Raw genomic sequence first — 57,671 nt, forward strand, 5'->3', positions numbered from 1 at the left:
AGAATACGGTAGATAACCTGGTTAGTGGCTTTGGGAATGCTCTGTTCCGGGTTATCGGCTTCAGCTGCGGTGATACCGACCAGCTCAAGCCCGCCGAATGAGAACATGATAATCGCCATCATCATCACCAGCCCGGTCATGCCGTGAGGCAGGAAACCGCCCTGTTCCCACAGGTTACGTACGGTCGCCTGCGGGCCGCCGTTGCCGCTGAACAGCAGCCAGCCGCCGAAGATGATCATCGCCACCACGGCGATGACTTTAATAATGGCAAACCAGAACTCCATCTCACCAAACACTTTTACGTTGGTCAGGTTGATGGCGTTGATAGCGATAAAGAAGACGGCTGCCGAAACCCAGGTGGGGATTTCCGGCCACCAGAACTGAATGTACTTACCGACGGCGGTCAGTTCCGCCATCGCGACCAGCACGTACAGCACCCAATAGTTCCAGCCCGACGCAAAGCCTGCAAAACTCCCCCAGTACTTGTAGGCAAAGTGACTGAACGAACCGGCAACTGGCTCCTCAACCACCATCTCACCCAACTGACGCATAATAAGGAAGGCAATAAAACCCGCTATCGCATAACCCAGAATAATACCGGGGCCTGCGGACTGGATAACGGAGGCGCTTCCCAGGAACAAACCTGTTCCTATCGCGCCGCCCAGCGCGATAAGCTGGATATGGCGGTTCTTAAGGCCGCGCTTTAGCTGCTCGCCGTGCTGCTGACTGTCCATCATGAAACCTCGTGTGTGGTTTACTCTTCAGATTTCAGGCTGCCGCCGAAGACGACCCGAACTATTTGAGTAATTATTATTTGTACTACGCAGTGATGCGTGTGTAAGTTTGCAATTCCGTCTGTTGTATTATTATGTTTACAGTAATGATTTTTAAAATGTCGCCGAAACTCTTTTGTCCGGAACAGAATAATGGTATGCGGCAGGGAATGCACCTGCTTTGTGAATGGATGATGACGAGTTGAATAAAAAGAGAGCAGTTGTGTGTCCCTCCGCTTACCTCCTGATAACACTTCCGTTAGCTGCAAAATGACTATTTATGATTAATTTGTGCATAAAAATACATCTGAATCGGTTCAACCAGGATTTTTCTTCGTTTCAATAAGGTTAAAACTACCTCGAGGGTGGTAAATTTAACATTTGTGCATAGTTACATGTTTGAAACGTTATTTCTGTGATGTTGTTAAAATGTGCCTGGTTTACTGATTTCAATCAAAACCTGTATGGACATAAGGTGAATACTTTGTTACTTTAGCGTCACAGATATGAAATTGGTAAGACCAATTGACTTCGGGCAAATGGCTTAAGACAGGACATCATGGCCTACAGCAAAATCCGCCAACCAAAATTATCCGATGTGATTGAGCAACAGCTGGAGTTTTTGATCCTTGAGGGTACACTGCGCCCAGGCGAAAAACTCCCACCGGAACGCGAACTGGCGAAACAGTTCGACGTCTCCCGTCCCTCCTTGCGTGAGGCGATTCAACGTCTCGAAGCGAAGGGATTGCTGCTTCGTCGCCAGGGCGGCGGCACTTTTGTTCAGAGTAGCCTGTGGCAGAGCTTTAGCGATCCACTGGTAGAACTGCTCTCCGACCATCCTGAATCCCAGTTTGACCTGCTTGAGACGCGCCATGCGCTGGAAGGCATTGCTGCATACTACGCAGCGCTGCGCAGTACCGATGAAGACAAAACACGCATTCGTGAACTGCACCATGCCATTGAACTGGCGCAAGAGTCAGGTGACCGCGATGCGGAGTCCGATGCGGTCCTCCAGTATCAAATTGCTGTCACCGAAGCGGCACACAATGTGGTTTTACTCCATCTGCTAAGGTGTATGGAACCCATGCTGGCCCAGAACGTTCGTCAGAACTTCGAGTTGCTCTATTCGCGTCGTGAGATGCTTCCGCTGGTGAGTGGTCACCGCACCCGTATTTTCGAAGCGATTATTGCCGGTAAGCCAGAAGAGGCGCGTGAAGCATCACATCGCCACCTGGCGTTTATCGAAGAAATTCTGCTCGACCGAAGTCGTGAGGAGAGCCGTCGTGAACGCGCCTTACGTCGTCTGGAGCAGCGAAAGAATTAGTGATTTTTCTGGTGGCTCGTTAGCCAGAAGATGTTGTAAATCAAGCGCTATTCTAAAGCGCGGCAACTAAACGCAGAACCTGTCTTATTGAGTTCTCTGGCGAGAGTTCAATGGGACAGGTTCCAGATAACTCAACGTATTAGATAGATAAGGAATACCCCCATGTCAGAACGTTTCCCAAATGACGTGGATCCGATCGAAACTCGCGACTGGCTACAGGCGATCGAATCGGTCATCCGTGAAGAAGGTGTTGAGCGCGCTCAGTATCTGATTGACCAGCTTCTTTCTGAAGCCCGCAAAGGCGGCGTGAAAGTAGCGGCAGGTACTGGGGCAAGCAATTACATCAACACTATTGCCGTTGAAGATGAGCCGGAATACCCGGGCAATCTGGAGCTGGAGCGTCGAATTCGTTCTGCTATCCGTTGGAACGCCATCATGACCGTGCTGCGTGCGTCTAAAAAAGACCTCGAGCTGGGCGGCCACATGGCATCCTTCCAGTCTTCTGCGACGGTGTACGATGTTTGCTTCAACCATTTCTTCCGCGCCCGCAATGAGCAGGATGGCGGCGACCTGGTTTACTTCCAGGGTCATATCTCCCCGGGCATTTACGCCCGTGCGTTCCTGGAAGGCCGTCTGACTGAAGAGCAGATGGACAACTTCCGTCAGGAAGTTCATGGCAATGGCCTGTCTTCCTACCCGCACCCGAAACTGATGCCGGAATTCTGGCAGTTCCCGACCGTTTCTATGGGGCTGGGCCCAATCGGTGCTATCTATCAGGCTAAATTCCTGAAATATCTGGAACACCGTGGCCTGAAAGACACCTCCAAACAGACCGTTTACGCTTTCCTGGGCGACGGTGAAATGGACGAACCGGAATCCAAAGGGGCGATCACCATCGCAACCCGTGAAAAACTGGACAACCTGGTCTTCGTCATCAACTGTAACCTGCAGCGTCTGGATGGCCCGGTCACCGGTAACGGCAAAATCGTTAACGAACTGGAAGGCATCTTCGAGGGCGCTGGCTGGAACGTAATTAAAGTGATGTGGGGCGGTCGTTGGGATGAGCTGCTGCGTAAAGATACCAGCGGTAAACTGATCCAACTGATGAACGAAACCGTTGACGGCGACTACCAGACCTTCAAATCCAAAGATGGCGCGTACGTTCGTGAGCACTTCTTCGGTAAATACCCGGAAACCGCAGCACTGGTTGCAGACTGGACTGATGAGCAGATCTGGGCGCTGAATCGTGGTGGTCACGATCCGAAGAAAGTTTACGCGGCACTGAAAAAAGCGCAAGAAACCAAAGGCAAAGCAACAGTAATCCTGGCTCATACCATCAAAGGTTATGGCATGGGTGACACTGCCGAAGGTAAAAACATCGCGCACCAGGTGAAGAAAATGAACATGGACGGCGTGCGTCATATCCGCGACCGTTTCAATGTTCCTGTCACTGACGAGCAGGTTGAAAAACTGTCCTACATTACCTTCCCGGAAGGTTCTGAAGAACACAAGTATCTGCACGAACGTCGCCAGGCGCTGCACGGCTACCTGCCGAGCCGCCAGCCGAACTTCACTGAGAAGCTGGAACTGCCGACCCTGGAAGACTTCGGCGCGCTGCTGGAAGAGCAGAACAAAGAAATCTCCACCACTATCGCTTTCGTTCGTGCCCTGAACGTGATGCTGAAGAACAAATCGATCAAAGACAGACTGGTTCCGATCATCGCCGACGAAGCGCGTACTTTCGGTATGGAAGGTCTGTTCCGTCAGATCGGTATTTACAGCCCGAACGGTCAGCAGTACACCCCGCAGGACCGTGAGCAGGTTGCATACTACAAAGAAGACGAGAAAGGTCAGATTCTGCAGGAAGGGATCAACGAGCTGGGTGCAGGGTCTTCCTGGCTGGCGGCGGCGACCTCTTACAGCACCAACAACCTGCCGATGATTCCGTTCTACATCTACTACTCCATGTTCGGGTTCCAGCGTATTGGCGACCTGTGCTGGGCAGCAGGTGACCAGCAGGCGCGTGGCTTCCTGATTGGCGGGACGTCTGGTCGTACAACGCTGAACGGCGAAGGTCTGCAGCACGAAGATGGTCACAGCCATATTCAGTCTCTGACTATCCCGAACTGTATCTCTTACGATCCGTCTTACGCGTACGAAGTTGCGGTCATCATGCACGATGGTCTGGAGCGTATGTACGGTGAGAAACAAGAGAACGTTTACTACTACATCACCACGCTGAACGAAAACTACCACATGCCAGCCATGCCGGAAGGTGCTGAGGAAGGTATCCGTAAAGGTATCTACAAACTCGAAACCCTGGAAGGTAGCAAAGGTAAAGTTCAGCTGCTGGGCTCCGGTTCTATCCTGCGTCACGTTCGTGAAGCGGCACAGATCCTGGCGAAAGACTACGGCGTGGGCTCTGACGTGTACAGCGTCACCTCCTTCACTGAACTGGCGCGTGATGGTCAGGACTGTGAACGCTGGAACATGCTGCACCCGCTGGAAACGCCGCGCGTTCCGTACATCGCTCAGGTGATGAACGACGCGCCGGCTGTAGCCTCAACTGACTATATGAAACTGTTTGCCGAACAGGTTCGTACTTATGTACCGGCTGATGATTATCGCGTACTGGGTACCGACGGTTTCGGTCGCTCTGACAGCCGTGAAAACCTGCGTCACCACTTCGAAGTGGATGCTTCCTACGTGGTTGTAGCGGCACTGGGCGAACTGGCTAAACGTGGCGAAATCGATAAGAAAGTGGTTGCGGATGCAATTACCAAATTCAACATCGATGCAGAAAAAGTTAACCCGCGTCTGGCGTAAGAGGTAAAAGAATAATGGCTATCGAAATCAAAGTACCGGACATCGGGGCAGATGAAGTTGAAATCACCGAGATCCTGGTCAAAGTGGGCGACAAGGTTGAAGCAGAACAGTCGCTGATCACCGTAGAAGGTGATAAAGCCTCTATGGAAGTCCCGTCTCCGCAGGCTGGCGTTGTTAAAGAGATCAAAGTCTCTGTTGGCGACAAAACCGAGACCGGCGCACTTATCATGATATTCGATTCCGCTGACGGTGCAGCAGCTGCTGCACCTGTTCCGGCAGAAGAGAAGAAAGAAGCGGCTCCCGCAGCGGCGCCGGCTGCTGCGGCAGCGAAAGAAGTACACGTACCGGATATCGGCGGCGACGAAGTTGAAGTCACTGAAATCATGGTTAAAGTGGGCGACACCGTTGCGGCTGAACAGTCCCTGATCACCGTTGAAGGCGACAAGGCTTCGATGGAAGTCCCGGCTCCGTTCGCAGGCGTCGTTAAAGAGATCAAAATCAATACCGGCGACAAAGTGTCTACTGGTTCCCTGATTATGGTCTTCGAAGTGGCGGGTGCTGCACCTGCTGCGGCTCCAGCACAGGCGGCTGCTCCGGCAGCGGCGGCGGCACCTGCCGCTTCTGGCGCGAAAGACGTTAACGTACCGGATATCGGCGGTGACGAAGTTGAAGTAACCGAGGTGATGGTGAAAGTGGGCGACGAAGTGGCCGCTGAGCAGTCACTGATCACCGTTGAAGGCGACAAAGCGTCAATGGAAGTCCCGGCGCCGTTCGCGGGTACCGTTAAAGAAATCAAAATCAGCACCGGCGATAAAGTTAAAACCGGCTCTCTGATTATGGTCTTCGAAGTGGAAGGCGCAGCGCCTGCTGCTGCCGCGCCACAGCAGGCTCCAGCACCGGCGGCCTCTGCACCTGCGCCAGCTGCCGCTGCTCCAGCAGCGAAAGCCGAAGGCAAATCTGAGTTTGCTGAGAACGACGCTTACGTTCATGCGACCCCGCTGATTCGCCGTCTGGCGCGCGAGTTCGGTGTGAACCTGGCGAAAGTGAAGGGTACAGGCCGTAAAGGTCGCATCCTGCGCGAAGACGTGCAGACTTACGTGAAAGACGCTATTAAGCGTGCGGAAGCCGCTCCGGCAGCCGCAGCAGGTGGCGGTATTCCAGGCATGCTGCCGTGGCCGAAGGTCGACTTCAGCAAGTTTGGTGAAATCGAAGAAGTGGAACTGGGCCGCATCCAGAAAATCTCTGGTGCTAACCTGAGCCGTAACTGGGTGATGATCCCGCACGTTACGCACTTCGACAAAACCGATATCACCGATCTGGAAGCGTTCCGTAAACAGCAGAACGCTGAAGCTGAGAAGCGCAAACTGGATGTGAAATTCACCCCGGTGGTCTTCATCATGAAAGCGGTTGCTGCGGCGCTTGAGCAGATGCCACGCTTTAACAGTTCGCTGTCGGAAGACGGTCAGCGTCTGACGCTGAAGAAATACATCAATATCGGTGTGGCGGTTGATACGCCAAACGGTCTGGTTGTTCCGGTCTTTAAAGACGTGAACAAGAAGAGCGTTACCGAGCTGTCTCGCGAACTGACGGTTATCTCTAAAAAAGCGCGTGACGGTAAGCTGACCGCGGGCGAAATGCAGGGCGGTTGCTTCACCATCTCCAGCATCGGCGGCCTGGGTACCACCCACTTCGCACCGATTGTGAACGCGCCGGAAGTGGCTATCCTCGGTGTGTCCAAGTCAGCGATGGAGCCGGTGTGGAACGGTAAAGAGTTTGTACCGCGTCTGATGATGCCTATCTCTCTGTCCTTCGACCACCGTGTGATTGACGGTGCTGATGGTGCGCGTTTCATTACCATCATCAACAATATGCTGTCTGACATTCGCCGCCTGGTGATGTAAGCAAAAAAGCCGGCCCGACGGCCGGCTTTTTTCTGGTAATCTCATGATGGTTTTGGGGTTATTGGTGCTAAAGATAAATCGTTGCCGTTTTGTTGTTTCAAAATTGTTAACAATTTTGTAAAATACGGACGGATAGAACGACCCGGTGGACGATGGGCGACAAGACCAGGGATCGCCGGAAATAAATTAAGAGGTCATGATGAGTACTGAAATCAAAACTCAGGTCGTGGTACTTGGGGCAGGCCCCGCAGGTTACTCTGCAGCCTTCCGTTGCGCTGATTTAGGTCTGGAAACCGTAATCGTAGAACGTTACAGCACCCTCGGTGGTGTTTGTCTGAACGTCGGCTGTATCCCTTCTAAAGCACTGCTGCACGTTGCGAAAGTTATCGAAGAAGCCAAAGCGCTGGCTGAACACGGTATTGTCTTCGGCGAGCCGAAAACCGATATCGACAAAATTCGTACCTGGAAAGAAAAAGTAATCACTCAGCTGACCGGTGGTCTGGCGGGTATGGCGAAAGGCCGTAAAGTGAAAGTGGTTACCGGTCTGGGTAAATTCACCGGGGCGAACACCCTGGAAGTTGAAGGTGACAACGGCAAAACCGTGATCAACTTCGACAACGCGATCATCGCGGCGGGTTCCCGTCCGATCCAGTTGCCGTTCATTCCGCATGAAGATCCGCGCGTATGGGACTCCACCGACGCCCTGGAACTGAAATCCGTACCGAAGCGTCTGCTGGTCATGGGTGGCGGTATCATCGGTCTGGAAATGGGGACCGTGTACCATGCGCTGGGTTCAGAGATTGACGTGGTTGAAATGTTCGACCAGGTTATCCCGGCGGCTGACAAAGACATCGTTAAAGTCTTCACCAAACGCATCGGTAAGAAATTCAACCTGATGCTGGAAACCAAAGTGACTGCCGTTGAAGCGAAAAAAGACGGTATTTACGTTTCCATGGAAGGCAAAAAAGCCCCGGCTGAAGCACAGCGTTATGACGCGGTGCTGGTCGCCATCGGTCGTGTACCGAACGGTAAAAACCTCGACGCGGGCAAAGCTGGCGTGGAAGTGGACGACCGTGGCTTCATCCGCGTTGACAAACAGCTGCGCACCAACGTGCCGCACATCTTTGCTATCGGCGATATCGTCGGTCAGCCAATGCTGGCGCACAAAGGTGTTCACGAAGGTCACGTTGCCGCTGAAGTTATCGCCGGCATGAAACACTACTTCGATCCGAAAGTGATCCCATCCATTGCTTACACTGAACCAGAAGTGGCGTGGGTAGGTCTGACGGAGAAAGAAGCGAAAGAGAAAGGCATCAGCTATGAAACCGCCACCTTCCCGTGGGCTGCTTCTGGCCGTGCTATCGCTTCCGACTGCGCAGACGGTATGACCAAACTGATTTTCGACAAAGAAACTCACCGTGTGATCGGTGGTGCGATTGTCGGCACCAACGGCGGCGAACTGCTGGGTGAAATTGGTCTGGCGATCGAAATGGGTTGTGATGCAGAAGATATCGCGCTGACCATCCATGCGCACCCAACTCTGCACGAGTCCGTTGGTCTGGCGGCAGAAGTGTTCGAAGGTAGCATCACTGACCTGCCGAACGCGAAAGCGAAGAAGAAGAAGTAATCTTCAGCCTTCCAGCGACAAAAAAAGCGGCGTAAATGCCGCTTTTTTTATGCCTGTCACTCCACCGGTTTCCAGGGATCGTGTGGCGTAAATTTTTCTATGGCGATGGCTTTTAGCCCACTATCTTCCCCCAAATCCGTCTGATACACGCGGTCATCCTGGCTTACCATAAAGCTCATCACGCCTGTTTCCCCCCAACTGACGGGCCAGGCGAGCAGCGCGAACCCCTTCTCGTTGTCGCTGGCAATAATGCGAAAATAGTAGCCGTGATACCCTTCACCAGGCGAGTCAGGGCTGAAGGCCGGTCCTAGCGGGCTTGGCGTTTCGCCGGGTTTTACGGGCCAGTACAAACCATCCTGTTGACCGTTATGGCTGATAATCCGGGTGGCAAAAGCCTGTTTGCGCTGCCAGTAGTCGTACTGGGCATCGACATAGGCACGCATGGCCTGAATCGCCGAGAGTTCATTGCGACCTACCGTTCGCGTGAGGATCTCATCCTGCGCGGCAGACATATCAAAATGCCAGCCCTTGCTTGCCTTCACGATGGGGATGGGCAACTGCCAGTTCTCCTGACCGACGTTCAGATGGGCCACGTTACCTTGCTGCACAATCTGATGGCTGACCTTCCAGTCGCGGTTAAAGCGCGCGACGGCTTCCGGGTCCGCACCTTCCGGGGGTAAAAATTGTCGCCAGTCATCACCTAACAGAGCGGTCAGCTGTGCGTCGTTATTCCCGGCAATCGCACGGGAAAAGGCGTTAGCGGCTTCGTCTGGCGTGGCAAACATCTGCTGGGCGTAGCTCATTAATGGCAACGAGAGCAGCAGGGTGCTTAACAGTATTTTTTTCATTATGGGCTCCCGTTAGCGATGGCGAAATTGATGGTGTTCAGAAGCGCGATCGCGCGCGCGGGCAGGTTGCCCATGACTGACATTACTCAGACGACGACTTTCCTGACCGCGCTGCTGCTGCGACTGCCAGGTCGGTGACCGACTGTCATTGCCGCTAAGGGCATTTGCCCGGTTTTGCTGGAATACCTGCTGACGCTGCTGTGGTGACGAGGACCCGACGTGCTGACGTACCGTATCCAGCTGCTGTTGTGAGACCGGGTGTTGCTGCGCTTTGGCCCTGAGATCGTCACGATGCTGTTGTTGTGCTGGCGTGGTCGATTGTTTCAACGTCTGCTGCGCACTCTGACGACGTGTGTTGTTGTCGTCATAACCTCGATAATTATTGCGCTGGGCAACCTGATTCAACTGTTGAGAGGCCGCTTTACGCTGGGCATCGCGCGTTGTCGCAGTGGGTTGCTGAGGCAGCGCTTTAGACGCATCCGGATGACGCTGTTGCAGTTGCGCCATTGCCGCCTGGCGCTGGCTGTCGCGGGAAGCCGTCGCGGCAGGTTGCTGTGTGGCGCTGAGACCGCCGCTGACGTTGGTCGGATGGAAACGCTGCGCCGTTGAGGCGTTTTGATACGGCACTCCGCCGCGATAGGCCGGGTTGTGCTGCCAGGTCATGTTCTGCGTTTTCAGATTCTGCCCGGAGATGCGGTTGAAGTTATTAACGTTGATATTGATGTTATCGCCATTGTGCTGATAGCCATTACCGCCATGACGATCGTCGTCATGATGGTGATCGTCATCGTGGTGGTGATCATCGTCATCCCAGTCGATATTGCTGAACAGTGCATAGGTGGTGGCAACGCCAAGGCTGTAGCCGAATCCCTTAACAAAACTCCCGGCAAACTGTTCGCCTGGCGTAGGGGGGAGATACACCGGTGGATACGCGGTGTTGGGCCAGGTACCATAAACCGTGGAAGGGTTATAGCTGGGGACGTACACCACCTGCGGATCGGCAGGTTCAATTTTAATCACCGTGGAGGCCGGTGCCGTAGAAACGGCGCTGGATTGCGTCGTGGAGGCGGTAGCTGAGGGCGCTGGAGTCACGCTCTTTTTCGGCGTGCTGGTTACCGTCTGCTGCGGGGTGGATTTCAGCGAGCCGGTTTGCTGGGCCAGTAAGCGCAGGCGCTGAACTGAATCCATGACATCCTGCGGTTGCGCCAGAAACGCATCACCGAGGTTTTGTACCCAATCCGGATTTTCCCCCATCAGCGTCATGAGTTGCGGAAAGGCAACCAACGACTTCACGCTGGGGTCCCATGGCTGGTTTGCAACCGCCTGAATGGCGGCATCGCCCTGTTGTGTTGGATTATCACGCGACCATTGCACCGCCTGAACGACGTTAGCCGGATAGGTCGCCGCCATCAGAACCTGAGAAAGTAGCGGGTCCGGATAAAGGGCAATCGGCGCAACCCATTGATCGATTTGCGCCGTGGTAAAGCTCGCTTTTGCAACCGGAGCCGGAGGGGCTTCGGCTGGCGCGGGCGGTTGCACCGCGACGGGCGTCGGGGCTTCCGGTGTGCGGCTTTTGACATACAGCATGCCTGAAGCAGCAAGTAGCCCGGCGCTACAGATCAGCGCAAGCACGTGGGGTTTAAAGGGCAACGTCATATTCTTACTCCCGATTTGCCTTGAAATCGCAATGGTCGAAGTGCTGCCACCCGCAGGTGCAGTGTTGCGTGAGTATAAAGAGACGATAGTTTAATTTTTGACTAATCTTGGGATCGGTACAGCAGAGTGATTATAAGAATGCGAAATAGTGTGACGATTCGTAACAGCGATTAATTCCCCGCTGCTGAAATCGAAAAGGGCATTAGACCATCCTTAACGATTCAGCCACTTTTTTATGTTGCTTTTTTGTAAACAGATTAACACCTCACTAAAATCCTGTTATTCTGCCCATTGCGGTACCGGGCATTTACCCTACAAACTGCTGTCTCACAGGAGCGTGAAGAGAATCGCCCATCGATAAAGCGCCGCACTATGACAATGAGAGCGAGGAGAACCGTCGTGCTAGAAGAATACCGTAAGCACGTAGCAGAACGTGCCGCCGAGGGGATTGTGCCCAAACCCTTAGATGCAACCCAAATGGCCGCGCTCGTCGAGCTGCTGAAAGCACCGCCTGCGGGCGAAGAAGAATTCCTGTTAGACCTGTTGATCAACCGTGTTCCCCCAGGCGTCGATGAAGCCGCCTATGTCAAAGCGGGTTTCCTCGCAGCCATCGCTAAAGGCGAAGCAACTTCCCCACTGATTACGCCTGAAAAAGCGATTGAACTGCTCGGCACCATGCAGGGTGGTTACAACATCCATCCGCTGATCGACGCCCTGGACGATGCAAAACTGGCGCCGATTGCCGCCAAAGCGCTCTCCCATACTCTGCTGATGTTCGATAACTTCTATGACGTAGAAGAAAAAGCCAAAGCGGGTAACGAATTTGCGAAGCAGGTGATGCATTCCTGGGCTGATGCCGAATGGTTCCTGAGCCGTCTGCCGCTGGCTGAAAAAATGACCGTCACCGTCTTCAAAGTGACCGGTGAAACCAACACCGATGATCTGTCTCCGGCGCCGGATGCCTGGTCTCGTCCGGATATTCCACTTCACGCGTTAGCAATGTTGAAAAACGCCCGTGAAGGCATTGAGCCGGATCAGCCTGGCGTAGTGGGTCCGATCAAACAGATCGAAGCCCTGGCAAGTAAAGACTATCCGTTGGCTTACGTCGGTGACGTTGTCGGTACCGGTTCTTCGCGTAAATCTGCCACCAACTCCGTGTTGTGGTTTATGGGCGATGACATTCCGCACGTGCCGAACAAACGCGGCGGCGGTCTGTGCCTCGGCGGTAAAATCGCACCTATCTTCTTCAACACCATGGAAGATGCGGGCGCGCTGCCAATCGAAGTTGACGTCAGCAACCTGAATATGGGTGATGTGATTGACGTTTACCCGTTCAAAGGTGAAGTCCGTAACCATGAAACCGGCGAACTGCTGGCGAGCTTTGAACTGAAAACCGACGTGCTGGTAGATGAAGTGCGCGCGGGCGGTCGTATTCCGCTGATCATCGGTCGCGGTCTGACCACCAAAGCGCGTGAAGCGCTGGGCCTGCCGCACAGCGACGTGTTCCGTCAGGCGAAAGATGTGGCGGAAAGCAACCGTGGTTACTCACTGGCACAGAAAATGGTCGGCCGTGCGTGCGGCGTAGCCGGTATCCGTCCGGGCGCGTACTGCGAACCGAAGATGACCTCCGTGGGTTCCCAGGATACCACCGGCCCAATGACCCGTGACGAACTGAAGGACCTGGCGTGCCTGGGCTTCTCTTCTGACCTGGTGATGCAGTCTTTCTGTCACACTGCGGCTTATCCGAAGCCGGTTGACGTCACCACGCACCACACGCTGCCGGACTTCATTATGAACCGTGGCGGTGTGTCGCTGCGTCCGGGCGATGGCGTGATCCACTCCTGGCTGAACCGTATGCTGCTGCCGGATACCGTCGGTACCGGTGGTGACTCCCACACCCGCTTCCCGATCGGGATTTCCTTCCCGGCAGGCTCAGGCCTGGTCGCGTTTGCTGCTGCGACCGGCGTGATGCCGCTGGACATGCCGGAATCGGTACTGGTGCGCTTTAAAGGCAAAATGCAGCCGGGGATTACCCTGCGCGATCTGGTACACGCTATTCCGCTGTACGCGATCAAACAGGGTCTGCTGACCGTCGAGAAGAAAGGCAAGAAGAACATCTTCTCTGGCCGTATTCTCGAAATCGAAGGTCTGCCGGATCTGAAAGTCGAGCAGGCGTTTGAGCTGACCGATGCTTCCGCCGAACGTTCTGCAGCAGGATGTACCATCAAGCTGAACAAAGAGCCGATCGTTGAATACCTGACCTCCAACATTGTTCTGCTGAAGTGGATGATCGCGGAAGGCTACGGCGACCGTCGTACGCTGGAACGTCGTGTGCAGGGCATGGAAAAATGGCTGGCGGAACCTGAACTGCTGGAAGGCGATGCGGATGCTGAATATGCCGCAGTAATCGACATCGATCTGGCCGATATCAAAGAGCCGATTCTGTGCGCGCCAAATGATCCGGACGACGCGCGTCTGCTCTCTGATGTTCAGGGCGATAAAATCGACGAAGTGTTCATCGGTTCCTGTATGACCAACATCGGTCACTTCCGTGCGGCCGGTAAGCTGCTGGATGCGCACAAAGGTCAATTGCCGACGCGTCTGTGGGTGGCACCGCCAACCCGTATGGATGCGGCACAGCTGACGGAAGAAGGCTACTACAGCGTCTTTGGTAAGAGCGGTGCGCGTATTGAAATCCCGGGCTGTTCACTGTGCATGGGTAACCAGGCGCGTGTGGCAGACGGGGCGACGGTGGTATCAACTTCCACGCGTAACTTCCCGAACCGTTTAGGGACCGGTGCGAACGTCTATCTGGCGTCTGCGGAGCTGGCGGCGGTTGCGGCACTGATCGGCAAACTGCCGACGCCGGAAGAGTACCAGACCTATGTGGCGCAGGTCGATAAAACGGCAGTCGACACCTATCGTTATCTGAACTTCGACCAGCTTTCTCAGTACACTGAGAAAGCAGACGGTGTGATTTTCCAGACAGCGGTGTAATGCGCTAACGCATTTCGCGTAAAAACGCATCAATGCCCGGTGAAGCGCGCTTCTCCGGGCATTTTTATTTCTATTCCTTATACGCGATCCGCTTTTTTTCTGCGCCCAGGCTGCGATAATTAAAACAAGGCGCAATGCGGTAATGGCGCATTGCCGGGAGCAGAGGATTACATTATGGATTACGAATTTCTGCGCGATGTTACCGGAGTGGTCAAGGTGCGCATGTCCATGGGTCACGAAGTGGTCGGGCACTGGTTTAATGAAGAAGTGAAAGAAAACCTGGCCCTGCTGGACGAAGTGGAACAGGCGGCACACGCGGTGAAAGGCAGCGAACGTTCCTGGCAACGGGCGGGGCACGAATATACGCTCTGGATGGATGGCGAAGAGGTGATGATCCGCGCCAATCAGCTGGAGTTTACCGGCGACGAAATGGAAGAGGGGATGAGTTACTACGATGAAGAGAGCCTGTCGCTGTGTGGCGTTGAGGATTTTCTTCAGGTGGTAAACGCATACCGGGAATTTCTGCGTCAATCCTGAGTTATTTCAATCATCAATGAAGCCGGGCGTCTGCGTCCGGCTTTTTTTTGCAGAAAAATGATTGTTTGATTTTTATTAATCATTTTAAAACTGTGATCTGGCGCGTTTGTGATCTTAAAATGATTAAATATAATCGTTATGATTTTTTTTAATCACAACATAACAACAGGCGGGAAGACCATGAACATCAAAAAGGCAATAGAACGCATACCCGGCGGCATGATGGTCGTGCCATTGGTTATCGGTGCCATTATTAATACCTTTGCCCCGCAGGCGCTGGAAATCGGCGGCTTTACCACCGCGCTGTTTAAAAACGGCGCTGCGCCGTTGATCGGCGCATTCCTGCTGTGTATGGGCGCAGGGATCAGCGTAAAAGCAGCGCCTCAGGCTTTGCTGCAAGGGGGCACGATCACCCTGACCAAATTGCTGGTGGCTATCGCGATCGGCCTGGGGGTTGAACACCTGTTTGGAGCGGAAGGGATCTTTGGCTTAAGCGGCCTGGCCATTATTGCCGCCATGAGCAACTCGAACGGGGGGCTGTACGCGGCGTTAGTCGGTGAGTTCGGCAACGAACGTGACGTCGGCGCAATCTCTATTCTGTCTCTTAATGACGGTCCGTTCTTTACGATGATCGCGCTGGGTGCCGCAGGGATGGCCAACATTCCAATTATGGCGCTGGTGGCGGTACTGGTTCCCCTGGTGGTCGGCATGATCCTCGGTAATCTCGATCACAACATGCGTGACTTCCTGACCAAAGGCGGACCGCTATTGATTCCGTTTTTTGCCTTTGCGCTCGGCGCCGGCATCAACCTTGAAATGCTGTTGCAGGGCGGTCTGGCGGGCATTCTGCTTGGTGTACTGACCACGTTCATTGGCGGTTTCTTTAACATCCGCGCAGACCGTCTGGTGGGAGGAAGCGGGATTGCCGGAGCGGCAGCCTCCAGTACCGCCGGTAACGCCGTCGCGACGCCACTGGCTATTGCCCAGGCCGATCCTTCACTGGCGGAAGTCGCCGCCGCTGCCGCGCCGCTGATTGCCGCCTCCGTGATTACCACTGCGATCCTGACCCCGATCCTCACCTCGTGGGTGGCCAAAAAGCAGGCGCGTCAGGTTGCTCAGGAGAATAAAGCATGAAAATGATCGTTATCGCCGATGATTTTACGGGCTCTAACGATACCGGCGTGCAACTGGCAAAAAAAGGCGCACGTACGGAGGTGATGCTCACCCCGGCACAGAAGCCTTCACGGCGTGCCGATGTGCTGGTTATCAACACAGAGAGCCGGGCAATCCCGGCGGCGCAAGCCGCGCAGGCGGTTCAACAGGCGTTAATCCCCTGGTGTGAAGGGGCCGCCACGCCGCTGGTGTATAAAAAAATCGATTCTACGTTTCGTGGCAACGTGGGGGCCGAGGTGGCTGCGGCGATGCGCGCCGCCAACCGGAAACTGGCCGTGATTGCCGCAGCAATCCCCGCCGCAGGGCGCACGACGCGTGACGGACTGTGCCTGGTCAATGGAACACCGCTACTGGAGACTGAATTTGCCAGCGATCCCAAAACGCCGATTATCTCTTCGCGCATTGCGGAACTGGTCACGCTGCAAAGTGACATTCCGGTGCATGAAGTGTCGCTCGACGATGTCCGACAGGGACGACTGAGCGCGCGGTTAGTCGCTTTCGCGGCAGAAGGTGAGTGCATGGTGGTAGTGGATGCGGTTGATGACCGCGATTTGTCGCTGATTGCGCATGCCGTCTGCGAGCAGGAGGTACTGCCGTTACTGGTCGGTGCCGCCGGGCTTGCCAATGCCCTGCCCGTCAGAATGTTCATGCAGGAAAAGCAGGAGCTTCCGGTGCTGGTCGTCGCGGGTTCGATGAGTGAAGCCACGCGGCGTCAGGTAGACAAAGCGCTGTGTCAGGACAGGGCGAAGGTTGTCGATATTGATGTTTCACGGTTGGCCTCTGCCCATTTCGAACAGGAAATAGCGTCCGTCGTGGAGCAGGCCTGCACGCTGTTGAGCCGCCAGCACCATACGATTTTACGTACCAGCCGGTGTGCGCAAGACCGGCAGATGATCGACACGCTGTGTGACAGCGTGGGGATGCGTCGTCAGGCGCTTGGCGAACGGTTGAGCCAGCGTCTTGGGACAATCACGTTGCACATTATTGAGCAGGCGCGCATTGGCGGTCTGTTCCTGACCGGGGGGGATATCGCGACCGCTGTTGCCAGTGCGCTGGGGGCGGAAGGCTATCGCATTCAACGCGAGGTGGCACCCTGTATTCCGTGCGGAACGTTTGTGAACAGCGAGATTGACGATCTGCCGGTGATCACCAAAGCGGGCGGATTCGGCTCCGACAGTACCCTTTGTGATGCGCTTTATTTTATTGAGGAGATGTACAGTGGTAACTAAAACAATTGCGATTACGATGGGCGACCCCGCGGGGATCGGTCCGGAAATTATTGTTAAAGCGCTCAGCGAAGATGAACTTAACGGCGCGCCGCTGGTGGTGGTGGGATGCCTGCAAACTCTGAAGCGGCTGCAGGCCAATGGTCTGGCTGAAGGCGTGACGTTCCGCGCCATTACGCAGGTTGCGGATGCCCGATTCGCGCCTGGCATCATTCATGTGATTGATGAACCGCTGGCGCAACCGGAGGCGCTGGAGCCGGGCAAAGTGCAGGCGCAGGCGGGCGATCTGGCCTATCGCTGCGTAAAACGGGCGACGGAACTGGCGATGAAAGGCGACGTCCACGCCATCGCCACCGCACCGTTGAACAAAGAAGCGCTGCATCTTGGTGGACACAATTTCCCGGGACACACCGAGCTGCTGGCGACGCTGACGGAAAGCCGCGATTACGCGATGGTGCTTTATACCGACAAGCTGAAAGTCATTCATGTTTCCACCCACATCGCCCTGCGTAAGTTCCTCGATACCCTGAACAGTCAGCGTGTGGAGACCGTGATTGGCATCGCTGATACCTTCCTCAAGCGCGTAGGGTATGCGCATCCACGTATTGCGGTGGCAGGGGTGAACCCGCATGCCGGTGAGAACGGATTGTTTGGTGATGAGGAGATTCGCATTGTCGGACCGGCGATTGAGCACATGAAGGCGAAGGGGATGGCGGTTTATGGCCCATGCCCACCGGATACCGTGTTTTTACAGGCGTATGAAGGTCAATATGACATGGTGGTGGCGATGTACCACGACCAGGGCCATATCCCGCTGAAGCTGCTGGGTTTTTATGATGGCGTCAATATCACGGCGGGTTTGCCGTTTATCCGCACCTCTGCCGATCACGGAACGGCATTTGATATCGCCTGGACGGGAAAAGCAAAATCTGAGAGCATGGCCGTATCGATTAAACTGGCAATGCAACTGGCGTAATTTCCTGTTATGAAAGGACAACACCGTCTGGATAAGATTGTGGCGTATTTGAAAAATCATACGCTGGTTACCGTGGAGCAACTGGTGGATGCCGTTGATGCCTCTCCGGCAACGATACGACGCGATCTGATCAAACTGGATGAACAAGGTGTGATCAGCCGCAGCCACGGCGGTGTTGCGTTACGGCGCTTTGAACCTGCACAACCGACGACTAACGAGAAGCAACTGCGATCGCCCGCTGAAAAAAGGGCGATTGCGCGTTATGCGGCTTCGATGGTACATGCGGGCGATGCCGTGGTGCTCGATGCCGGCACCACCATGCTGGAGCTGGCAAAATGTTTAACCCATCTTCCTCTCAGAGTGATCACCGTTGATCTGCATATCGCCCTGTTTTTATCCGAGTTTCGCCAGATAGAGGTCACGATTGTCGGCGGGCGGATTGATGATAGCAGTCAGTCCTGCATTGGCGAGTTTGGCCGCAAAATGCTGCGTAGCGTCTACCCGGATATCGCCTTTATGAGCTGTAATACCTGGAGTATGGAAAAGGGCGTGACCACGCCGACAGAGGACAAAGCGGGGCTGAAGCAGGAAATTATCGCCAACGCCCAACGTAAGGTGTTACTCGCCGACAGCAGCAAATATGGCGCGCATTCCTTGTTTAATGTTGCTCCGCTCAGTCGCTTTACCGATGTTGTGACCGATGTTAATTTACCGCAAGCCGTGCAGGCCGAACTGAAGGCGCAATCCGTCGCCCTGACGCTGGTACAGCCTGAGTAACACCGTAACCAACGTTGGGATAACCCCAGGAGATGAGTGATGGGTAATGAAATACCGCTGAAATATTATGACATTGTGGATGAGTATTCGACGGAGTGTGCGAAACCCGTAGACGATTCAGAACGTGAACCCCTGGCGCACTATTTTCAGCTACTGATTACGCGTTTGATGAATAACGAAGAGATCAGCGAAGACGCGCAGCAAGAGATGGCCAGCGAAGCCGGCATTGATGCGCAACGCATTGATGAGATCGCGGAATTCCTCAATCAATGGGGGAATGAATAGTCCCCGTTGAGGTCTATTTGGATAAGGACACGCAATGATGTTCGTCGTGTCCGTGCTTCTTAAGCACCTCGATGATTAACTCGCGAGGAAATACGGTCTCTTTTGTTTCCCTGAGCTCCTCTATCGACCACCAGTGCTGCCCGCGAATCACTTTTTGTTCATTGCCACTCCATCCGGAGTCATCGGTCTCCTGACTTTCTACACGGATAATGAAGAAACGTTCATCTGCCAGTACGGTCTCTCCGTTAGGTAACATCATGGTGAAGGTTTGGGAGGCAATTTGCGGCCCAGCGGATCCTCTTATCAACCCTGTTTCTTCACGCAGCTCCCGTAATGCGGCGTGTTCAAACGTTTCCATTTCTTCAACGCCGCCACCCGGTGTTGCCCAGTAGGTACGTCCGCTCAGCGCATCATCTTCATGATGAAAACGAAAAAACAGAACCCTGTTCTCGGAAGAGAGAATAATAAGTCGTGATGATGGACGCGTACGCATTATGTTTCCTTACAGTGACTTTCAGTATGTCAGCGATAGGGGGATGTCTGTCGCCATCGTGCCAGAAGCCGGACATTCAATGTCCTGGGAAAATCCGTCGGCACTGGCGGCTGTGTTACTCCGTCTATTGAGCCAATGACAGCCTCTTTTCAGAGACCGGCTGATTCTGTTATTTCAAGTTCAGGAGCGCCGACGCGCTCCTGATGGTTTTCTTAAACGCCCGGAATATTGCGCGCGTAGTAAATCTCACGCATCTCTTTCCATAGCGCAGCGGTAATCTCTTTACGCTCTGCCTCAGTTAACTCTTCCGGCCGGGTGTGGAACATGTAGTGCTTAAGATCGAACTCTTTGAGCAGCATTTTGGTATGGAAGATATTTTCCTGATACACGTTCACATCCACCATGTCATACAGCGACTTCATATCTTCGGACATAAAGTTCTGGATGGAGTTAATCTCATGATCGATAAAGTGCTTCATCCCGTTGATATCACGGGTAAAGCCGCGCACGCGGTAATCGATGGTCACGATGTCGGATTCAAGCTGGTGGATCAGGTAATTCAGCGCCTTCAGCGGGGAAATCACGCCGCAGGTTGAGACCTCAATGTCGGCCCGGAAGGTGCATAATCCGCCTTCCGGGTGGCTCTCCGGATAGGTATGCACACAGATATGGCTCTTATCGAGATGGGCGACCACCGCTTCCGGCAACGGGCCGGGATGCTCGGTGGTATCAATAAGTCGTGGATCGACAGGTTCTTCGCTCACCAGAATAGTGACGCTGGCACCCTGAGGTTCGTAATCCTGACGGGCGATGTTCAGGATATTGGCGCCGATGATGGAGCAGGTTTCTGACAGAATTTCGGTCAGGCGGTTGGCGTTGTAGAGTTCGTCGATATAGGCGATGTATCCGTCGCGCTCTTCGGCGGTTTTGGCATAGCAGATATCGTAAATACAAAAACTCAGACTTTTGGTCAGATTGTTAAAACCATGCAGTTTCAGTTTTTTCAATTTCTTATCTTCTCCTTAGGACGACGCTGTCGCCAGCGCATCTTGCAGATACTGAGGTAAGGCAAACGCTGCCGTGTGGATTGCCGGGTTGTAATAGCGACACTTCAGGCCGGACGAGTGAAAACGCGCCTGAATGATTTCGGTCGACAGATGGCGCAGCGCTTCATTATCCGTCGCCCACGCGAAGGTCATTATGCCGCCGTAGTAGGTTGGGATCGCCGCCTGGTAGAAGCCGACATCGGCAAAGTAATGGCTGAGCTTGCAGTGGCTGTCGAGGGCTTCATCCTGTTGCAGGAAGCAGACGCCGTTCTGAGCGACAAAGATCCCACCCGGATTCAGGCAACGCTTGCAGCCTTCGTAGAATGCCGAGGTGAACAGACTCTCGCCGGGGCCGATCGGATCGGTGCAGTCGGAGATGATCACATCAAACGTGTTCTGTGTCTGGTTGACGAAATTCACGCCGTCGTCGATCACCAGCGCAAAGCGCGGATCGTCATAGCTGCCGGCATTGTGGTTGGGTAAATACTGGCGGCAGAACGAGACGACGCCCGCATCGATTTCCACCATCGTGATGGTTTCGATGTTTTTGTGCCGGGTGACTTCACGCAGCATCGCACCGTCACCGCCGCCAATAATCAGCACGTGCTTTGCATGACCGTGAGCCATCAACGGAACGTGAGTCATCATCTCATGATAAATAAACTCATCGCGCTCTGTGGTCTGCACCACGCCGTCCAGCGCCATCACGCGACCAAAGGCGGCGTTTTCAAAAATGATGAGATCCTGATGATCGGTCTTCTCGTGATAGAGAATATTATCGACGGCAAAGTACTGCCCAAACTGGTCGTGTAGCGTTTCGTGCCACTGTTTTTTTTCGGCCATGGGGTGATGCCTCCTTTGTTAACACCCGTAAAAAAAGGGCGCAACATCATAGCTAACAATGACCGTTGATGCACGGTCATTATTTCAGCAATATGGACGGGAGGTTATTTGACGTAAGCCAGCAGGCTCAGGGAATCACGCGCCAGCGCTTTGCATTTTTTGGCAACAGGAATACCGATGCCGCTTAAATCGCGATAGCTGTCTTCGCCGAGGGCTTTCATATCGAAGGTGTCGTAGTTGCTGAGGTCCCACTGGTTTTGCTGAGCAAAAAAGACCAGTGCGCGACGAATCTGTCCGTTGGGTAAATTCTGGTAGCCGCAGTCATTTTTCAGAAAGACAAAAACGGCCGTCAAATCGGCCATATCTTCGGCTTCAGATTCACTAAGCGCATAGCTATTTGCGCATACGGCCATCAGGCTGCCGAACAACACGGTTCTGAAAAACGTCTTCATTGCTTCTACCACTGCATCACGGAAAGTAAACGTTAGCATACTGGAGGCGAAGCGACGACTTTTATTATGTATTAAGTCATATTCCTGGCTTGACCTTGCCGTAAGGGGAGGGTCTATGCTCAGAGATTAGCTTTATTTCGCCTGCAGCAAAATAAGGAAATAATTATGCAACGTCGTGATTTCTTAAAATATTCTGTGGCACTGGGGCTGTCGTCAGCCTTACCGCTCTGGAGCCGCGCCGTCTTTGCCGCCGAACGCCCCGCGCTACCCATTCCCGAACTGCTTACCGCCGACGCGCGTAACCATATCTCGCTGATGGCGAAGACTGGCCAGTCGACCTTCTTTGGAAAAACGGCAACCACCTGGGGCTATAATGGCAATCTGCTCGGGCCCGCGCTGAAGCTGCAAAAAGGCAAGGCGGTAACGGTGGATATCCATAACCAGCTTAATGAAGAGACCACGCTGCACTGGCATGGACTGGAAGTGCCGGGCGAGGTGGATGGCGGGCCGCAGGGGATTATCCCGGCGGGCGGGAAGCGTACCGTCACGTTTACGCCGCAACAACGGGCGGCGACCTGCTGGTTTCACCCCCATCAACATGGGAAAACCGGGCGTCAGGTGGCAATGGGCTTAGCGGGTCTGGTTCTGATTGAGGATGAAGAGATTCACAAGCTGCTGCTCCCGAAGCAGTGGGGGATCGACGATGTACCGGTCATCGTGCAGGACAAACGGTTTAATGCTGCCGGGCAGATTGATTATCAGCTTGATGTGATGGCGGCTGCCGTAGGCTGGTTTGGCGATACGCTGCTGACCAACGGAGCCCTTTATCCTCAACATGCTGCGCCGCGTGGCTGGCTGCGTCTGCGTTTGCTCAACGGCTGTAACGCCCGTTCACTCAATTTTGCTGCCAGCGATCAACGTCCATTGTACGTCATTGCCAGTGACGGTGGATTGCTGGCGGAACCGGTAAAAGTCAACGAACTGCCCGTGCTGATGGGCGAGCGTTTTGAAGTGTTGGTGGACGTCAGCGACGGTAAACCGTTTGATCTGTTGACTCTGCCGGTTAGTCAGATGGGGATGGCGATTGCGCCGTTTGATAAGCCGCATCCGGTCATGCGTATTCAGCCGATTGCCGTAAACGCCTCTGGTACATTGCCGGACACTCTCAGCGTAATGCCCGCGTTGCCTTCTGTTGACGGGCTGACGGTGCGTAATCTGCAACTGTCGATGGACCCGATGCTCGACATGATGGGAATGCAGTCGCTGATGAAAAAGTACGGCGACCAGGCGATGAGCGGGATGTCGCACGGGCAGATGCAGGGACATATGGGCAACATGCAGCACGGTGACATGGGGCATATGAATCACGGCGGTCAATTTGATTTCCACAATGCCAATAAGATTAACGATATCGCTTTTGATATGAACAAACCGATGTTTGCGGCGAGCAGAGGAACGGTTGAACGCTGGGTGATTTCTGGCGTGGGCGATATGATGCTGCATCCGTTCCATATTCACGGCACGCAGTTCCGTATTTTGTCTGAGAATGGTCAGACACCAGCAGCACATCGTACGGGCTGGAAAGATACCGTTCGGGTGGAAGGCGGCATTAGCGAGGTGTTAGTAAAATTTGAACACGCTGCGCCGAAAGAACACGCCTATATGGCGCATTGTCACCTGCTGGAGCATGAAGATACCGGAATGATGTTAGGCTTTACGGTATAAGCGGTACGGAGGGCGATTCTGTTTTTTTCGGATATCGCTCTCCAATAGAGATAGGAATAATACCATTCTCATCTGTAATCTCTGAAAATAGATTTTGGTCGTTATCTTTACAGATGTCACCGGATATACTTGCGCAAACTAATCGTGAACTCTGAGGTGAAAAATGGATATTTTCCGTAAAATGGTGGCAGCATCTTTTGCTATGTTAGTGGCGATTTCAGCCCATGCTGGAATGGACATGGAGCGTAAAAACTTTCCTGAGCTGAAGTTAAGCATTGAAATTCCGCAAACGCTAACGCCAATGTCGGCTGAAATGGCGAAAATTAAGTATCCGTCCGAGAATCGTCCACAGATCATTTATGGCGATGAAAGAGGTAAAGTCTCTCTGGGTGTGACTGCTGGCCGCAGCGCGCTGCCAGCCGCACAGGTGGATATGATGAAAGATGCGTTGCTGAAAATGTTAGCCAACTACAAACCGGAGGCAGAATCGGTTACGGTTGACGGGCATAAAGCATGGTTACTGACTTTCCGCTCCCAGGCCGCAGACAGTGAAATTCTGAATCTGATGCTGATTACCAGCGAAGACAATAAAGCCGTCCAGGTCGCCTTTAATATGACGAAGGATTTAGTTGATCAGTATCAGGATGTTGCAAAAGCGTCGCTAATGTCGCTGAAGTTTGACTGATCATTATTGCTGAATATCAACAAGCGCCCGCGATTATTGCGGGCGTTTTGTTTTTCCTGAATATTCTTTTCTGAAAATCCTCCCCTTCTTTCTTATTATTCATCATATTTATCATTCACCTGCATAAGACATCGTTACCCTCGTAAATGGTGATTCCTGCCGTTATTTGATATATCTCTATTCGTTAAATTGTGGATAAATGCGGGAAAGGGAAGCGACGCTGAATAAATTCAGTGGCATTAGCCCATCACGCCATGAGAGAGAAGGATTGAATTCATGTCCGTACAACTTGATGTCAAAGATTTTGGGGCAAGGGGCGATGGTCTCGTCAAAGACACCCGGGCGCTGCAAAGCGCCATCGATAGCGGGGCGGCACAGGGGGTTCCCGTTGTGATTTCTCCGGGAACTTACCTGGTCGGTTCGTTATTCCTGAAGGAAGGCAGCCGACTCCATTTCGCGCAGGGAGCGACGCTACTGGGGTCGACTGATATTGCCGACTATCCGGAGATCCCGACGCGTGTGGCAGGCGTTGAGATGATGTGGCCTGCGGCGATCGTGAATGCCATTGAGGTGAATAACATTGCTATTTCAGGACATGGCAGGATCGATGGTCAGGGCGCCCACTGGTGGGATCTCTACTGCGGCCCGGATAAAGCGAGCGGTCTGCGGGTTGATTATGATAACAAAGGGCTGCGCTGGATTGCGGACTATCTCATTAAGCGACCGCGCGCCTGCCTGATTTACAAAGCAGAGCATGTCTCGATTACCGATTTAACCTTTGAGCGTGCCGGGTTCTGGAATTTACAGATAACCTATGCAGATAACGTAATCGTCAGCGGGGTCACCATTCGTGATAACCACGGGCCAAGCACGGACGGCATTGACATTGACTCCTCAAGCCACGTCCGCGTCACGCAATGTGATGTGTCATGCGGCGACGATTGCATCGTGATCAAGTCGGGTCGCGATGGGGATGGGTATCGGGTGGGGCGGATCGCCGAACACATTGAAATTGACCACTGTGTGATTCGCTCGGGCTATGGCGTGACGCTGGGCAGTGAAGTCAGCGGCGGTATACGTAACGTCTACGTACACGATATTACCTTCGAAAACTCTGACTGCGGGCTGCGCATGAAGTCGTCGAAGGAGCGGGGCGGGTTTGTTGAAGATGTGGTCGTGGAAAACCTGCGGATGCGTAATGTGCAATTTCCTTTCTCCTGGATTATGGACTGGCACAACGCCTATAACCGCAAACGGTTCGACAATATTGCTGAGTTGCCCGAAGCCTGGCAGGCGGTGGCGAGGCAGATCCCGGAGAATTTACAGATGACCAAAGTGCGTAATATCCGTATCAGCCATGTCGATGCCACGCTGGCGGCGGATTATCGCTTACCGGCGCGCGCGTTTGATCTGGTGGCCTTTGCGGAGAAACCGATGGAGGACATTCGGTTTAGCCATTGCCGGATCGAGGCGAAAGAGTTTGGCCGTATTGTGGCGGTCAATCATTTGCGCTTTGATGACGTTGTTGTCTCTGCGGCGGGTGAAAATGACGGTGTGAATGATACGTTTGATAATCGCTAACATAAAAAAGACAGCGTGGGGTCTCCACGCTGTCTCTGCTACAAAATAGACTACGTTACTTCGCGTCGTCAGGCAGCGCGTAAGCCACGATATAGTCGCCCATCTTCGTACCAAACGAGCCGTGGCCTCCGGCCGAAATCACGACATACTGTTTGCCGTTCACCTCATAGGTCATCGGCGTGGCTTGTCCACCGGCTGGTAGACGTCCCTGCCACAGTTTCTCGCCGTTGCTCATGTTGTAAGCGCGCAGGTAGTTATCCGCCGTGGCGGCAATGAACAACACATTGCCTGCCGTGGAGATAGGACCGCCCAGCATTGGCATACCCATATTGAACGGTACCGGAACCGGCATCGGGAACGGCATGCTGTCCTGCGGCGTACCAATGCGTTTTTTCCAGACCACGTCGTTGGTTTTCAGATCTAGCGCGGAGATATACCCCCAGGCCGGTTGCTTACACGGCAGACCAAACGGCGACAGGAACGGGTTCAGCGTGACGCCAAACGGCACGCCGTACTGTGGCTGAATACCGGATTCGCTACCCGTGCCTTGTGCATCTTTCGGCGGTTCCATCGGATTACCCGGACCACGTGGGATCAGCTTAGAAACGAACGGCAGCGCCATCGGGTTAGCTATCGCCACCTGACGGTTGGGATCGACCGAAATACCGCCCCATTCGAACATCCCGAGGTTGCCCGGGAACACCAGCGTGCCCTGTTCAGACGGCGGGGTAAAGATGCCCTCATAGCGCATCTGGTGGAACATCACGCGGCACACCAGTTGGTCGAACATGGTGGCGCCCCACATATCCGCCCCGGTCAGATCTTTTTTCGGCCGGAAACTCAGTTCAGAGAACGGCTGCGTTTTGCTGACGTAATCCCCTTTGGCGGCGCCCTGCGGAACCGGTTTCTCGGGGGCCGGAACGACCAGCTCGCCGTTACGGCGATCGAGAACAAAGATGTTACCGGTTTTGGCTGGCGCGTAGATGACCGGTATTTTCTCACCTTTGACGGTGATATCCGCCAGCGTCGGCTGGGACGGCATGTCCATATCCCACAGGTCGTGGTGTACGGTCTGATAGCTCCAGGCAAGCTTACCGGTGGTGGCGTTCAGCGCCACAATCGAACTGGCATAGCGTTCCTGCTCCGGCGTGCGGTTACCGCCCCAGATATCCGGTGTGGTCACGCCCATCGGCAGATAGACCAGATCCAGCTTCGCGTCATAAGCCGCCGGGGCCCAGGAGTTGGGCGAGTTAAAGGTAAACGCGTGTTCGTCGGACGGGATGGCATTCGGGTCTTTCGCACCCGGATCGAAGGCCCACAGTAGCGTGCCGTTATTGACGTCAAAACCGCGGATCACACCCGAGGTTTCGCGCGTGGAGAAGTTATCGGTAACCGAACCGGCAATCACGATGGTTTTATCGGTGATGATGGGCGGTGACGTTGGCTCATACAGCCCCGGCGTCGTGTCCGGCATATTGGTTTGCAGATTCAGAATACCTTTGTTGGCAAAGGTTTCGCACAGCTTGCCGGTTTCCGCATTCACCGCAAACAGACGACCATCGTTCACCGGCAGGATGATGCGGCGCGGACAGTCGGCAATGACTTCTGGTGAGGCATTATCGGCTTTCGCTTCATGATACGACACGCCACGGCAGGTAACGTGCTGGAAGCTGGTGTTGGTATTCAGTTGCGGATCGAAATGCCACTTCTCTTTCCCGGTGGCCGCATCAAGCGCGAACAGACGCTGGTGGGCGGTACAGAGATACAGCGTATCGCCGACTTTAATCGGCGTGACTTCATTGGTTATCTCACCAGGATCGTTAGGCTGCTTCAGGTCACCGGTGCGGAACACCCACGCCTCTTTCAGGTTGTGGACATTGTCGGCGTTGATCTGCTTGAGCGGCGAGAAGCGTTGACCTTCCTGATTACGACCATACGCCGGCCAGTCGTTGTCGGAGATAGTGGAGATAGCGTCGGCCGGAGTGGTGTCTGCGCTCAGGGTGCCGTTGATTTCCTGTGGGTCATGGAAGCCTGCCCAGGTCAGGATCCCTCCGCTAATCAGCAGGGCCACCACCAGTGCCGCTACGGCACCACGGGAAGGAACAATCAGGCGATGCCAGACAAACGGTAAAATCAGCCAGATGCCGAAGAAGACCAGGATGTCACTGCGCGGCGTGAGTGCCCAAAAGTCGAAGCCGACTTCCCAGACGCCCCAGAGCAGGGTTGCGAGGAGCAGGGCGGCGTAGAGCCACAGTGCGGAACGCTGACTGCGCCAGAGCATAACGGCGACACCCAGCATGACAAGACCGGCGATCGGATAGTACCAGGAGCCGCCAATGGCGACCAGCCAGCCTCCGCCGATCAGGAGATACAACCCGCTAAGCGCTGCAAAGAGGGCCGTTAACACCACGAGGAGTCGCGGTGAACGTGCGTTGTTATCTGCCATAAAAATACACCATCTCAATTTGTTAATTTTTTAGTAGCAATTAATTATAGGATTTAACAAGTGTGATCGTCATCACAAAATGAGCTTTATTAAGAGATGCCGCGAATAAATACTTTTACTGGTATACTGCATGCCTTGCACTTCGATGCTGTTCCGGTAGAAGCAGGCATTGAGTGATTTGTTTTTAAATCATATGGTTAGAGTTATGAAACATACTGTAGAAGTAATGATCCCCGAAGCGGAGATCAAAGCGCGGATTGCCGAACTGGGTCGTCAGATTACTGAACGTTACAAAGACAGCGGCAGTGACATGGTGCTGGTTGGTCTGCTGCGTGGCTCATTTATGTTTATGGCGGATCTGTGCCGTGAAGTGCAGGTATCTCATGAAGTCGATTTTATGACCGCCTCCAGCTACGGTAGCGGCATGTCCACCACCCGAGACGTCAAGATCCTCAAAGATCTCGATGAAGACATTCGCGGCAAAGACGTGCTGATTGTGGAAGACATTATCGACTCCGGCAACACGCTGTCGAAAGTGCGTGAAATTCTGAGCCTGCGTGAACCGAAATCTCTGGCGATTTGCACCCTGCTGGATAAACCCTCTCGCCGTGAAGTTAACGTCCCGGTCGAGTTCATCGGTTTCTCCATCCCGGATGAGTTCGTGGTGGGCTACGGTATTGACTACGCTCAGCGCTATCGCCATCTGCCGTATGTCGGCAAAGTGGTGCTGCTGGACGAGTAAGCGTAAAAAAGCCGGGAAAATCCCGGCATTGACTGGATACGTCCCCGGTGCATGACCGGGGATTTTTATTTGTGGTTGACGTGTTTCTGGCTGAGGTTAGAAACGCCCTGGCGATAGCGCTGCTCCAGGGTGGCGCGACTGGTCGCGGTTACTTCCAGATCGCGCAGCAGACCATCGTGAATACCGTATGCCCAGCCGTGGATGGTCACTTTCTGACCCCGTTTCCAGGCTGACTGCATGATGGTGGAGTGGCCCAGGTTGTACACCTGTTCCATCACGTTCAGCTCACACAGCGTATCCATACGACGCTCTTGCGGCATATCGCCAAGCAATGAGCTATGTTTGAACCAGATATCACGGATATGCAGCAGCCAGTTGTCGATGAGGCCCAGTTCCGGGTTATCGACCGCCGCCTGTACGCCGCCACACCCGTAGTGACCACAGATAATAATGTGTTCAACTTCGAGGACATCAACGGCATACTGAACAACGGAGAGGCAGTTGAGGTCTGTGTGGATGACCAGGTTGGCCACATTACGGTGGACAAATAATTCGCCCGGTTCAAGACCGGTTAAACGTTCTGCGGGAACGCGACTGTCGGAACATCCAATCCATAGAAAGCGTGGTTTCTGCGCTTGCGCCAGTTTCTCAAAAAATCCGGAATCCTCTTCCACCAGCATTTTTGACCATAGTGCATTGTTGCTGATGAGTGTATCTATGTCTTTCATGGAGGTTAACGACCTGTAACCAAATAAGTGCGTTGGGCTAATATAGGGCAACTCCGGGATTATTTAAACCACATATAAAGTGTAAGAACGTAAGGTAAGTAAAAATTTATGACCATTGCACTGGAACTTCAACAACTTAAAAAAACTTATCCTGGCGGCGTTCAGGCGTTGCGCGGGATAGATTTACAGGTCGAGGCGGGTGATTTTTACGCGCTTCTGGGACCGAACGGGGCAGGAAAGTCGACCACTATCGGTATCATCAGCTCGCTGGTGAACAAATCTTCCGGGCGCGTCAGCGTCTTTGGCTACGATCTCGAAAAAGATGTCGTTAACGCCAAACGTCAGTTGGGACTGGTGCCGCAGGAATTTAACTTCAACCCGTTTGAGACCGTGCAGCAGATCGTGGTCAATCAGGCGGGCTACTACGGCGTGGAGCGAAAAGAAGCGATCGAGCGCAGCGAAAAGTATTTAAAACAGCTCGATCTGTGGGAAAAACGCAACGAACGTGCACGGATGTTATCCGGTGGGATGAAGCGACGTCTGATGATTGCTCGTGCGCTGATGCACGAGCCGAAGCTGCTGATTCTCGATGAACCGACAGCAGGTGTTGATATCGAACTTCGCCGCTCAATGTGGGGCTTTTTGAAGGATTTAAACGACAAAGGCACCACGATCATTCTGACGACTCACTACCTGGAAGAGGCGGAAATGCTCTGCCGCAACATCGGGATTATTCAGCACGGCGAGCTGGTCGAAAACACCTCGATGAAAAATCTGCTCTCTAAGCTCAAATCTGAAACCTTTATTCTCGATCTGGCAGCGAAAAGTCCGCTGCCGAAGCTGGAGGGCTATCAGTATCGGCTGGTAGATACCTCAACGCTGGAAGTCGAAGTGCTGCGTGAGCAAGGAATTAATAGCGTGTTCAGCCAGCTTAGCGCGCAGGGCATTCAGGTACTGAGTATGCGTAACAAAGCGAACCGCCTTGAAGAGCTGTTTGTGTCACTGGTTCATGAAAAACAAGGAGATCGCACATGATGCAGCTTTACTGGGTCGCGCTTAAAAGCATCTGGGCGAAAGAGATCAACCGCTTTATGCGGATCTGGATCCAGACGCTGGTGCCGCCCGTCATCACCATGACGCTCTATTTTATTATCTTCGGTAACCTGATTGGCTCCCGCATTGGCGAGATGCACGGTTTCAGCTATATGCAGTTCATCGTGCCGGGTCTGATCATGATGGCGGTGATCACCAACGCCTATGCTAACGTCGCGTCCTCGTTCTTTAGCGCTAAGTTTCAGCGCAACATCGAAGAACTGCTGGTTGCGCCGGTGCCCACGCACGTGATCATCGCCGGTTTTGTCGGCGGTGGCGTAGCGCGCGGACTGTGTGTCGGGATTCTGGTGACGGCCATTTCGCTGTTCTTTGTTCCGTTCCAGGTGCATTCGTGGCTGTTTGTTGCGTTGACGCTGGTTCTGACGGCGATTCTGTTTTCGCTGGCGGGCCTGTTGAATGCCGTGTTCGCGAAAACTTTTGACGATATCAGCCTGATTCCGACCTTTGTGCTGACGCCGCTGACCTATCTTGGCGGGGTGTTCTATTCTCTGACGCTGCTGCCGCCGTTCTGGCAGGGCTTATCGCAGTTAAACCCGATCGTCTACATGATAAGCGGCTTCCGCTACGGCTTCCTCGGCATTCACGACGTGCCGCTGGTGACCACGTTTGGCGTGCTGGTTGTCTTTATTGTGGCGTTCTATCTGCTGTGCTGGTCCTTAATCCAGCGCGGACGCGGGTTGCGTAGCTGAGCGTTTTTATCCTCTCCTCCGCGTGAGGAGAGGGCGATTTTTGACCATTGTCATCATTCTCCATTTGTTACACTGATAAACTACTTGCCTGCTAATGAGGTGAGAAATGCTAGGTTGGGTCATTACCTGTCATGACGATAAGGCTGAGGAACTCCTGAGCCTTCTGGAAAAAAAACACGGCCCGCTGGCGCAATGCCGGGCGGTGAATTTTTGGCGTGGGTTGAGCGCGAACATGCTGAGTCGGATGATGTGTGACGCCCTGCATGCCACAGATTCCGGTGATGGCGTCATCTTTCTGACCGATCTCCCCGGTGCGGCGCCGTATCGCGTGGCGTCATTGATGAGCCATAAACATCCGCAGTGTGAAGTGATCTCCGGCGTTAATGCGACGCTGCTGGGGAATATGATCTCATCACGAGAATCAATGAGTAGTCCGGCGTTTCGCGACCAGATTGTTGCCCTCGGCGGGCCAGAAGTTACCAGCCTTTGGCATCAGCAACAGAAAAATCCCCCCTTTGTTCTGCTGCACGATTTGTATGAGTATTAATCATTCTTATTAATGAGATGAATTGGTACAATCGTTGCGTTGTTTCTTGCCCCGGTTATCGTTAATGATGAAATATCTGTTCCTGCTGCTGCTGTCCCTCTCTACAGTAGTCAGCGCGGCGTTGCCTGCTCGCTATATGCAAACCACGGAAGATGCGGCTATTTGGGCGCAAATTGGTGATGACATGGTGACCGTGGGAAATATTCGCGCCGGACAGATTATTTCTGTCATTCCGGTCGCTGCTGACTATTACGAATTCAAATTTGGCTTCGGCACCGGGTTTATCGACAAGGGGCATCTGGAACCGGTGCAGGGTAAACAGCGCGTTGAGGACAGCCTCGGCGATCTCAACAAACCGCTCAGCAACCAGAATCTGATCACCTGGCAAGCCACCCCCGTCTATAATGCGCCGAACGTTGGCAGCGCGCCGTTTGGCGTACTGGCGGATAACCTGCGTTATCCCATCATCAGTAAGCTCAAAGATCGGCTGAATCAAACCTGGTATCAGATCCGTATTGGTGACCGACTGGCCTGGATAAGCGCGCTCGACGCCCAGGAAGATCGCGGGCTGCCGGTGCTGACCTATCACCATATTCTGCGCGATGAAGAGAACACGCGCTTTCGTCATACTTCCACCACCACGTCAGTCCGCGCCTTCAGCAACCAGATGACCTGGCTGCGCGATCGCGGTTACAGCACGCTGACGATGACTCAACTGGAAGGTTATGTGCGCAATAAATTGAATCTGCCTGCGCGGGCGGTGGTGATTACCTTTGATGACGGCCTGAAGTCGGTGAGCCGCTATGCCTATCCGGTACTGAAGCAGTATGGGATGAAGGCCACGGCCTTTATTATCTCGTCGAGAATTAAAGTTCGTCCGCAAAAATGGGATCCCAAATCGCTGCAGTTTATGAGTATTTCAGAACTCAACGGCATCCGCGATGTGTTTGATTTTCAGTCCCATACGCACTTTTTGCATCGGGTCGATGGCAATCGTCGCCCAATCCTGCTCAGCCGCAGCCATCATAATATTCTGTATGATTTTGAACGCTCCCGGCGCGCGCTGGCCCCGTTTAATCCGCACGTGCTCTATCTTTCATATCCGTTTGGCAGTTATAACGCGACGGCAGTGAAAGCGGCAGAAGAGGCTGGATTTCACCTGGCGGTGACCACGGTGAAAGGGAAGGTAAAACCGGGGGATAATCCGTTCTTACTCAAACGGTTATACATCTTAAGGACGGACTCACTGGAAACCATGTCGCGGCTGATCAGCAATCAGCCGCAGGGGTAGTTCGCTTACGCAACCTGAACCGGAATCGCTTTCGCGGTGCGTTTCATTTCGTTGTCGCCTTCGAAGTAAGCGACCTTCGGCTGCCAGCGGCGAGCTTCTTCGTCAGACATGGTGACGAAGCTGGCGATGATCACAATATCGCCCACGCTGGCACAGTGTGCCGCCGCGCCGTTGACGGAGATGATTCTGGAGCCGCGCTCGGCGGCAATGGCATAGGTGGAGAAACGCTTGCCGTTGCTCACGTTCCAGATATCAATGGCTTCATTTTCGAGGATCCCAGCGGCATCCAGGAAATCCTGATCGATGGCGCAGGAACCTTCATAGTGCAGGTCCGCCTGAGTCACTTTCACGCGGTGGAGTTTGCCCTGCAGCATTGTGCGAATCATAACGTCTACCTTAAAGACTCTTCATCATTCAGGCCGCCTCTGTATTGGGAGCGCCTGAGTCATTCCGAGTGTGTTCAGTTGTTAACGAAGCAGGTCGAAACCTGCTTTGAGAATTTTCTCAGGCAGTATTGCCTGATTTTTAACCCCTGTCTACTGGGTTAATGCAACCGTCTGATTGTCGATTAACCGTGCCTGGCCGAGCCATGCGGCAACCAGAATCACGGCACGCTGGCTGCTTTCGGTCAGTTCAAGCAGCGTGTCAGCATCGCGGATCTGAATATCATCGGGGCGGAAGCCTTTTTCCGTCAATTCCTGTTCAGCGATGGCAATAATCTCTTCCAGTTCACGCTCGCCGGCCTGCAACTTTTCACCGATGCGGCTCATCACTTTGTACAAACCGGGGGCGATTTTACGTTGTTCGGCCGTCAGATAACCGTTACGCGAACTCAGGGCTAAACCGTCTTTGGCGCGAATAATCGGTACACCGACGATGTCGATGTCGTAGCCCATATCGGCAACCATTTTGCGGATCAGCGCCAGTTGCTGGAAGTCCTTCTCGCCAAAGCAAGCGACGTCCGGCTGTACCAGATTGAACAGCTTGCTGACGATGGTTGAAACACCACGGAAATGACCCGGACGGCTAGCGCCTTCCAGCATCGTCGAGAGGCCGGGGACATCAACGTACGTCTGCCCGTCGGTGCCCTGGGGATAGATTTGGTCCGGCGCGGGGGCAAAGACGAAATCCACTTTACGCTTGTTCAGTTTTTCGCAGTCTTCCTGCAGCGTGCGCGGGTAGCGCACCAGATCGTCCGGACGGTCAAACTGCATCGGGTTAACGAAAATACTCACTACCACGATGTCCGCACGGGCTTTCGCTTCATCAACCAGCTTCATGTGACCATCATGCAGGTTGCCCATCGTCGGCACCAGCGCAATGCGCTTACCTTCCTGACGGGCTCTGCGGATATGCTGACGCAGCAGTGGCAGGGTTTCAATAATCAGCACAACAAGACTCCTTAATGGAAACTGTGTTCTTCGCCCGGATAGACGCCGGACTCAACCTCGGCAATATACTGCCGTACCGCGGCGCGCATGTCGCCTGCTTCCGTAAGGAAATTTTTGGCAAATTTCGGAATATGGCCGCCGGTGATGCCAAAGGCGTCGTGCATCACTAAGATTTGTCCGTCGGTGACGTTACCGGCACCGATGCCGATGACCGGAATGGAAAGCGCGTCAGTCACGCGCCTGGCCAACTCAACCGGGACGCATTCCAGCACAATGAGTTGCGCGCCTGCGGCTTCCAGCGCCAGGGCATCGTCCAGCAAAACCTGTCCGGCATCGCCACGGCCCTGAATTTTATAGCCACCAAAGATATTGACCGACTGTGGCGTCAACCCTAAGTGTCCGCAGACGGGTACCGCGCGCTCGGTGAGCATTTTCACGGTATCTACCAGCCAGGCGCCGCCTTCAATCTTGACCATGTTCGCGCCCGCGCGCATGACGATGGCCGAATTTTCAAAGGCCTGTTCCGGCGTCGCATAAGCCATAAACGGCAGATCGGCGAGCAGCAGGCAATTCGGCGCGCCGCGACGCACCGCACGCGTGTGGTAAGCGATATCTTCAACGGTAACCGGCAGGGTGGAGTCATGCCCTTGCACCGTCATCCCCAGGGAATCTCCGACCAGCATCACATTGATCCCTTCGTCGGCAAACAGTCTGGCGAAGCTGTAGTCATAGGCAGTAATGGTGGCGAAGCGTTTTTTCTCTTGTTTGCACTTCTGCAACAGTGAGATGGTGGTCGGTTTCATAACATTTCCTGATGGTGAACGTCATATTTACCGGCATTTTAACAGTCACATTCAGTGGGGCAATTGATTTAAGCAGCAGCCAGGTGTGAAAAGAACAAACGTGAGGAAAGACGCGCGTGATTACCAGCGAGCGGGTTTTTCTGCGCCGAGGTGAGTGAGTACCTGTTGCAGTGAGATGCCGTCAGGGAAGTGCAGGTCAGGGGCGATTTCAAACAGCGGCCAGAGCATAAAACCACGGTTTTTCATGTCGTAGTGCGGCACGGTTAACCGCTCGCTGTTGATGATGCGATCGCCAAACAACATGATGTCCAGATCTAACGTGCGTGGTCCCCAGCGTTCGGCTTTACGTACCCGGCCTTGCTGAAGTTCAATGCGCTGGGTGTGATCGAGCAATGTTTCTGGCTCAAGCGTCGTTTCCAGCGCCACGGCGGCGTTCAGGTAATCGGGCTGATCCTGCGGACCCAGCGGCGGGGTTCGGTAAAAGGAAGAGACGGCAACGACTCGGCTTTCAGGGAGCTCACGTATCGCGTTGACGGCAGCATTGACCTGCTCCAGAGGAGAGGCCAGATTGCTGCCCAGCGCGATATAAACGAGGGTCATGCCGTTCCTTCACGACGCGGCGCGCGCTTGCGCGGACGACGGTGGCGACGGCGCGGTGACGGATCTTCATCCAGCTCGTTCAGCATGCCTTTTTGCTCTGGTGGTGCAGAAACCTGGAATTCGCCCCACCACTGCGCCAGACGCTGCAGCTCGGCATTGTTTTCCACTTCGGCACGCAGGGCGAGTAAATCATATGCGGCGCGGAATTTCGGATGTTCCATCAGCTTCCACGCGCGCTTACCCTGGCGACGGGACATCCGCAGTTGCAACTGCCAGATATCGCGCGTCAGCGAGGTAAGACGTTTCGGGATCGCCAGCGAACGGCAAGCCTCATCCAGCACTTCATTCATCGCCAGCGCGAACGCGTCATAGTAAGCCAGACCGCTTTCCTGGGCGATTTTCTGCGCCATTTCCAGCAGCGGATACCAGAACATCGCGGCAAACAGGAAAGCCGGGTTAACGCGCATGTCGTTATGGATGCGGTTATCGGTATTTTTCAGCACCTGCGCGATGATGCGTTCCATTGCGCTGTCGCCATTCTCGGTGAAATAACGAGTGATGGTCGGGAACAGTGGCTGGAACAGGCTGTATTCGCGCAGTTTTTTATAGGTCTCATAGCCGTAGCCCGCCTGCAATAGCTTCAACGCCTCTTCGAACAGGCGCGCGGGCGGGATATCGTTGAGCAGCGTGGCCAGGCGCGGGATCGGCTCTGCCGTTTCCGGGCTAATCTTCATGTCGAGCTTCGCTGCGAAACGCACGGCGCGAAGCATCCGCACCGGATCTTCGCGGTAGCGGGTTTCCGGATTGCCGATCAGGCGAATCACACCATCTTCCAGATCCTGCATGCCGCCGACATAGTCGCGAACGGTAAAATCCGCGACGCTGTAATAAAGGCTGTTAATGGTGAAGTCACGACGCTGGGCGTCTTCTTCGATGGAGCCGAAAATGTTGTCGCGCAGCAGCATACCGTTTTGTCCGCGTTGGGACGTGGTACGGTCGCTTTCGCTGCCTTCGTGATGACCACGAAAGGTGGCGACTTCAATAATTTCCGGGCCAAACATGACGTGCGCCAGACGGAAACGGCGACCTACAAGACGGCAGTTACGGAACAGTTTGCGCACCTGGTCTGGCGTCGCATTGGTCGTGACGTCAAAATCTTTCGGTTTTTTGCCAAGCAGAAGGTCGCGGACGCCTCCGCCAACCAGCCAGGCTTCGTATCCCGCTTTATTCAGCCTGTACATTACCTTCAGGGCATTTTCACTGATATCTTTGCGTGAAATAGCGTGCTGCTCGCGCGGGATGACCGTCATACGCGGACGGGCGACGGCAATTTCGGCCTCGCTCTCTTCGCGGCTTAGCACCTTGCGGCAAAAATTAGCGACTCGGGTAAAAATAGTGCACCTCGGTAGTGTCAAACAATATTCAGAATTCAGTTCAAATCATTTGCTGTGTAAAAATAGCGGCTAATCATAGCTCAGCACGACGTATTTGAGAATGCCGGATTTACAATCGCCGATTCAGGTACCGTCGAAAGCGTCCAGTTTGCCACGGCGGATGCCAGGATCTCGTCGACGCGCATCTCCTGCCACGGCACATCACCCTGCTGCCCAAGAAAGCGCAGCGCGTCCATGAGAACGGGACGCGGATCGCCTTGCGGCAAGGCAGGGGCATGATTCTGTTTGGACAGTTTAGCGCCTTGTTCATTGAGCGCCAGCGGCAGATGAATATAGTCCGGAGGCGTCCAGCCGAACTGCTGGTACAGCGAGATTTGTCGTACCGTCGGTTCTATCAAATCGGCGCCGCGCACGATTTCGCTGACACCCTGAAAGTGATCGTCCACCACCACCGCCAGGTTATAGGCGAACAGTCCATCACGGCGATGGATAATAAAATCTTCTCTCGCCAGACGTTCGTCAGCCTGAATGTCACCGCGAAGTCGATCGTAAAAACGGGTGACGGGATGCTGCTGTTTGATACGAACCGCCGCTTGCGCCGGTCCGTTATGCAACTCGCGGCAGTGACCATCATAAATTCCGCCAATGCTCTGGACGCGCGCACGGGTACAGGTGCAGTAGTAGCTCAGCCCCCGGTCGTATAACCAGGCGAGCGCGTCGCGGTAGGCGTCATGGCGCTGTGACTGCCATAAAATGTCGCCATCCCAGTGCAGGCCGTAATGTTCCAGTTGACGCAGAATCGTGTCTGCGGCACCGGGAACTTCACGAGGAGGATCAATATCTTCTATACGTACTCGCCATATTCCCTGACGGGCGCGAGCCTGTAAGTAACTGCCCAGCGCAGCAATGAGGGAGCCAAAGTGCAGTTCACCAGAAGGTGACGGGGCGAATCGGCCAATGTAGTGTGAGTCAGTCATCTTTGCGTAAAAATGAACAGGCGGGGAAAGCCCCGCCTGTTGTAAACGTTTCAAACGCCAGGCCTTAGCCAGCCATTTGTTTTTCGCGAATTTCAGCCAGCGTTTTGCAGTCGATGCACAGATCGGCTGTTGGACGCGCTTCCAGGCGACGAATACCAATTTCTACACCGCAGGATTCGCAGTAGCCGAAATCTTCGTCTTCAACCTTCTTCAGCGTTTTCTCGATCTTTTTGATCAGTTTGCGCTCACGGTCACGGTTACGCAGTTCGAGGCTGAACTCTTCTTCCTGTGCGGCACGGTCTACCGGGTCCGGGAAGTTGGCAGCTTCATCCTGCATATGAGTAACGGTGCGATCGACTTCATCCCTAAGTTGATTACGCCATGCTTCAAGAATACGCCTGAAGTGCGACAGCTGGGCTTCGTTCATATACTCTTCGCCCGGTTTCTCCTGGTACGGCTCCACCCCAGCGATGGCGAGAATACTCAGGGACGATGTTTTACGGTTTTGCCCTTCTTGCATGTTGCTTCTCCTTAACACGCACTATCGATCCCCATGTTCGGGGGAAAAATCAGGTCGCTATAAATAGCAGATGCTTTTCCGGATAGCAATTAACTAAACGTAACACTTGACAACCCTGTGAGGAAAAGCGTATTTGCGCACGCGACCAGAATACTAAATAACCAATTGTTTACAACACTATAAAGTGACAGTTAATGGCTCTATCAGAGTCATACTATCGGCAGAAAGTTCCGCTTTATAAACCAGAATTTCTACCCCCTTACGCTGTGCTTCGAACAATAGTTGCGCATATTTCGCGTCAATATGGCGCGCGGGTGAAAACCGTGTAATGGCGGAGTGCAGGACGGCAAAGAAAATCACTGCGCGTTTGCCCTCAGCCGCTACGCTCATCAGTTCCCGAAGATGTTTCTGACCTCGTTCAGTGATGGCATCGGGAAAATAACCAAAATCCTTTTCCGCTAACGTTACCGATTTCACTTCAATATAGCAGTCAGGCCGTGAATCTGCCTGTAACATAAAATCAATGCGGCTCCGTTCGGCGCCGTATTTTACTTCGCTTTTCAGCGTGGAATAACCTGAAAGTTCTGAAACTCGTCCCTGTTCAATGGCCTCTTTCGTCAGTCTGTTAGCCCATAGCGTATTAACACAAATTAACGCGCCCGTCTGGGTTTGGGTTAATTCCCAGGTGTGTGGATATTTGCGTTTGATATTCTCCGACGTCGAATACCAGACCGTATCACCGGGCGTTGCACACCCCGTCATCGCCCCGGTATTGGGGCAGTGTAGCGTGAGTTCAGTCCCGTCAGGTGTGATCACATCGGCTAAAAAGCGTTTATATCGCTGAACCAGCGTCGCGCGCTGGAGAGGGGGAGTAAATTGCATCGCGCATGTCCTTGATTATTCGGTGAGCGTCCAGCGCTGAAGTTTGGCGTAACGCGTGCGTCCTCGGGAAAAAGAGGACGCATACAGGGCAAATTCCGTCACCGGAAATGACCAGCAAAAGCCAGGCGGCGGGATCGCCACGGCGTGACTGGCGTCGCGCAGTAGCGTCACGTGTGGATGAAACGGCTGCGGACTTTGATAACACCCGCTGCGCGCCGCCTGGGCCCGCAGAATATTTGCCAGTTGCAACAGCCCGCGCGGGGACTGACGCGTCCCCAGCCAGACTACGCGAGAGCGTAACCACTGTCCGGCATCATCCAGACTGAGCGTAAACCCGGGCTGACGAATGCGACCGGCAAGGGCAATCAGCGCCTGTTGTTTGTCAGCGCTCACATCGCCTAAAAACGCCAGCGTTAAATGCAGGTTCTCGGCCGCGACGGGGCGCCCCGCCTCCGGGAGGAAATTAGCCGCCCGCCACGAGATAAGTTGCTCACGTACCGTGGCGGGCAGTTCGATGGCAAAAAACAGCCGTTTCGGCTCAGACATCTTAGGTACTCGGTTATGAATTAACGCGATGCTACAATGCGGCGCGAAGAATGTTAACCCTCTGGAGCCATTTGTGACGTCGTTACCTGTTGCTGCTGTACTGCCTGAATTGCTTACTGCCCTGGATTCTGCGCCACAGGTACTGCTGAGCGCGCCGACGGGAGCCGGTAAGTCAACCTGGTTGCCGCTACAGTTTCTGGCGCATAAGGGTATCGAAGGACGGATTATCCTGCTGGAGCCGCGTCGTCTGGCGGCGCGTAACGTGGCACAAAGGCTTGCCGAACTGCTCGATGAAAAGCCCGGAGAGACGGTCGGTTACCGGATGCGGGCGCAATCCTGCGTTGGGCCTGCAACGCGGCTTGAAGTGGTCACCGAAGGGGTACTGACGCGAATGATCCAGCGCGATCCGGAGCTCAGCGGCGTGGGACTGGTGATCCTCGACGAATTTCATGAACGCAGTTTGCAGGCGGATCTTGCGCTGGCGCTGCTGCTGGACGTACAGCAAGGGCTGCGCGACGACCTCAGGCTGTTGATCATGTCCGCCACGCTGGATAACGATCGCCTGCAACAGTGCCTGCCGGATGCGCCGGTGATTGTTTCTGAAGGGCGAGCCTTTCCCGTTGAGCGCCGTTATCAGCCGCTGGCGCCGCAGTTGCGTTTCGACGAAGCCGTGGCGGTTGCCTGCGCCGAACTGCTGCGCAAAGAGCCCGGCTCGCTGCTGCTTTTTTTACCTGGCGTCGGGGAGATTCTGCGCGTACAGGAGCAATTGAGTACGCGAGTCGGCAGCGATGTACTGCTGTGTCCGCTCTATGGCGCACTGTCGCTAAGCGATCAGCGCAAAGCGATTTTGCCTGCTCCGCAAGGCATGCGTAAAGTTGTGCTGGCGACCAACATTGCGGAGACCAGTCTGACCATTGAGGGGATTCGCCTGGTGGTTGATTGCGCGCAGGAGCGGGTGGCGCGGTTTGACGCGCGCACCGGGTTGACCCGGCTTATCACCCAGCGCATCAGTCATGCTTCCATGACCCAGCGCGCCGGGCGTGCCGGGCGTCTGGAGCCGGGTATCTGCTTGCATCTGATTGCCAAAGAGCAGGCGGAACGCGCAGCAGCGCAAGGGGAACCTGAAATTTTGCACAGCGATCTCTCTGGTTTGCTGATGGAACTGTTGCAGTGGGGATGTCGCGATCCCGCGCAACTCACCTGGCTGGATCTCCCGCCCGCAGTCAATTTACAGGCAGCGAAACGATTACTGTACCTGCTGGGGGCGCTGGACGGCGAGCAGCTCAGTGTGACGGGGCAAAAAATGGCGGCGTTGGGTAACGATCCGCGGCTGGCCGCGATGTTAGTCAGTGCTTCCACACCCGACGATGCGGCCACGGCGGCAAAGCTGGCGGCGGTTCTTGAGGAGCCACCGCGGATGGGCAATACCGATCTCGGCGTGGCGTTTTCCCGCCATCAGCCTGCCTGGGAGCTGCGTAGTCAGCAACTTCTCAAACGTCTGAATGTTCGCAACGGCGAAGCGGATGCGTCACGCATCGCCCCGTTGCTGGCCCAGGCCTTTGCCGATCGCATCGCGCGTCGACGCAGCCAGGACGGGCGTTATCAACTGGCTAATGGCATGGGGGCGGCGCTGGACGCCGATGACGCGCTGGGGCGGCACGAATGGCTGATTGCGCCTCTGTTATTGCAGGGGAGCGCGTCGCCGGATGCGCGGATCCTGCTGGCGCTGCCGCTCGATATCGACGCGCTTATCCAGCGTTGTCCTGAGTTGTTACAGCAGTCTGATACTATCGAGTGGGATGAGGCGCAAGGGACGCTGAAAGCCTGGCGCAGACTGCGAGTCGGGGAGTTGACGGTCAAAGTCCAGCCGTTGGCAAAACCGTCCGAAGAAGAACTGCATCTGGCGATGCTTAACGGCATCCGCGATAAAGGCCTGAGCGTGCTCAACTGGACACCTGCGGCAGAACAACTGCGGTTACGCCTGCACTGTGCGGCGAAATGGCTGCCAGAGTATGACTGGCCTGCGGTGGACGACAGGACATTACTGGCCACGCTGGAGAACTGGCTGCTGCCGCATATGAGCGGCGTTCATTCGCTGCGCGACCTGAAATCGCTGGATGTTCACCAGGCATTGAGCGGGTTACTGGATTATTCCCTACAGCTTCGTCTGGTGAGTTCGTTACCCACACATTACACTGTGCCGACGGGAAGCCGGATAGCCATTCGTTATCACGACGATAATCCGCCGGCGCTGGCGGTCAGAATGCAGGAGATGTTTGGCGAGGCCCGTACGCCGACCATCGCCGAGGGCCGCGTGCCGCTGGTTCTGGAGCTCTTGTCCCCCGCGCAGCGACCGTTGCAGATAACCCAGGATTTGGCTGCGTTCTGGCAGGGTTCGTATCGCGACGTGCAAAAAGAGATGAAAGGGCGCTATCCCAAACATGTCTGGCCGGACGATCCGGCGAACACGGCACCGACGCGGCGGACCAAAAAGTATTCGTAAGCCGGAGAGGGCATTTACGCCCTGTCCGACAAAAGAGCCGTAAAATTGAGAGATTTCTTCTTTTGTCTTCTGACGGAAGAACAGAGAATCAGGCCCTTGCGCCTGAATGTAGCGGAGAAAAAGCATGGCCGGGAATGACCGCGAGCCAATTGGACGCAAAGGGAAACCTACGCGTCCGGTGAAACAAAAGGTGAGCCGTCGCCAACTCAGAGATGATGAGTACGACGACGATTATGATGATGACTATGAGGATGAAGAACCGATGCCGCGTAAGGGTAAAGGCAAAGGGCGTAAGCCTCGTGGCAAGCGCGGCTGGATGTGGCTGCTGCTGAAAATAGCGATTGTATTTGCGGTACTGCTTGCCATCTATGGCGTCTATCTGGATCAAAAAATCCGTAGCCGTATCGATGGCAAAGTCTGGCAGTTGCCGGCGGCGGTGTATGGCCGGATGGTCAACCTTGAGCCGGAAATGTCGGTCAGCAAAAACGAAATGGTCAAATTGCTGGAAGCCACCCAGTATCGTCAGGTCAGCAAGATGACGCGTCCTGGCGAGTTTACCGTGCAGGCCAACAGCATTGAGATGATCCGCCGTCCGTTTGATTTTCCGGACAGCAAAGAGGGTCAGGTGCGCGCGCGTCTGACGTTCGATAGCGGCCGTCTGGACACGATCGTCAACATGGATAACAACCGCCAGTTCGGTTTCTTCCGTCTCGATCCGCGCTTGATCACCATGCTCTCGTCGCCAAACGGCGAACAGCGTCTGTTTGTTCCGCGCAGCGGTTTCCCGGATCTGCTGGTGGATACGCTGCTGGCGACCGAAGACCGTCATTTCTATGAGCATGACGGGGTGAGTTTGTACTCTATCGGCCGCGCGGTGCTCGCAAACCTGACCGCCGGACGCACGGTACAGGGGGCAAGTACCCTGACCCAACAGCTGGTGAAAAACCTGTTCCTCTCCAGCGAGCGTTCGTACTGGCGTAAGGCCAACGAAGCCTACATGGCGCTGCTGATGGATGCGCGCTACAGCAAAGATCGCATTCTTGAGCTGTATATGAACGAGGTGTATCTCGGTCAGAGCGGCGATAACGAAATTCGTGGCTTCCCGCTGGCGAGCCTGTACTACTTTGGCCGCCCGGTGGAAGAGCTGAGCCTGGACCAGCAGGCGCTGCTGGTGGGGATGGTGAAAGGGGCGTCAATCTACAACCCGTGGCGTAACCCGAAACTGGCGCTTGAACGTCGTAACCTGGTGCTGCGTCTGCTGCAGCAACAGCAGGTGATCGATCAGGAACTGTACGACATGCTGAGCGCGCGCCCGTTAGGCGTGCAGCCGCGCGGTGGGGTGATCTCACCACAGCCCGCGTTTATGCAGATGGTGCGTCAGGAGTTGCAGGCGAAGCTGGGCGATAAAGTGAAAGATCTCTCCGGCGTGAAGATCTTCACCACCTTTGACTCTGTTGCCCAGGATGCTGCCGAGAAAGCGGCGGTTGACGGGATTCCGGAACTGAAAAAACAGCGCAAGCTGAGCGATCTGGAAACCGCGATTGTGGTGGTGGACCGCTTCAGTGGCGAAGTCCGCGCCATGGTCGGTGGCGCTGAACCGCAGTTTGCTGGCTATAACCGCGCGATGCAGGCGCGTCGTTCGATTGGTTCTCTGGCCAAACCGGCGACCTATCTGACCGCGCTGAGCCAGCCGAAAATCTATCGTCTGAACACCTGGATTGCCGATGCGCCAATTGCGCTGCGCCAGCCAAACGGTCAGGTGTGGTCGCCGCAGAACGACGATCGTCGTTACAGCGAAAGTGGCAAAGTCATGTTAGTGGATGCGCTGACACGCTCCATGAACGTACCGACGGTCAATCTGGGGATGGCACTGGGTCTGCCAGCCGTCACCGATACCTGGCTGAAGCTGGGCGTGCCAAAAGAGCAGTTGCATCCGGTTCCGGCCATGCTGCTGGGGGCGCTGAACCTGACGCCAATCGAAGTGGCGCAGGCGTTCCAGACGATCGCCAGCGGCGGTAACCGTGCGCCGCTTTCCGCGCTGCGTTCGGTTATTGCCGAAGATGGCACCGTGCTGTACCAGAGCTTCCCGCAGGCGGAACGCGCCGTTCCGGCTCAGGCTGCCTACATGACGCTGTGGACGATGCAGCAGGTTGTGCAGCGCGGTACCGGTCGTCAGCTTGGCGCGAAGTATCCGAATCTGCATCTGGCGGGTAAAACCGGGACCACGAACAACAACGTCGATACCTGGTTTGCCGGTATTGACGGCAGCCAGGTGACCATCACCTGGGTGGGCCGCGATAACAACCAGCCAACGAAGCTGTACGGTGCGAGCGGGGCGATGTCGATTTATCAGCGTTATCTGGCAAACCAGACGCCGACGCCGCTGACGCTGACGCCGCCGGAGGATATTGCGGAGATGGGCGTCGACTATGACGGCAACTTTGTCTGCAGCGGCGGCATGCGCACACTGCCGGTCTGGACATCAGACCCAGATTCGCTCTGCCAGCAGGGTGAAATGCAGCAGCAGCCGACCGGGAACCCGTTCGATCAATCTTCTCAGCCGCAGCAACAGCAGCAACAGCCGCCGAAGGAAGAGAAGAAAGACGGCGACGGCGTGGCGGGGTGGATTAAAGACATGTTCGGCAGTAACTAACCATCGTGCCGGATGGCACTTCGTTTATCCGGCCTACAGGATCAATACTGCATTGGGCTTGTAGGCCGGATAAGGCGTTTTTGCCGCCATCCGGCAATTCCCCTACAAAAACATTTCACACCACTTTCTTAACCCTTTCTTTTCATCTGGATATTTCTTAACCCCTTAGTTTTGGTGGGGACGCGTATCGCTTGCTATCGCGCCCGCGTTTCGAATATTATTCTGCCGGCATAATAATAATTCTCGTTTACGTTATCATTCACTTTTCATCAGAGATATACCAATGGCGCGTCAAAAAACTGCTCAGCCAAAACACTCGCTGCGTAAAATCGCAGTTGTAGTAGCCACAGCGGTTAGCGGCATGTCTGTCTATGCACAGGCGGCGGTTGAACCGAAAAAAGAAGACACTATCACCGTAACCGCTGCACCTGCTCCGCAGGAAAGTGCGTGGGGCCCATCTCCGACTATTGCCGCGAAGCGCTCCGCCACTGCCACCAAAACAGATACGCCTATCGAAAAAACTCCACAGTCTGTTTCGGTAGTGACGCGTGAAGAAATGGATATGCATCAGCCTGGGTCGGTGAAAGAGGCTTTAGCCTATACGCCCGGCGCAGCAGTTTCTACACGTGGCGCTTCCAGTACGTATGATTTCGTTATCATTCGCGGCTTCTACACACCTGGTCCGACCCCGAACAATTACCTTGATGGCATTAAACTACAGGGTGATTACTACAGTTCTGCCGTTGTTGACCCTTACATGCTTGAACGTGTAGAGATGATGCGTGGGCCAACTTCTGTTCTTTATGGGAAAAGTAACCCAGGTGGCCTGATCTCTATGGTCAGCAAAAGCCCAACATCAGAGCCGTTAAAAGAAATTCAATTCAAAATGGGTACAGATAATCTGTTCCAGACCGGTTTTGATTTCAGTGATTCTCTGGATGATGACGGCGTCTATTCCTATCGTTTAACAGGGCTGGCACGTTCTAATGACGAACAACAGGATTTCGCGAAGCAGAAGCGCTATGCCATTGCGCCGGTGTTTAGCTGGAAACCTGATGACAGAACCAATCTGACGTTGCGGGCAAACATTCAGAATGAACCTTCAACGGGTTATTACGGATGGTTGCCGAAAGAAGGTACTGTAGTACCGTTGCCTGATGGTTCCCGTTTGCCAGTGAGCTTTACTGACTACGCTCCGAACAATACTTATTCACGTTATGAGCGTATGGTTGGTTACAGCTTTGAACACAGTTTTGATGATACTTTCACTGTGCGCCAAAATTTGCGCTATAGCCAAATAAAGACATCCCAGCAGAGCGTGTACGGTTTTGGGGCTGTGGGTAATCAATTGACCCGCTCAAGCATCGTAGCCAATGAACGCTACAATGATTTCGGTGTGGATACCCAGTTGGAAAGCAAGTTTGCGACGGGAGACGTCGGACATACTCTGCTGACTGGTATCGATTATTCACGTTTGCGTAATGATATCGATAACGCCTACGGAACTGCACCGTCGTTAGATATGAATAACCCCGTGTATACGGATGTTGATTTCCCGGACGCGAAACCGTTCCAGCTCAATACCCAGCACCAAACTGGTGTATATGTCCAGGATCAGTTGGAATGGAATAAATGGGTTGCAACATTGGGAGGTCGTTATGACTGGTCCCAGCAGGCAACAACCATTCGAGCCAGCAATCAGAAAGTTGAGCGTAATGATGAGCAATTCACCTGGCGCGGTGGGATAAACTATCTCTTTGACAACGGTATTACACCGTACTTTAGCTACAGCGAATCTTTCGAGCCGAACCCATCTAAAGCGTGGGCTGCAACGCCTGCTGACAATGTTGCTTATGCGCCGTCAAAAGGTAAGCAATATGAAGCTGGTGTGAAATACGTTCCAAAAGATCTGCCGGTTGTTGTTACTGCTGCTGTGTATGAGCTGACAAAAACAAATAACCTGACCACCGACCCGCTGAATCCGTTTGCACAGGTTCCGGCCGGTGAAATACGTTCTCGTGGCGTTGAGTTAGAAGCGAAAGCCGCAGTGAATGCGAACATTAACGTGACAGCGTCTTATACGTATACCGATGCTGAATATACGGAAGACACGACGCTTAAAGGTAAAACGCCTGTTCAAGTACCAAAAAATATGGCTTCTTTGTGGGGCGATTACACCTTCAATGAAGGCCCGCTGTCTGGTTTAACTCTGGGAACAGGTGGTCGTTATGTCGGTTCCAGCTATGGTGATCCAGCGAACTCTTTCAAAGTGGGTAGTTCAACAGTGATGGATGCTGTCGTTAAATACGATCTCGCACGCCTGGGCATGGCGGGTTCTAACGTCGCACTGCACGTCAACAACCTGTTTGACCGCGAATACGTCGCCAGCTGCTTTAACACTTATGGCTGCTTCTGGGGCGCGGAACGTCAGGTCGTTGCTACCGCAACTTTCCGCTTCTAATTTTTCTTTGGGCACGCATGGCGTGCCCGCTTTACAAGTTGGCCGCTATGCAGGAACAGACCCATCATCCCGATACCACGTTTGCACTGCGTGATGTCTCCTTTCGCGTGCCTGGTCGCACGCTTCTGCATCCTCTGTCGTTAACCTTTCCCGTCGGTAAAGTGACTGGCCTTATCGGCCACAACGGTTCAGGTAAATCCACGTTGTTAAAAATGCTGGGTCGCCATCAGCCGCCGTCAGAAGGGGATATCCTGCTGGACGACCAGCCGCTGAGCAGTTGGAACAGCAAAGCGTTTGCCCGGAAGGTGGCGTATTTACCGCAGCAGTTGCCGCAGGCGGAAGGGATGACCGTACGTGAACTGGTGGCGATTGGTCGCTATCCGTGGCACGGGGCGCTGGGTCGTTTTGGCGTCGCGGACAGAGAAAAAGTGGAAGAAGCGATCGCGCTGGTGGGGTTAAAGCCGCTGGCGCATCGTCTGGTTGACAGCCTTTCCGGCGGTGAACGTCAGCGCGCGTGGATTGCGATGCTGGTGGCGCAGGACAGCCGCTGTCTGCTGCTGGATGAACCTACCTCGGCGCTGGATATTGCCCATCAGGTTGATGTGCTGGCGCTGGTGCATCGCCTCAGCCAGGAGCGTGGCCTGACGGTGATCGCCGTGCTGCATGATATCAACATGGCTGCCCGCTACTGCGACTATTTAGTCGCGCTGCGCGGTGGCGAAATGATTGCCCAGGGAACGCCTGCCGACCTGATGCGAAGCGAAACCCTGGAGCGGATTTATGGCATCCCGATGGGGATCCTGCCGCATCCGGCAGGCGCTGCACCTGTGAGTTTTGTGTATTGATGAGCGGCTTACCCCACATAACGCGTCGTCGTTTATTAACGGCGATGGCACTTTCCCCGCTGCTCTGGCAGATGAAACCAGCGCGCGCGGCCTCGGTCGATCCACATCGCATTGTGGCGCTGGAGTGGCTGCCGGTCGAGCTGTTGCTGGCGCTTGGCGTGACGCCTTACGGCGTGGCGGACATTCCCAATTATCGCCTGTGGGTAAATGACCCCCCACTGCCGGCGTCGGTGATTGATGTTGGCTTACGCACCGAGCCGAATCTTGAACTGCTGACCGAAATGAAACCCTCGTATATGTTCTGGTCGACAGGGTATGGTCCTTCCCCCGAGACGCTGGCGCGGATAGCCCCCGGACGCGGCTTCAACTTCAGCGATGGCAAACAGCCTTTAGCGGTGGCCCGCCGGTCTTTGATCGAGATGGCGCAGATGCTGAATCTGGAACCGGCAGCCGAGCGGCATCTGGCGGAATATGATCAGTTTATTGCCAGCCGGAAACCGCGCTTTGCGCAGCGCGGCGAGCGTCCGCTGCTGTTGGTCACCCTGCTTGACCCCCGTCATATGCTGGTCTTTGGCCCGAACTGCCTGTTCCAGGACGTGCTGGATGAGTACGGTATTCGCAACGCCTGGCAGGGGGAAACCAACTTCTGGGGCAGTACGGCAGTAGGGATCGATCGTCTTGCGGCCTACAAAGATGCCGATGTGCTCTGCTTTGATCATGGTAACAACAAAGAGATGGCGGCACTGATGGCGACACCGCTCTGGCAGGCAATGCCGTTTGTGCGCGAAGGGCGTTTCCAGCGCGTACCGCCCGTGTGGTTCTATGGTGCCACATTGTCGACCATGAACTTTGTGCGCATTCTGGATACTGCGCTGGGGGGCAAAGCGTGAGCAAACGTATTGCACGCTTCCCGGCGTTATTGCTGGTGCTGCTGTTTGTTGCTGCGGTGGGCTTAACCTGGACGAATTTCTCTATTGCGCTGCCCCGCGCTCAGTGGCAACAGGCGCTATGGTCACCCAATATCGACATCATCGAGCAGATGATTTTCCACTACAGCCTTCTTCCCCGCCTGGTGATTTCCCTGCTGGTGGGTGCCGGGCTGGGACTGGTTGGCGTGCTCTTTCAGCAGGTGCTGCGTAACCCGCTGGCGGAGCCGACCACGCTGGGCGTGGCGACAGGTGCGCAACTGGGGATGACGGTCACAACGTTATGGGCGATCCCGGGCGTAATGGCCGCGCAGTTCGCTGCTCTGGCGGGAGCCTGTATTGTCGGGGCGCTGGTGTTTGGCGTCGCCTGGGGCAAACGTCTTTCTCCCGTGACGCTGATCCTCGCCGGTCTGGTGGTCAGTTTGTACTGTGGGGCAATCAATCAGCTGTTGGTTATCTTCCACCACGATCAGTTGCAAAGCATGTTCCTGTGGAGTACCGGAACGCTGACGCAAACCGACTGGGGCGGCGTGCAGCGTCTGTGGCCGCAACTGCTGGGCGGCGTGATGCTCACCCTGCTGCTGTTGCGTCCGCTGACCCTGATGGGGCTGGACGACGGCGTTGCGCGTAATTTAGGGCTGGCGCTGTCGCTGGCGCGTCTGGCGGCGCTGACGCTGGCGATTGTGCTCAGCGCGCAGCTGGTTAACGCGGTGGGGATTATCGGTTTTATCGGCCTGTTTGCACCGTTGCTGGCGAAAATGCTGGGCGCGCGTCGTCTGCTGGCGCGTCTGATGCTGGCTCCGCTGATCGGGGCGCTGATTCTCTGGCTTTCCGATCAGATCATTCTCTGGCTGACCCGGGTATGGATGGAAGTGTCCACCGGTTCCGTGACGGCGCTGATCGGCGCACCGCTGCTGCTGTGGCTATTGCCGCGCCTGCGAAGCATGAGCGCGCCGGACATGAACGTCAGCGATCGGGTGGCGACAGAACGTCAGCATGTGCTGGGCTATGCGCTGATCGGCGGCCTGCTGTTGTTGATTGGGGTGTATGCCGCGATGTCGTTGGGTCGTGACGCTCAGGGCTGGAGTTGGGCCAGCGGCGTGCAGCTGGAAGAGCTGATGCCCTGGCGCTGGCCGCGCATCCTGGCGGCGGCGATCGCCGGGGTGATGCTGGCGGTGGCGGGGTGCATTATTCAACGGCTGACCGGTAACCCGATGGCGAGTCCTGAGGTGCTGGGGATCAGTTCCGGCGCGGCATTCGGTGTTGTACTGATGCTGTTTCTGGTGCCGGGCAATGCGTTTGGCTGGCTGCTGCCCGCCGGGAGTCTCGGCGCTGCCGCCACGCTGTTAATCATTATGATCGCCGCCGGACGGGGAGGGTTCTCACCCCACCGTATGCTGCTGGCCGGGATGGCGCTCAGTACCGCGTTTACCATGCTGCTGATGATGCTGCAGGCGAGCGGCGATCCGCGCATGGCAGGAGTACTGACCTGGATCTCCGGTTCGACCTATAACGCGACGGGCGAGCAGGTGCTGCACTCCGGGATGGTGATGGTGATCCTGCTGGCCATCACGCCGCTCTGTCGTCGTTGGTTGACGATTTTGCCGCTGGGCGGCGATACCGCCCGCGCAGTCGGTATCGCGTTGACGCCGTCGCGGGTGGCTCTGCTGTTGCTGGCGGCCAGTCTGACAGCCACCGCCACAATGACGATTGGCCCGCTGAGCTTTGTCGGACTGATGGCGCCGCATATCGCGCGGATGTTGGGTTTTCGTCGAACGATGCCGCATATTGTGATGTCGGCGCTGGCGGGGGGATTATTGCTGATCTTCGCCGACTGGTGCGGGCGGATGGTGCTGTTTCCGTACCAGATCCCGGCAGGGATACTGTCGACGTTTATCGGCGCGCCGTACTTTATTTATCTGTTACGTAAGCAGAGTCGTTGATTCGGTTGTTTTTCGTGTAGGCCGGATAAGACGCTTCGCGTCGCCATCCGGCAATAAAAAAGCCGGGTGGCGGCTTCGCCTTACCCGGCCTACGGTTTAAAACGTACTCTGTTACAGCTTCGCAAACACCCGACGCGCGGCGTCGATGGTGTTATTGATGTCTTCCATGCTGTGCGCCACGGACATAAATCCCGCTTCAAACGCGGATGGCGCAAGGTAAATTCCCTCGTCCAGCATCATGTGGAAGAAGCGCTTAAAGCGCTCCACGTCGCAGGCCATCACGTCCTGATAGCAGGTGACGGTTTTCGCGTCGGTGAAGAAAATCCCGAACATGCCGCCAACGTGGTTAACGACCAGCGGGATTGCGGTTTCTTGTGCCGCTTCCAGCAGACCTTCCGCCAGGCGCGTCGTCAGGTCATCCAGCGTTTCATGAATGCCCGGCTGCGCCACTTCAGTCAGACAGGCAAAACCTGCCGCCATCGCAATCGGGTTGCCGGAGAGGGTGCCCGCCTGATAGACCGGGCCAGTGGGCGCCAGCGCGTCCATCACGTCACGACGACCGCCAAACGCGCCCACAGGCATACCGCCGCCGATGATTTTGCCCAGACAGGTCAGATCCGGTACCACGTTGTAGTAGTCCTGCGCGCCTGCCAGGGCGACGCGGAAGCCGGTCATCACTTCGTCGATAATCAGCAGCGCGCCGAACTCATCGCACAGCGCGCGCAGACCCGGCAGGAATTCCGGCAGCGGCGGGATGCAGTTCATGTTGCCCGCCACCGGCTCTACGATGATACAGGCGATCTCCTGCGGGAACTGCTCGAACGCGGCACGCACGGAATTGAGATCGTTATAGGTACAGGTCAGGGTGTGCTTCGCGAAATCTGCCGGTACGCCCGGAGAGTTCGGTTGGCCCAGCGTCAGCGCGCCGGAGCCGGCTTTCACCAGCAGACAGTCCGCGTGGCCGTGGTAGCAGCCTTCAAATTTGATGATCTTATCGCGGCCGGTGAAGCCGCGCGCCAGACGAATAGCGCTCATGGTCGCTTCGGTACCGGAGTTGACCATTCGCACCATATCCATCGTCGGCACCAGTTCGGTCACCCGTTCCGCCATTTTGACTTCCATCTCGGTTGGCGCGCCGAAGCTTAAGCCCCGCTCTGCCGCCTCGATTACCGCGTTGCGGATTGCCGGATGGTTGTGTCCCAGCACCATGGGGCCCCAGGAGCCGACGTAATCAATATAGGCTTTACCATCGACATCGTACAAATAGGCCCCGTCAGCTTTTTCGATAAACAGCGGAGTACCACCCACGCCAGTAAAGGCGCGAACAGGGGAGTTAACGCCGCCGGGAATTAGCTCGCGTGCTGCGCTGTAGAGGTTTTCAGACTTACTCATGGATGGGTTCCTGATTCGTAGAAAAAGTGAATGGTCGCTATTCTAGTTATTCAGAGAAGGTTATGAAAGTTTTGCGCATTTGAAACAGTACGATTTGCAGGGGATTTTCGGGGAAGAGGCGAGTACAATGCCGCCTCTGCATTTGTATTACCAATTAATGATCATCTGATGAAGACAGAAACTCCCTCTTTTGAAGCACAGCAAATTGTGCGCTTACGGCGCAGGGACCAAATCCGTCGACTGTTGGAGCGTGATAAAACGCCGCTGGCGATCTTAATGATGGCGGCAGTGGTGGGGACGCTCACCGGCCTGGTGGGCGTGGCGTTCGAAAAAGCGGTGAGCGGGGTGCAAAACCTGCGTATCGGTGCGCTGGTGAATGCGGCCGATCATCCGCTTCTGCTCTGGCCGCTGGCGTTTATTCTCTCCGCATTACTGGCGATGGTTGGCTATTTTCTGGTGCGTAAATTTGCGCCGGAAGCCGGTGGTTCGGGGATCCCGGAGATTGAAGGGGCGCTGGAAGAGCTGCGCCCCGTTCGCTGGTGGCGCGTGTTGCCGGTCAAGTTTATCGGCGGGATGGGTACGCTGGGGGCGGGGATGGTGCTGGGTCGCGAAGGGCCAACGGTACAAATCGGCGGGAATATAGGTCGTATGGTGCTGGATATCTTTCGTATGCGCAGCGCCGAAGCACGCCATACCCTGTTGGCGACCGGGGCGGCTGCGGGGCTTTCCGCCGCCTTCAATGCGCCGCTGGCGGGCATTCTGTTTATCATTGAGGAGATGCGCCCGCAGTTTCGCTACAACCTTATCTCGATCAAAGCCGTCTTCACCGGTGTGATCATGTCGAGCATTGTTTTTCGCATCTTCAATGGTGAATCGCCGATTATCGAGGTGGGGAAACTGTCCAACGCGCCGGTCAATACGCTGTGGCTGTACCTGATCCTCGGGATGATTTTCGGCTGCGTGGGGCCAGTTTTCAATAAGCTGGTGCTGGGTACCCAGGATATGTTCCAGCGTTTTCATCACGGTAATATGACCAAATGGGTGCTCATGGGCGGGGCGATTGGCGGTCTGTGCGGCATTCTGGGACTGATTGAACCCGCGGCGGCGGGTGGCGGTTTTAACCTTATCCCGATTGCGGCGGCGGGCAATTTTAGCGTCGGGCTGCTGCTGTTTATCTTTATCGCGCGGGTGATCACCACCTTGCTCTGTTTCTCTTCTGGCGCGCCGGGCGGCATTTTTGCGCCGATGCTGGCGTTGGGTACGCTGTTGGGGACGGCATTTGGCATGGCAGCCGCCGCCGGTTTTCCGCATTATCACCTTGAGGCCGGGACGTTCGCCATCGCCGGAATGGGCGCACTGCTGGCGGCTTCGGTGCGCGCGCCGTTGACCGGGATTGTGCTGGTGCTGGAGATGACCGATAACTATCAGCTCATTTTGCCAATGATTATTACCTGTCTTGGCGCAACACTATTGGCACAATTCCTGGGCGGAAAACCGCTATACTCCACTATTCTTGCCCGCACGCTGGCGAAGCAGGAAGCAGAGCAGGCGGCAAAAAGTCAGACGACCACCGCGGGCGAGAATACTTGAATGAAATACCAGGGTATTAGATAATGGCGTTAATATTGGGTCAGAATTTGCCCAATTGCCGATGTCGTTTGGAGCAAAAATATGAGTGATGACGTAGCGCTGCCACTGCAATTTACTGAAGCAGCAGCCAATAAAGTAAAAAGCCTGATCGCTGACGAAGAAAACCCGAACCTGAAACTGCGAGTGTATATCACCGGAGGGGGATGCAGCGGTTTCCAGTATGGTTTTACCTTTGATGATCAGATCAACGAAGGCGATATGACCATCGAGAAACAGGGTGTTGGCCTGGTGGTTGACCCAATGAGCCTGCAGTATCTGGTCGGCGGTTCCGTTGACTACACCGAAGGTCTGGAAGGTTCCCGCTTCGTAGTCACCAACCCGAATGCGAAAAGCACCTGCGGGTGTGGTTCTTCCTTCAGCATCTGAGTGCTGTCTGTCATGCCTGATGACGGCATAAATGCCTTATCCGGCCTACGGTGTCGTTCTGTTGTAGGCCCGATAAGCGCAGCGCCATCGGGCAACATCAAGTCAACGACCATTCTCATCTAACGCAAACGTCGGCAGCTTCAGATGCCAGCGGATCGCCGCGAGGCGAATCACCAGCGTGACAACCATCCCCAACATACTGGCGGCTTCTAACGGCATCGCGAAGGTGTAATGCGCGGTGGCATGGACGATCCCGCCGATGATACAGGCCGTCGCGTAGATTTCCGTACGCAGGATCATCGGGATTTCCCGCGCCAGCACATCGCGAATGATACCGCCGCCCACGCCGGTAATGACGCCCATACAAATAGCCACCAGGGGGCCGGTTCCCGCAATAAATGCTTTGTTGACGCCGATACCCACAAAGACCGCCAGGCCGACGGCGTCCAGCACCGGCAGCATCCATTTGGGTAAGCGTCTGGGCTGACGCACCAACAGGATTGTCAGCATGCTCGTGACCATCGCTACCACCAGATCGGTAGGATCTTTGACCCAGAAAACGGGCCCGTTATCTAATGCCATATCGCGGATCGTCCCGCCACCCACGGCGGTAACCACGCCCAAAACCAGCACGCCAAACGGGTCCATACGCAGTTTTCCGGCCAGTAACACGCCAGAGATGGCAAATACCGCGGTACCTACAATATCCAGCCAATAGACGAGCATTCTCAAAACCTCACAACAAACCTGGTGGGGGCAGACGCTAATTCATCTGTGAAAGCGCATTACAGAGTTGTTTTGCGGCGAGGATAATACGCGGGCTTGCGCGTTCAAACCAGTCACTGGTGAGGGGAATGACCGGAATTTGTAGCTGATCACCCCAGTATTGTTTAATTTTGAGAATTTCCCCCGCATCTCCGGCGACAACGATCGCCTGCGGCGCGCGCGCCAGCACCTGTTCGCGACTGACCTGCGGCCAGGGAACCCGGCTACCGGCAAAGATGTTTTCTCCGCCGCAGAGCTCAATAACCTCGTTTTGAATTGACCCTTTTCCGCTGGTAAAGGGAGGATTGATGCCAAACTGCAAAAACACGCGTTTTTTCGCTTTGCCTGCATACTGAGATTTTAGCTGCGAATAGTCGTCCAGCAAGGTTTGCGCGGCGCGCGTTGCTATTTCGGGATGCGGGCTAAAGGCGGCCAGTTTCCGCAACGTATCGGCAATCTGCTCAATAGTGACGGCATCGATCCACATGACCTTGATGCCCAGCGAGGTGAGTTGATTCACCTGCCGTTCGGCATTGCCGCCGCGCCAGGCGAGGACCAGATCCGGCTTTAGCGCCACAATCCGTTCCAGATTCATGCCTTGCCAGGTCGAGACCTGTTCAATGCGTTGCGCCTGCGGCGGATAGTCAGAATAGCTGCTGACGCCAACGGGCGTGATCCCGGCGGCAAAGGCGAGCTCCGTATTGGCTGGAGAGAGTGAGATCACGCGAGGTGCGGCATGCAGCCACACCGGAAGGGCTAACAGCAGGGCGACAAGCGCCCTGGAGAGGGATTTAGCCATGCGCCAGTTTCTGTACCAGCGATTCGACCAACAGCGTGGATTGTTTCGCGGCAACGGCCAGGAATTCATCAAAGCTGAGATGGGACTGCTGATCGGCGACGTCAGAGATCGCGCGGACCACGACAAACGGCACCTTGAAGTTATGGCAAACGTGGGCAATCGCAGTGGCTTCCATTTCAACGGCAATTGCCTGCGGGAAGTTATGCTGGATTTTGGCCAAACCCACGGAACCGTTGATAAAGGCATCGCCGCTGACGATCAGACCACGCACCGCGTTCAGGTTCAGTTGCGCAATGCAGGACTCCGCTGCGGCGATCAGTTTTTCATCGGCTTTAAAGCCGGCCGGGCAGCCCGGCAGTTGACCGAACTCATAACCAAATGCGGTGACGTCAGCGTCGTGATAGCGCGCTTCGTCAGAGACCACAATATCGCCCACTTTCAGGGTCGGTGCGAGGCCGCCTGCGGAACCGGTGTTAATAATGACGTCCGGCTTGCAGCGTTCCAGCAGCAGCGTTGCGCCCAGCGCCGCCGCCACTTTACCAATACCGGATTTCAGCAGCGCAACGTCGGTTCCGTTTAACTGACCGGTGTAAATTTCGCAACCGCCCAGGGTGAGAGTTTGACGGTTTTCGATTTTGTCACGCAGCAGCGTAACCTCTTCTTCCATTGCACCAATGATGCCGATTTTCATAGATTTACTCGCGCCAGGTGAGATTTAAAGGCATAGTCTATCATGCGCTTAAGGCGAAGTGCATTCTCACGCGGGAGAGGACATGTCACAGATTGATTTCCGAAAAAAAATAAACTGGCACCGTCGTTTTCGTTCACCGCAAGGGGTAAAAACCGAGCATGAGATTCTACGCATTTTTGAAAGCGACCGTGGGCGCATCATTAACTCTCCGGCGATCCGTCGCTTGCAGCAAAAAACCCAGGTGTTCCCCCTCGAGC

At 54.9% G+C, this 57,671-nt stretch carries 50 protein-coding genes and 2 pseudogenes (2 of these 52 cut by a window edge); 29 read left to right on the forward strand and 23 right to left on the reverse strand.

Annotated elements, in window-relative coordinates:
* Window positions 1-737, reverse strand: partial view of an aromatic amino acid transporter AroP gene (gene aroP / locus ACERJC_RS18240; RefSeq protein WP_373672207.1) — the 5' portion only. Its footprint begins 637 nt before the window's first position; the window shows 737 of its 1,374 coding nt (coding positions 1-737); the start codon lies at window positions 735-737; its stop codon lies beyond the left edge, outside the window.
* Window positions 738-1,332: 595 nt separating this feature from the next.
* On the opposite strand from aroP, the gene pdhR reads away from it, so the two are divergent.
* The 4 genes from pdhR (at window position 1,333) to lpdA (ending at window position 8,451) form a co-directional block, all read left to right on the forward strand.
* Window positions 1,333-2,097 (forward strand): pyruvate dehydrogenase complex transcriptional repressor PdhR, encoded by a 765-nt coding sequence (pdhR, locus tag ACERJC_RS18245; protein WP_042997914.1) that lies wholly within the window; start codon window positions 1,333-1,335, stop codon window positions 2,095-2,097.
* Between the two features lie 162 nt (window positions 2,098-2,259).
* The gene (gene aceE, locus ACERJC_RS18250; protein ID WP_046475539.1) at window positions 2,260-4,923 is read left to right on the forward strand and encodes a pyruvate dehydrogenase (acetyl-transferring), homodimeric type; all 2,664 of its coding nucleotides are present in this window, start codon (window positions 2,260-2,262) and stop codon (window positions 4,921-4,923) included.
* Between the two features lie 14 nt (window positions 4,924-4,937).
* Complete coding sequence (gene aceF / locus ACERJC_RS18255; protein WP_373672208.1) at window positions 4,938-6,824, forward strand: pyruvate dehydrogenase complex dihydrolipoyllysine-residue acetyltransferase; 1,887 nt, start codon at window positions 4,938-4,940, stop codon at window positions 6,822-6,824.
* A 199-nt stretch (window positions 6,825-7,023) separates the two neighbouring features.
* On the forward strand, window positions 7,024-8,451 hold the full coding sequence (gene lpdA, locus ACERJC_RS18260) for a dihydrolipoyl dehydrogenase (protein ID WP_152406395.1): 1,428 nt from the start codon (window positions 7,024-7,026) through the stop codon (window positions 8,449-8,451).
* A gap of 56 nt (window positions 8,452-8,507) precedes the next feature.
* Here the strand turns inward: lpdA and ACERJC_RS18265 are convergent, their stop codons facing one another.
* Together ACERJC_RS18265 and ACERJC_RS18270 are read right to left on the reverse strand one after the other, a co-directional pair.
* A complete protein-coding gene (locus ACERJC_RS18265; protein WP_373672209.1) occupies window positions 8,508-9,299 on the reverse strand; it encodes a DUF2950 family protein in 792 nt (263 codons plus the stop codon).
* A 12-nt stretch (window positions 9,300-9,311) separates the two neighbouring features.
* Window positions 9,312-10,955, reverse strand: a complete 1,644-nt coding sequence (locus tag ACERJC_RS18270) for a DUF3300 domain-containing protein (RefSeq protein ID WP_373672210.1) — start codon at window positions 10,953-10,955, stop codon at window positions 9,312-9,314.
* A 399-nt stretch (window positions 10,956-11,354) separates the two neighbouring features.
* On the opposite strand from ACERJC_RS18270, the gene acnB reads away from it, so the two are divergent.
* From acnB to ACERJC_RS18305, 7 genes are all read left to right on the forward strand, one after another.
* The gene (gene acnB / locus ACERJC_RS18275) at window positions 11,355-13,952 is read left to right on the forward strand and encodes a bifunctional aconitate hydratase 2/2-methylisocitrate dehydratase (RefSeq protein ID WP_373672211.1); all 2,598 of its coding nucleotides are present in this window, start codon (window positions 11,355-11,357) and stop codon (window positions 13,950-13,952) included.
* Window positions 13,953-14,126: 174 nt separating this feature from the next.
* On the forward strand, window positions 14,127-14,489 hold the full coding sequence (gene yacL / locus ACERJC_RS18280; protein WP_125368799.1) for a protein YacL: 363 nt from the start codon (window positions 14,127-14,129) through the stop codon (window positions 14,487-14,489).
* Between the two features lie 180 nt (window positions 14,490-14,669).
* Window positions 14,670-15,623 carry a 2-keto-3-deoxygluconate permease 1 gene (locus ACERJC_RS18285; RefSeq protein ID WP_152405850.1) on the forward strand — a complete coding sequence of 318 codons (954 nt, stop codon included), beginning with the start codon at window positions 14,670-14,672 and terminating at the stop codon, window positions 15,621-15,623.
* Complete coding sequence (dtnK, locus tag ACERJC_RS18290; protein WP_373672212.1) at window positions 15,620-16,891, forward strand: D-threonate kinase; 1,272 nt, start codon at window positions 15,620-15,622, stop codon at window positions 16,889-16,891. Before ACERJC_RS18285 ends, dtnK begins: the two co-directional genes overlap by 4 nt.
* Complete coding sequence (locus ACERJC_RS18295; RefSeq protein WP_373672213.1) at window positions 16,881-17,864, forward strand: D-threonate 4-phosphate dehydrogenase; 984 nt, start codon at window positions 16,881-16,883, stop codon at window positions 17,862-17,864. The genes dtnK and ACERJC_RS18295 overlap by 11 nt, the downstream gene beginning before the upstream one ends.
* 9 nt (window positions 17,865-17,873) lie before the next feature.
* A complete protein-coding gene (locus ACERJC_RS18300) occupies window positions 17,874-18,641 on the forward strand; it encodes a DeoR/GlpR family DNA-binding transcription regulator (RefSeq protein WP_178824204.1) in 768 nt (255 codons plus the stop codon).
* 39 nt (window positions 18,642-18,680) lie between these two features.
* On the forward strand, window positions 18,681-18,926 hold the full coding sequence (locus ACERJC_RS18305) for a YmjA family protein (protein WP_373672214.1): 246 nt from the start codon (window positions 18,681-18,683) through the stop codon (window positions 18,924-18,926).
* Window positions 18,927-18,939: 13 nt separating this feature from the next.
* Here the strand turns inward: ACERJC_RS18305 and ACERJC_RS18310 are convergent, their stop codons facing one another.
* The 4 genes from ACERJC_RS18310 to ACERJC_RS18325 all read right to left on the reverse strand — a co-directional run bounded on the left by ACERJC_RS18310 (window position 18,940) and on the right by ACERJC_RS18325 (window position 21,760).
* Entirely contained in the window at window positions 18,940-19,419 is a 480-nt protein-coding gene (locus tag ACERJC_RS18310; protein WP_373672215.1) for an NUDIX hydrolase, read from the reverse strand.
* Window positions 19,420-19,631: 212 nt separating this feature from the next.
* Window positions 19,632-20,426, reverse strand: a complete 795-nt coding sequence (speD, locus tag ACERJC_RS18315; RefSeq protein WP_042323781.1) for an adenosylmethionine decarboxylase — start codon at window positions 20,424-20,426, stop codon at window positions 19,632-19,634.
* 15 nt (window positions 20,427-20,441) lie between these two features.
* The gene (gene speE, locus ACERJC_RS18320; RefSeq protein ID WP_373672216.1) at window positions 20,442-21,308 is read right to left on the reverse strand and encodes a polyamine aminopropyltransferase; all 867 of its coding nucleotides are present in this window, start codon (window positions 21,306-21,308) and stop codon (window positions 20,442-20,444) included.
* Between the two features lie 104 nt (window positions 21,309-21,412).
* Window positions 21,413-21,760: a YacC family pilotin-like protein gene (locus ACERJC_RS18325; protein ID WP_001295568.1), complete on the reverse strand. Its 348-nt coding sequence runs from the start codon at window positions 21,758-21,760 to the stop codon at window positions 21,413-21,415.
* A gap of 165 nt (window positions 21,761-21,925) precedes the next feature.
* Here ACERJC_RS18325 and cueO point away from each other — a divergent pair, with 165 nt between their 5' ends.
* The 3 genes from cueO to ACERJC_RS18340 all read left to right on the forward strand — a co-directional run bounded on the left by cueO (window position 21,926) and on the right by ACERJC_RS18340 (window position 25,751).
* Entirely contained in the window at window positions 21,926-23,485 is a 1,560-nt protein-coding gene (gene cueO / locus ACERJC_RS18330) for a multicopper oxidase CueO (RefSeq protein WP_373672217.1), read from the forward strand.
* A 163-nt stretch (window positions 23,486-23,648) separates the two neighbouring features.
* Window positions 23,649-24,170, forward strand: a complete 522-nt coding sequence (locus tag ACERJC_RS18335; protein ID WP_152405842.1) for a hypothetical protein — start codon at window positions 23,649-23,651, stop codon at window positions 24,168-24,170.
* Between the two features lie 276 nt (window positions 24,171-24,446).
* Window positions 24,447-25,751, forward strand: coding sequence for a glycoside hydrolase family 28 protein (locus tag ACERJC_RS18340; protein WP_373672218.1), 1,305 nt, complete (start codon window positions 24,447-24,449; stop codon window positions 25,749-25,751).
* 55 nt (window positions 25,752-25,806) lie between these two features.
* Here the strand turns inward: ACERJC_RS18340 and ACERJC_RS18345 are convergent, their stop codons facing one another.
* Window positions 25,807-28,197 (reverse strand): glucose/quinate/shikimate family membrane-bound PQQ-dependent dehydrogenase, encoded by a 2,391-nt coding sequence (locus ACERJC_RS18345; RefSeq protein WP_373672219.1) that lies wholly within the window; start codon window positions 28,195-28,197, stop codon window positions 25,807-25,809.
* A gap of 205 nt (window positions 28,198-28,402) precedes the next feature.
* On the opposite strand from ACERJC_RS18345, the gene hpt reads away from it, so the two are divergent.
* On the forward strand, window positions 28,403-28,939 hold the full coding sequence (gene hpt / locus ACERJC_RS18350; protein WP_042997896.1) for a hypoxanthine phosphoribosyltransferase: 537 nt from the start codon (window positions 28,403-28,405) through the stop codon (window positions 28,937-28,939).
* Window positions 28,940-29,004: 65 nt separating this feature from the next.
* Here the strand turns inward: hpt and can are convergent, their stop codons facing one another.
* Window positions 29,005-29,667: a carbonate dehydratase gene (can, locus tag ACERJC_RS18355; protein ID WP_061076458.1), complete on the reverse strand. Its 663-nt coding sequence runs from the start codon at window positions 29,665-29,667 to the stop codon at window positions 29,005-29,007.
* 108 nt (window positions 29,668-29,775) lie between these two features.
* Between can and ACERJC_RS18360 the strand changes: the two genes are divergently transcribed.
* The 4 genes from ACERJC_RS18360 to ACERJC_RS18375 all read left to right on the forward strand — a co-directional run bounded on the left by ACERJC_RS18360 (window position 29,776) and on the right by ACERJC_RS18375 (window position 33,307).
* Window positions 29,776-30,702, forward strand: a complete 927-nt coding sequence (locus ACERJC_RS18360) for an ABC transporter ATP-binding protein (RefSeq protein ID WP_152405839.1) — start codon at window positions 29,776-29,778, stop codon at window positions 30,700-30,702.
* The gene (locus ACERJC_RS18365) at window positions 30,699-31,469 is read left to right on the forward strand and encodes an ABC transporter permease (RefSeq protein WP_152405838.1); all 771 of its coding nucleotides are present in this window, start codon (window positions 30,699-30,701) and stop codon (window positions 31,467-31,469) included. The genes ACERJC_RS18360 and ACERJC_RS18365 overlap by 4 nt, the downstream gene beginning before the upstream one ends.
* Before the next feature lie 106 nt (window positions 31,470-31,575).
* Complete coding sequence (locus ACERJC_RS18370; RefSeq protein WP_373672220.1) at window positions 31,576-32,016, forward strand: PTS sugar transporter subunit IIA; 441 nt, start codon at window positions 31,576-31,578, stop codon at window positions 32,014-32,016.
* 64 nt (window positions 32,017-32,080) lie between these two features.
* Window positions 32,081-33,307: a polysaccharide deacetylase family protein gene (locus ACERJC_RS18375; RefSeq protein ID WP_187696629.1), complete on the forward strand. Its 1,227-nt coding sequence runs from the start codon at window positions 32,081-32,083 to the stop codon at window positions 33,305-33,307.
* A gap of 5 nt (window positions 33,308-33,312) precedes the next feature.
* Here the strand turns inward: ACERJC_RS18375 and panD are convergent, their stop codons facing one another.
* The 9 genes from panD to thpR all read right to left on the reverse strand — a co-directional run bounded on the left by panD (window position 33,313) and on the right by thpR (window position 40,420).
* Window positions 33,313-33,693, reverse strand: a complete 381-nt coding sequence (gene panD / locus ACERJC_RS18380; protein WP_042323756.1) for an aspartate 1-decarboxylase — start codon at window positions 33,691-33,693, stop codon at window positions 33,313-33,315.
* A gap of 150 nt (window positions 33,694-33,843) precedes the next feature.
* Window positions 33,844-34,698, reverse strand: a complete 855-nt coding sequence (gene panC, locus ACERJC_RS18385) for a pantoate--beta-alanine ligase (RefSeq protein WP_102602591.1) — start codon at window positions 34,696-34,698, stop codon at window positions 33,844-33,846.
* Window positions 34,699-34,709: 11 nt separating this feature from the next.
* A complete protein-coding gene (gene panB / locus ACERJC_RS18390) occupies window positions 34,710-35,501 on the reverse strand; it encodes a 3-methyl-2-oxobutanoate hydroxymethyltransferase (protein WP_152405835.1) in 792 nt (263 codons plus the stop codon).
* A 120-nt stretch (window positions 35,502-35,621) separates the two neighbouring features.
* Window positions 35,622-36,101, reverse strand: coding sequence for a 2-amino-4-hydroxy-6-hydroxymethyldihydropteridine diphosphokinase (gene folK, locus ACERJC_RS18395; protein WP_152405834.1), 480 nt, complete (start codon window positions 36,099-36,101; stop codon window positions 35,622-35,624).
* Window positions 36,098-37,495 (reverse strand): polynucleotide adenylyltransferase PcnB, encoded by a 1,398-nt coding sequence (gene pcnB / locus ACERJC_RS18400; RefSeq protein ID WP_205685287.1) that lies wholly within the window; start codon window positions 37,493-37,495, stop codon window positions 36,098-36,100. The genes folK and pcnB overlap by 4 nt, the downstream gene beginning before the upstream one ends.
* 80 nt (window positions 37,496-37,575) lie before the next feature.
* On the reverse strand, window positions 37,576-38,472 hold the full coding sequence (gene gluQRS, locus ACERJC_RS18405; RefSeq protein ID WP_373672239.1) for a tRNA glutamyl-Q(34) synthetase GluQRS: 897 nt from the start codon (window positions 38,470-38,472) through the stop codon (window positions 37,576-37,578).
* A gap of 64 nt (window positions 38,473-38,536) precedes the next feature.
* On the reverse strand, window positions 38,537-38,992 hold the full coding sequence (gene dksA / locus ACERJC_RS18410; RefSeq protein WP_003829221.1) for an RNA polymerase-binding protein DksA: 456 nt from the start codon (window positions 38,990-38,992) through the stop codon (window positions 38,537-38,539).
* A 177-nt stretch (window positions 38,993-39,169) separates the two neighbouring features.
* Entirely contained in the window at window positions 39,170-39,874 is a 705-nt protein-coding gene (gene sfsA / locus ACERJC_RS18415; protein WP_178823176.1) for a DNA/RNA nuclease SfsA, read from the reverse strand.
* A gap of 15 nt (window positions 39,875-39,889) precedes the next feature.
* A complete protein-coding gene (thpR, locus tag ACERJC_RS18420) occupies window positions 39,890-40,420 on the reverse strand; it encodes an RNA 2',3'-cyclic phosphodiesterase (protein WP_152405832.1) in 531 nt (176 codons plus the stop codon).
* Window positions 40,421-40,493: 73 nt separating this feature from the next.
* Between thpR and hrpB the strand changes: the two genes are divergently transcribed.
* The 6 genes from hrpB to fhuB all read left to right on the forward strand — a co-directional run bounded on the left by hrpB (window position 40,494) and on the right by fhuB (window position 51,751).
* Window positions 40,494-42,923, forward strand: coding sequence for an ATP-dependent helicase HrpB (gene hrpB / locus ACERJC_RS18425; RefSeq protein WP_373672221.1), 2,430 nt, complete (start codon window positions 40,494-40,496; stop codon window positions 42,921-42,923).
* A gap of 124 nt (window positions 42,924-43,047) precedes the next feature.
* Window positions 43,048-45,576, forward strand: coding sequence for a bifunctional glycosyl transferase/transpeptidase (gene mrcB / locus ACERJC_RS18430; protein WP_286631229.1), 2,529 nt, complete (start codon window positions 43,048-43,050; stop codon window positions 45,574-45,576).
* Window positions 45,577-45,859: 283 nt separating this feature from the next.
* Window positions 45,860-48,037, forward strand: a complete 2,178-nt coding sequence (gene fhuA, locus ACERJC_RS18435) for a ferrichrome porin FhuA (RefSeq protein WP_373672222.1) — start codon at window positions 45,860-45,862, stop codon at window positions 48,035-48,037.
* A 47-nt stretch (window positions 48,038-48,084) separates the two neighbouring features.
* Window positions 48,085-48,882, forward strand: coding sequence for a Fe3+-hydroxamate ABC transporter ATP-binding protein FhuC (gene fhuC / locus ACERJC_RS18440; protein WP_373672223.1), 798 nt, complete (start codon window positions 48,085-48,087; stop codon window positions 48,880-48,882).
* Window positions 48,882-49,772, forward strand: coding sequence for a Fe(3+)-hydroxamate ABC transporter substrate-binding protein FhuD (gene fhuD, locus ACERJC_RS18445; RefSeq protein WP_152405828.1), 891 nt, complete (start codon window positions 48,882-48,884; stop codon window positions 49,770-49,772). The genes fhuC and fhuD overlap by 1 nt, the downstream gene beginning before the upstream one ends.
* Entirely contained in the window at window positions 49,769-51,751 is a 1,983-nt protein-coding gene (gene fhuB, locus ACERJC_RS18450; RefSeq protein ID WP_373672224.1) for a Fe(3+)-hydroxamate ABC transporter permease FhuB, read from the forward strand. The genes fhuD and fhuB overlap by 4 nt, the downstream gene beginning before the upstream one ends.
* A 111-nt stretch (window positions 51,752-51,862) precedes the next feature.
* Here the strand turns inward: fhuB and hemL are convergent, their stop codons facing one another.
* Window positions 51,863-53,143 carry a glutamate-1-semialdehyde 2,1-aminomutase gene (hemL, locus tag ACERJC_RS18455; protein ID WP_286631223.1) on the reverse strand — a complete coding sequence of 427 codons (1,281 nt, stop codon included), beginning with the start codon at window positions 53,141-53,143 and terminating at the stop codon, window positions 51,863-51,865.
* 168 nt (window positions 53,144-53,311) lie between these two features.
* Here hemL and clcA point away from each other — a divergent pair, with 168 nt between their 5' ends.
* The 3 genes and pseudogenes from clcA (at window position 53,312) to erpA (ending at window position 55,159) form a co-directional block, all read left to right on the forward strand.
* Window positions 53,312-54,733, forward strand: coding sequence for a H(+)/Cl(-) exchange transporter ClcA (clcA, locus tag ACERJC_RS18460; RefSeq protein ID WP_286631222.1), 1,422 nt, complete (start codon window positions 53,312-53,314; stop codon window positions 54,731-54,733).
* A 31-nt stretch (window positions 54,734-54,764) separates the two neighbouring features.
* Window positions 54,765-54,818, forward strand: a pseudogene (gene yadW, locus ACERJC_RS18465) (small protein YadW); the annotation flags it as partial.
* Window positions 54,815-55,159 carry an iron-sulfur cluster insertion protein ErpA gene (gene erpA / locus ACERJC_RS18470; protein WP_046475767.1) on the forward strand — a complete coding sequence of 115 codons (345 nt, stop codon included), beginning with the start codon at window positions 54,815-54,817 and terminating at the stop codon, window positions 55,157-55,159. The pseudogene yadW and the gene erpA, both read left to right, overlap by 4 nt.
* On the opposite strand, the pseudogene ACERJC_RS18475 reads toward erpA, so the two are convergent.
* From ACERJC_RS18475 to mtnN, 4 genes and pseudogenes are all read right to left on the reverse strand, one after another.
* Window positions 55,069-55,257 (reverse strand): annotated as a pseudogene (locus ACERJC_RS18475) (hypothetical protein); the annotation flags it as partial. The gene erpA and the pseudogene ACERJC_RS18475 sit on opposite strands and share 91 nt — an antisense overlap.
* Window positions 55,258-55,261: 4 nt before the next feature.
* The gene (locus tag ACERJC_RS18480; protein ID WP_042323720.1) at window positions 55,262-55,885 is read right to left on the reverse strand and encodes a TRIC cation channel family protein; all 624 of its coding nucleotides are present in this window, start codon (window positions 55,883-55,885) and stop codon (window positions 55,262-55,264) included.
* A 37-nt stretch (window positions 55,886-55,922) separates the two neighbouring features.
* Window positions 55,923-56,723 (reverse strand): vitamin B12 ABC transporter substrate-binding protein BtuF, encoded by an 801-nt coding sequence (gene btuF, locus ACERJC_RS18485; protein ID WP_286631220.1) that lies wholly within the window; start codon window positions 56,721-56,723, stop codon window positions 55,923-55,925.
* A complete protein-coding gene (mtnN, locus tag ACERJC_RS18490; protein ID WP_286631219.1) occupies window positions 56,716-57,414 on the reverse strand; it encodes a 5'-methylthioadenosine/S-adenosylhomocysteine nucleosidase in 699 nt (232 codons plus the stop codon). The genes btuF and mtnN overlap by 8 nt, the downstream gene beginning before the upstream one ends.
* A gap of 82 nt (window positions 57,415-57,496) precedes the next feature.
* On the opposite strand from mtnN, the gene dgt reads away from it, so the two are divergent.
* On the forward strand, window positions 57,497-57,671 hold the 5' portion of the coding sequence (gene dgt, locus ACERJC_RS18495; protein ID WP_152405822.1) for a dGTPase. It continues 1,343 nt past the right edge of the window; the window shows 175 of its 1,518 coding nt (coding positions 1-175); it begins with the start codon at window positions 57,497-57,499; its stop codon lies off the right edge, out of view.

Source organism: Citrobacter telavivensis (genome assembly GCF_041807075.1).
GTDB lineage: Bacteria > Pseudomonadota > Gammaproteobacteria > Enterobacterales > Enterobacteriaceae > Citrobacter_A > Citrobacter_A telavivensis.

Coding starts and splice junctions, on each gene's coding strand:
- pdhR (WP_042997914.1), top strand. CDS start 1,333: ATGGCCTACAGCAAAATCCGCCAACCAAAATTATCCGATGTGATTGAG.
- aceE (WP_046475539.1), top strand. CDS start 2,260: ATGTCAGAACGTTTCCCAAATGACGTGGATCCGATCGAAACTCGCGAC.
- aceF (WP_373672208.1), top strand. CDS start 4,938: ATGGCTATCGAAATCAAAGTACCGGACATCGGGGCAGATGAAGTTGAA.
- lpdA (WP_152406395.1), top strand. CDS start 7,024: ATGAGTACTGAAATCAAAACTCAGGTCGTGGTACTTGGGGCAGGCCCC.
- ACERJC_RS18265 (WP_373672209.1), bottom strand. CDS start 9,299: ATGAAAAAAATACTGTTAAGCACCCTGCTGCTCTCGTTGCCATTAATG.
- ACERJC_RS18270 (WP_373672210.1), bottom strand. CDS start 10,955: ATGACGTTGCCCTTTAAACCCCACGTGCTTGCGCTGATCTGTAGCGCC.
- yacL (WP_125368799.1), top strand. CDS start 14,127: ATGGATTACGAATTTCTGCGCGATGTTACCGGAGTGGTCAAGGTGCGC.
- ACERJC_RS18285 (WP_152405850.1), top strand. CDS start 14,670: ATGAACATCAAAAAGGCAATAGAACGCATACCCGGCGGCATGATGGTC.
- dtnK (WP_373672212.1), top strand. CDS start 15,620: ATGAAAATGATCGTTATCGCCGATGATTTTACGGGCTCTAACGATACC.
- ACERJC_RS18300 (WP_178824204.1), top strand. CDS start 17,874: ATGAAAGGACAACACCGTCTGGATAAGATTGTGGCGTATTTGAAAAAT.
- ACERJC_RS18305 (WP_373672214.1), top strand. CDS start 18,681: ATGGGTAATGAAATACCGCTGAAATATTATGACATTGTGGATGAGTAT.
- ACERJC_RS18310 (WP_373672215.1), bottom strand. CDS start 19,419: ATGCGTACGCGTCCATCATCACGACTTATTATTCTCTCTTCCGAGAAC.
- speE (WP_373672216.1), bottom strand. CDS start 21,308: ATGGCCGAAAAAAAACAGTGGCACGAAACGCTACACGACCAGTTTGGG.
- ACERJC_RS18325 (WP_001295568.1), bottom strand. CDS start 21,760: ATGAAGACGTTTTTCAGAACCGTGTTGTTCGGCAGCCTGATGGCCGTA.
- cueO (WP_373672217.1), top strand. CDS start 21,926: ATGCAACGTCGTGATTTCTTAAAATATTCTGTGGCACTGGGGCTGTCG.
- ACERJC_RS18335 (WP_152405842.1), top strand. CDS start 23,649: ATGGATATTTTCCGTAAAATGGTGGCAGCATCTTTTGCTATGTTAGTG.
- ACERJC_RS18340 (WP_373672218.1), top strand. CDS start 24,447: ATGTCCGTACAACTTGATGTCAAAGATTTTGGGGCAAGGGGCGATGGT.
- ACERJC_RS18345 (WP_373672219.1), bottom strand. CDS start 28,197: ATGGCAGATAACAACGCACGTTCACCGCGACTCCTCGTGGTGTTAACG.
- hpt (WP_042997896.1), top strand. CDS start 28,403: ATGAAACATACTGTAGAAGTAATGATCCCCGAAGCGGAGATCAAAGCG.
- can (WP_061076458.1), bottom strand. CDS start 29,667: ATGAAAGACATAGATACACTCATCAGCAACAATGCACTATGGTCAAAA.
- ACERJC_RS18360 (WP_152405839.1), top strand. CDS start 29,776: ATGACCATTGCACTGGAACTTCAACAACTTAAAAAAACTTATCCTGGC.
- ACERJC_RS18365 (WP_152405838.1), top strand. CDS start 30,699: ATGATGCAGCTTTACTGGGTCGCGCTTAAAAGCATCTGGGCGAAAGAG.
- ACERJC_RS18370 (WP_373672220.1), top strand. CDS start 31,576: ATGCTAGGTTGGGTCATTACCTGTCATGACGATAAGGCTGAGGAACTC.
- ACERJC_RS18375 (WP_187696629.1), top strand. CDS start 32,081: ATGATGAAATATCTGTTCCTGCTGCTGCTGTCCCTCTCTACAGTAGTC.
- panD (WP_042323756.1), bottom strand. CDS start 33,693: ATGATTCGCACAATGCTGCAGGGCAAACTCCACCGCGTGAAAGTGACT.
- panB (WP_152405835.1), bottom strand. CDS start 35,501: ATGAAACCGACCACCATCTCACTGTTGCAGAAGTGCAAACAAGAGAAA.
- folK (WP_152405834.1), bottom strand. CDS start 36,101: ATGACCCTCGTTTATATCGCGCTGGGCAGCAATCTGGCCTCTCCTCTG.
- gluQRS (WP_373672239.1), bottom strand. CDS start 38,472: ATGACTGACTCACACTACATTGGCCGATTCGCCCCGTCACCTTCTGGT.
- dksA (WP_003829221.1), bottom strand. CDS start 38,992: ATGCAAGAAGGGCAAAACCGTAAAACATCGTCCCTGAGTATTCTCGCC.
- sfsA (WP_178823176.1), bottom strand. CDS start 39,874: ATGCAATTTACTCCCCCTCTCCAGCGCGCGACGCTGGTTCAGCGATAT.
- thpR (WP_152405832.1), bottom strand. CDS start 40,420: ATGTCTGAGCCGAAACGGCTGTTTTTTGCCATCGAACTGCCCGCCACG.
- mrcB (WP_286631229.1), top strand. CDS start 43,048: ATGGCCGGGAATGACCGCGAGCCAATTGGACGCAAAGGGAAACCTACG.
- fhuA (WP_373672222.1), top strand. CDS start 45,860: ATGGCGCGTCAAAAAACTGCTCAGCCAAAACACTCGCTGCGTAAAATC.
- fhuC (WP_373672223.1), top strand. CDS start 48,085: ATGCAGGAACAGACCCATCATCCCGATACCACGTTTGCACTGCGTGAT.
- fhuD (WP_152405828.1), top strand. CDS start 48,882: ATGAGCGGCTTACCCCACATAACGCGTCGTCGTTTATTAACGGCGATG.
- hemL (WP_286631223.1), bottom strand. CDS start 53,143: ATGAGTAAGTCTGAAAACCTCTACAGCGCAGCACGCGAGCTAATTCCC.
- clcA (WP_286631222.1), top strand. CDS start 53,312: ATGAAGACAGAAACTCCCTCTTTTGAAGCACAGCAAATTGTGCGCTTA.
- erpA (WP_046475767.1), top strand. CDS start 54,815: ATGAGTGATGACGTAGCGCTGCCACTGCAATTTACTGAAGCAGCAGCC.
- ACERJC_RS18480 (WP_042323720.1), bottom strand. CDS start 55,885: ATGCTCGTCTATTGGCTGGATATTGTAGGTACCGCGGTATTTGCCATC.
- btuF (WP_286631220.1), bottom strand. CDS start 56,723: ATGGCTAAATCCCTCTCCAGGGCGCTTGTCGCCCTGCTGTTAGCCCTT.
- mtnN (WP_286631219.1), bottom strand. CDS start 57,414: ATGAAAATCGGCATCATTGGTGCAATGGAAGAAGAGGTTACGCTGCTG.